The following is a 57,056-nucleotide window of genomic DNA, read 5'->3' as shown; positions in this document are numbered from 1 at the left end:
CCTCGCCTTCCAGCCCAGCGACCCCTCGCGTGAGGCGTTGGAGAGCATCAAGGCCTGGACGCAAGGCGCGCAGAATATCCGCCCGCCCTTGCTGATCGACGCGGTGGCCGACGACTGGCCGGTCGCGCATGCCGATGCGATCCTGTGCATCAACATGATCCATATCGCGCCCTGGGCGGCGACGCAGGGCCTGATCCGCCAGGCCGGGCGCATCCTGAAAGCCGGCGCACCGCTCTATCTCTACGGCCCCTATCGGCGCCCCGGCCGCATGCTCGAGCCCAGCAACGCCGCCTTCGACGCGAGCCTGCGCAACCGCAACCCGGACTGGGGCCTGCGCGATCTCGATGAGGTCGCGGCATTGGCAGGGGAAGCCGGCTTCTCAATGCCAGAGATCATCGAGATGCCGGCGAATAATCTGAGCGTGGTGTTTCGGAAGCTGTAGCGCAGCCTTGCCGGCCATCTCGCGTCGATAGGATTTAATCGTGCGCCGTGCTGCGTTCCACTGCGAGCAACAGGATGACGTTCCATGCGAACGACACAATCGCTCAGCATCACACTGCCCCTTGAAATGGCTCAGATGGTCGAATCCAAGGTGAAATCCGGCGAATACGCCACCGAAAGCGAGGTCATTCGCGACGGCTCGAGATCGCGGAATACGTGGCGCGCCTTCCGGTTCTCTTCGGCGATCTGTTGGTCGTGGTCTATAGACGGGCAGCCTGACAGGAAGTGGTATCGACTACTCTAGAGATCTGCCATCGGGAGTGAAGCGAACAACGAGATCGTTGGTATCCTGATCTTCGGTCACGACAGTGGAATCGACCTCAAGATCGCCGTCCGCCAAATCGACCTTCAGAGACATTCGGGTATCCGACGCCCGCTCTGATCTCAAAGTCAGGAAATACTCCACGGGGGTCTTGCCGCCATATCCCGACGCAAAGCGCGTATGCGGCGCGAAGCTCTCCTGATTATCGACGATCATCATTTCATCGGCGTTCACGCGCTTCGTGAGGAAGAAGATGTGGTCAGCTCCGGGCGGATCGGGATCATCATCCCGGCAGACCGCCACGTCGCCCGGCTGTTGCTGGCCAACTTGAACCCTTCGCCATTTCAACGTCTTCTCGATATATTTTGCGAGATTGCCCGCGCCATACTCGATCTTCTTGAGAGGGAAGCCAGCTTCCTGCAGAAACACCCACAGGGTCGCGGCGCACGCATTCTTAGCGGTTATCTGGCCGTAGATAGCCACCATCGCCTTGCGGCCAGCATAGCGCAATTCCTCGCAACGCTTGGTATCTGTGCCGATCTCGATAAGTTTTTGGACCCTCGGATCGAGCCCGGTGGGAGCGGGTGCGTCAGGAGCTGCAGCGACGCCGTCTCCGATGGCCTCTCCAACCGTCCAACCCTCATGTTTTTTGATGGCGTTGGCAAAGAGATCGAGCTCCGCGTCAGAGAGATCAGCGATGACCGTTTTGGCGGGAACGCCGACAGCTTTGACGATTGCCGCGATGTAAGCCTCGGTGTCGTTGTCGTCCGACGGTGGAGCGTAGCGATACATCGCGTCCCGGATCGACAGATTCTTGTATTTCGCCCCTGTGAGCAGCGAGATGATGGCGGCGCGGCCGACACTTTCATCCGGGAAGATGGCCATCCGGGTGTCGTCGCCGATCGCTCCATGACTATCGGCGAAAGGACTATCGATGATGTTGCCGGGATTGTTGTTGCGCCAGGCGCGACTGCCTCTCCTCTTGATAAAGGTCTTACCGTTCTGATCGCGGTAAGTGATTTCCTTATCATCAGACTTCCATGCCACCACGAAGGCCATCGTTCTCTCCCTCTTGCTTCAAAAGCGAACCATCAAAACGATATCCGTGTGAGGATGCGGGCGTTCCCAACCGCTACGTTCGGCTGAGCGCGATCGAACCGGACGCCTGTCGATCCCGGAACAATCCGCTCGGCGAGGGCCAGGTCTTTGGCATCGACGAGGGATCGGGCGCAGGCCCCGTCCTCGTTCCAGAGTTGTCGCGCAAATTCGGTGCCGACGGCCGTCGTGATCAGGCTGGCTGCGGTATCGTCCCTCCCGACCCGACGGGATGCGACCAAAGCTCGGATCGCTTCACCGATGATCTTGGCGGAGTCCGGGAAGGTCACGTCTTTAAGCTTCTGATATTTCGGATCGGTATGACCGTCCCTCACGCAGTGCTGGGCGACGAACAGCCAGTCATGGATCATGTAGGCGGGCGCATATCCCCAAGGCGAGAACCCTCGGAAAGCCTGTGCGAGTTTCGGGATCGAGCCACCATCGGTGTACATGACGCCGGGACGGACGGCCGCGCCGGGAACTCCGGTATCACGCCTTATAAAGGTGAGGGGATCTCTCGGGTCGGGGACGTACAGGAACCTGCCATCGCCGGAGGAGTCTCCTTCCCCCACCCAGATCACCACGAGCGATCCGGTGAATCTGCCCGCTGGCAGATCATCGTAGTTCAGGCCAGCGCTGGCACAGCCTGTCAGCAATGAGCAGACCGTGAGAGATAACGCCTTCAGTGAGACGGTTGTTTTATTCGAATTCTTACCCATCGCCACCTCTTCCCAAAAGGAAGCATAGACTACGGGACGAGTCGATTCATTAGTTCAATCAGTGGTTGAATTTTGAGAAGCTATGCACGAGGTCCAGCCAGCTCACCTGGAGCCGTGAAACGCTGGAGGCTTTTGAGACCACGCGCCGGGACGACCTGCGGCCCTGACTGCGCCTGATCGGCTACCGCCGGCAGGCCACGATCGCCTTCGCATTGCGCGAGGACGATGCCGACGATTGAAGGCAGGCTTGGTACCGGCACTGTGGTGCGGACGGCGGGGATCGAACCCGCACAGCCTTTCGGGCCGAGAGATTTTAAGTCTCTTGCGTCTACCAGTTTCGCCACGTCCGCCTGCCCGCAGGGGTAGCGGGCGCGGGCTCCCGGCGCAAGCCGCTCCAAGCGCTTCGGCGCAAGCCGATCAATGCCGGCGGGCGGGCTTGTACCATTCGACGCCGTCAGGATCGACATAGAGGCCCGGTGCGACATTGGAGCCGATGCTCTTCTGCTCCATCGGCACCCGCACCGTGTCGTCACGGTCGCCGCGTTTCACGTAAGGTCCTGCGGCTTGCGTCTGGTGGCCATGCCGGCTGCTCCGCGCCTCGGTCGGCCCGGACACGTTTTGCCGGCCCGCCACCTTGTCCTGCAGCTCCGTCACCGAACGCCCGGCGAAGGCGATCCGCCCGGAGCCCTCGACCACCGGCAAGGCCCGCAAGGCAGCCCCCTCCCCGGTCAGGCGCACGCCGCTGAAGCGCGGCACATAGGTCGCTCCGCCGCGCCCGAGCGTATCCCAGCCGCCGGTCGCGACCAATTGCGCGCCGCAGCGCTTATGGACCTGCTCGCAGGACGCGCGCGAGGCATAGCGCGGCGCCTTCTGCTCGAATTCGGCGCGGGCATTGCGATAGGCGAACTCGCATTGCGCGGCGCTCAGCAGGCCGGCCTCGACGCATTCGTCGCGCCGCTCATAAATCGCATTCTTGCCTTGGATCACGCTCTTGCCTTGCGCCGCGAGATCGGCGGGCGAACCCAGATAGAGCGCCGGGGCAAGCGCTGCGATGCGGATCGTGGCGAGGAGCGAGGATGCGGAAACCGTGATCATGCGGCGCACCATAGCCAAGATTGTGGCTTCACAGCAGCGAACGGCGCGAGGCCGCGAGCTCGCGCGTCGCGCCATAGTCGATCTTGCCGTTGCCGAGCACCGGAATGGAGTTGGTCACCAGGATCGCGCGCGGCACCCATAATTCGGGAAAGCCCTGCGCCTTCGCCTCGTCCAGCAAGGCGCGCTTCTCGGCATCGGGCTTTTCGGTGACGAGGACGAGCTGCTCGCCCTTGCGCGCATCGGGCAGCGCCACCACGACATGGTTCTGCTCCGGCCATAGTCCCGCAATCATCGCCTCGACGGCAGCAAGCGAGACCATCTCGCCGCCGAGCTTGGCGAAGCGCTTGGCCCGGCCCTTGATCACCACGAAGCCGTCATCGATCGCGACGATGTCGCCGGTGTCGTGCCAGCCGCCTTCCGGTGGCACGATCTTGCCCGGCTCCTCGGCGCTGAGATAGCCGGCCATGACGTTCGGGCCCCGCACGCAAAGCTTGCCGCCCTCGGTGATGCCCTCGACCGGATCGAGCCTCGCCTCGATGCCCGGCAGCAAACGCCCGACGCTGCCCTCGCGCGTGGCGACGGGCGTGTTGCAGGCGAGCACGGGCGAGCATTCGGTGCAGCCATAGCCTTCCAGGATCGTGGTGCCGTAAGGCTCCCACATCCGGCGCGTCTCGGGCTTCACCCGCTCGGCTCCGGCAACGACATAGCGCACGCTCTTCAGATCGTCGGGATCGGCTGCGCGCGCATAGCCTTGCAGGAAGGTGTCGGTCGCGAACAGGAAGCTGCAGCCCATCTCGCCGATCAGCTTGGGGACCTGCTTGTAGTGCAGCGGGCTCGGATAGAGCACGACCTTCATGCCCTGCAGCAGCGGCATCAGGAGCCCCGCGGTCAGCCCGAAGGAATGGAAGGCCGGCAGCGGGTTCATGACGATGTCGCGCTCGGACAGGAAGCCGGCTGCGAGCTGGAAGATCTGGCGGGCGTTCGAGACCAGATTGGCATGGGAGAGCACGACGCCCTTCGGCTTGCCTTCCGTGCCCGAGGTGAACAGCACCACCGCCGCATCGTCCGGCTTGGCCTCGTAAGCGCGATGCGCCAGCCCGGGCGCCAGGCTGAGCAGCGCGCCATAAGCCTTGTCGAGGCTGGTGATCTGCTTGCGGACCTCCTCAAGATAGATCACACGCCGGCCCTCGCCCAAGGCCGCGACCTCGTCGTCGAGCTTGGCCTGGTCGATGAAGCGGCGCGAGGTGATGATGGTCTTGAGCCCGGCAAGCTCGGCCGCCGCCCGCAGATTCTTCACGCCTGCGGTGAAGTTCAGCAGCGCCGGCACGCGGCCGAAGGCGGAGAGCCCGAACAGCGTCACCGCCATGCCCTGCATATTGGGCAGCAGCAGGCCGACGCGTTCGCCGGCTTGCGTGACGCCTGCGAGCTTGCGCCCCAGCACCAGCGAGCCCAGCACGAGCCGCCCGAAGCTGATCGGCTGGCGCTCGGGATCCTCCAGCGCGATACGGGCCCGGCCGTGGCGAGTGCTCGCCTGGATCAGCGCACGGAACAGCGTGATCCGCGCCGCGGGCGCGTCGAATTCCGTGGCGGCCATTTGCTGCTTCTCCCGGCTGGCTCGTCTTCTTGCTCTCAACCTAGAGCATCGACCCGAAAAGTGGGAACCGGTTTTCGGGACAAGCCGATGCAAGATCAACGCACTGCAGCATCAGACCCAATACGATGTTCGGTCTGATGCTGCAGTGGGAGGTGGCCGGGTTTCAATGGAGACGACGACGCCATCCGCCTGCTCACACTTCCGTCGCATTGGTTTCACCGAACGGCCAGACGAACGACAGATGCTGACCAGATTTGGCCGCTAGCGTCTCGTCGTTATCGGGAGATGCCGCTCCCGCTCCAGACCCTCATGGAAAGGAGAGATCATGCGTAAGCTGACGATAATCGCCATTTGCCTGCCGCTCGCCTTCGCCGCCAGCGGCATTGCCCGCGCCCAACAGGATCCGCCCGCCCCGACTCGGCCGCAGGCTCCCGGCAACCAATCCGCTCCGGGCGTCAAGAGCGTGACCGTGCTCGACAAGGGCCATCTGTCGCCGGAGCTGCGGGCGCAGGTCAATGCGCTCGCCTCGCAGACCAGCCAGGATGAATTGCAGGAGTTGCGCCGGGCGATCGATGCGATGCCGATGGCCTCCTCGGCGCTGAAAGCCAAGGGCCTCAGTTCGGCGCAAGTGATCGCCGCCGCCATCGACGATGACGGTGAATTGACCCTGGTCGCCGAGGAACAGGTCTGACCGGAACCAGGTCTTGTCGGAACCAGGTCTCGTCGGAACCAGGTCTGATCGAAACCGTGTCTGATCGGACCATGGAACCGGCCGACGAGCGTGCGCCGCGCGCTCGTCACCTACCCCCGAACGAAAGGACAGGATCATGAAGCTGACCGAAGCGCGTATCGACCACGCCCTGAACCAGTTGAACGCCCAAGTCCCGAGCACCCAGGCCCTGCCGGAGAACCACCCGATCACGGACCAGCTCAGCGATGTGTTCGGCGATCATACGTTCTTCTTCGACGCCGGCGGACTCACCATCATCGAGCCGGCCAAGCCCGACGACGAAAGCGCCGGCCTGGGGCAAGTGATCAAGCTCGCCAGCTGGATCGACGACGCCCGGACCAAGCTCGCCCCGCACCCGCCGGAATACACTGCGGTCGTGGTCGAGCTCGATCGGGCGGCGTGATCCAGGCCTGAAAGCCCAGGAGCAGCGAGGCCAGGATGTCGAGCCGCAGGATGCGCTCGATCAGGGCCTCGCGCATCAAGCCGGCATGGGCCACAGAGGCGCAGACCATCGGCCGCAGCGCCCGGAAATACGGCGGACCCGCCGCAAATGTTGCTCCAGATCAATGTTCGCCTCTTCAGCCCCATGCAACCTATGCGTGGATTTGGAGGCGTTTATCGTGCAGCACATCACCGGAATACAGGACAACTGCAGCGCGCCGGTCGGGTCATCGCAACTGTCTTCGGTGCAACGGCGCCTCCTTTGCGCCATGGCGCAGGCTCCGCTTCAGCGCTTTCGTCGCGGCTGGGCGCATGATCGCTTCGGTCCGTTCTTCAAGGAAGGCTCGATCGCCGCCTTGGCGAAACGCGACATGGTGACGATTACCGCCTCGGGGCGCCATGCGAAGCTTCGGACCAAGCCGCCCGGCCAATCCCGGCAGGGCGCCGCACCCGGTCTTGCAGGCCTCTAGAGTACTTCCGCACTTCTTCGAATCGCGGAAATGCTCTAACCTATTGTTTTATTGCATTTTCTTCACGCGACCCGGTATCCACTTCGCTCGAAAATGCTCTAGCCGAACGCCCCGATCTCGTGCTGGATCGCGCCCGAGATTTCGCGCAGCAGGTCGAAGCAGGCTCGCATCGGCGCGAAGACGTCGCGGTGCAGCGCTTCATAGGTCCCGCCTTCGCGCGGTCCCGGCGGCTCGCCGAAATCCAGTCCGATCGTCGGATCGGGATTGAGCGGAAAGATCTCGCCGAGCAGGAGCAGCGAGGCCGGGATGTCGAGCCGCAGGATGCGCTCGATCAAGGCCTCGCGCGTCAAGCCGGCATGGGGCCGGAAATCCGGGATATGCGCGGCCGAAAGCCAGATCCGGTGCATCACCGCCAGCCGCAGCGCATGCAGCGCAACCAGCCTGACCGACATGCGCGGCGTGTCGCCCGCCACCGTCTGTAGCTTCAGCCAGTCCGATGAGAGCCGCCAGAACAGGCGCCTGAGCGCAGGCGCGAGTTCGAGTCGCGCCAGCGCGTCGGCGACCGCGAGCAATTCGTCGCGCCGCCCCGCGCGCGTTGTACGGCGCGCGCGGTCGAACCAGTTGCCGGGGTCGAGCGTGTCGAGATAGGCGCGCAGCACGTCGAGATCGCTGTTGGCCATCGCATGGCTGGCCAGGCTATAGGCGCGCTCGAAGCGGTCGGAGCGCTCGCGCATGGCACGAAACAGGTCGGGCGCGCGCCCGGCCGCCTGGCCGAGACCATGCACGCTGTTGGCGAGCCAGCCGAGCTGCTGCAGAATCGCGTTGTTGGGGATGGCGCGCAGTTCGCGCGGATGGCGGATGCGCGAGGGGCCGCCGGCGTCGCTCTGTCGCGCCGCCGGGCGCGAGCCGGTCTTGTCGAGCAGCGAGGGACCGAAGGTGCCGATCAGCGCGGCATAGCCGGGATCATCGACAAGCGCGGTCATCTCCTCGCGCACGGTCTGAAAGAACTCCGAGGCGAAATCCGGCTCCTGATAGATCGGGTCGGCGGCTGCATCCTCGCCTTCGCCGAAGACGGCCTCGGCGATACGCCCGACGGTCGCCGCCGCGATCTGCCGCGTGCCGAAGAGCAGATAGCCGTCGCTGCCCTGGAAGCTCGTCTCGCGCACCGTCGCGACGCCCGCCCGCTTGAAGGCCTGCCGCGCGAAAGCCGGATCGAGATAGGCCAGGCGATCACTGAGGCTGCGCGGATGCGCGCCGCGCCCTGCCGACTCGCCATGGGTGTCGAAGATCACCAGCTCGATATCGCTCAGCCCATAGCGCGTCAGCAATTCGCAGATGCGGATGCGCAGGCGCTCGACCCAGAAGGTCGCCGCGACCTGGCCGATATAGCGCCCGGAATCGGAATAGCCGAACTGGATGCAGAGCCGGCCGTGCTGCTTGAGATAGTCGCGGAAATGCGGGCTACGCAACGCCTCGTCGATGATGCGCGGCCCCTGTTCCAGCGCATCCGAGGTCTCGAACAGCGGCGAGATCTCGACCTTGTCGGCGATGCCGAAGCGCTTCGCCAGCCAGAGCGCGCAGAGCAGCGTGTAACCCGTCTCGGTTTCCGCCACGAGAAAGCGCACCGGGCGCGTTCCGTCGAGATGCTTCACGATCTGCGCGATCGTCATCATCATCCGCGCAGCCGAGGCGCGCTCGGCCGCGAGCGCGCCGAAATCGACCACCGTCGGCTCGACCTTGCCAAGCAGGGCGTTGGCCGCGCTGAGGAAGGCGCGCCGCTGCGCCGGCAAGGCAGGTTCCTCATCGAGCGGAATGACGCCGCGCATCGCATTGTGGAGCTGCGAGGCGTTGAGCCGGAAATGCGGCAGCGCGATCGAGACGCCATGGGCAACGCAACCTGCCTTGACCAGGCAGAGCGCCATCGCCGTCTCGTCATCGGCCCCGCTCGCCGCAATCGCCCGGTCGAGCGCAGCGATCAATCCGGAGGCCTCCGGCAAGGCCGTCTCGCGCTCACCGACCAGAGCCAGGGCGAAGGCCTGCAGCGCGGTCAGCGCCGGTTGGGTGCCGATCGGCGGCGCGAGTGCGAGCTGGCGTTCGACGGCGGCGAGTGCGGCCGACACCAGCGCCCGCACCTCAGCCGTCGCGGCCACCTCCGGCAGCTTCTCCAGAATGCGCACGAACTGTCCGCGCTTGGATTCGAGCCGGTAGCGCAGCGTGTCCCACCAGCCGATATCGGTGCGACCATCCGTGTCGCAACCGACCCAGGAGGCCAGGATCAAGGGCCGCGGCGCGAGCTCGTGCCAGTGCTCCGGCCAGCGCGAACGTGCCGCCGTCAGCAGCGCCGCGTTCAAGCGGTCGAGCGCATCGCGGGCATGGCGCACAGCGAAACGCGCCTGTTCGAATTCGTCCTGCAGCGTGATCGCGCCGTCGGGCCGGAAGGAGAGCGCCTCATTCTCGACCACAGCCGCGCCCGCCACATCGCCCGAGGCGAGATCGGCCAGCGCATGCGCCAGCTTCCGGCTCATGCCGAAGGTCGGATGGGCCGTGAACACGGCAGCGAAGCGTGGCCGGGCGGTCGCAGTGCGGAAATGTGCGAAGGGCTCGGGCTCGCCCTCGGCCGCAGCAGCCAGCCGCTCGGCCAGCGCCAGCAGCGGCACATCGCCATCATCCGTCAGTCCGACATAAGCCGCTACGCGCCCCGCCCGCTCGTATAATGCCTCGCGGCCGAGATGGCGCACGAGAGCAAGCACAGCGTCCAATGTCAGCTCGCCGCGATCCATCCGCCGCGTCAGCCAGAGCGTGACCCTGAGTACGGGATTGCCGAACGGGTCTTCGCGCGCATCCTTGCGCGCCTGCTCGATTGCGCCCTGGAGCTCCAGCGCCAGCGCCCGCGGTCCACCTTGCTCGTCGAGCCCATCCGTCATCGCCCGCTCTCCCTCACGGACGGAGCAGGCAAGTTTTGGGCCTCGGATGCAAGATACCTGGGATGCAAGACCATGGCGAAGACCAAGACGAAGGAGACGATCAGGCCACGCGGTTCTGGCGGCAGCCGACCGGCAGCAGCCAGTCGACGGCGCGCGATGCGGGCACCGCCGGCGAGAACAGGAAGCCCTGGCCGAACGGGCAGCCCAGCGCCTTCAGCGCCTGCAATTGCGCCGCCGTCTCGATGCCTTCGGCGACGATGTCCATGCCCAAGCTCGCGCCCAGGCGCAGGATCGTCTCCAGGATGGCGCGATCCTGCGCCGAGCTGAGGAAACGCTGCACGAAGGATTTGTCGACCTTGATGACGTCGATCGGATAGCTGCGCAGATGCACGAGCGAGGCGTAGCCCGTTCCGAAATCATCGAGCGCGACACGCATGCCGCATTGCTTCAGGCGCTCGAGGATACGCTTTACCGGGCCGGATTCATCGTCGAGGAAGACGCCTTCCGTCACCTCGATCTCGATCATGCCGGGCCTCAGGCCCTGCTCGGCGACGCGCTCGATCAGCGTCTCCGCGAAATGATGGTCATGGAGCTGCGAGGCGCTCAGATTGATCGCGAGACTGCCGAAGTCGAAACCCGCACGATGCCATAGCCCGGCTTGGCGCAAGGCCTTCTCGACCACCCATTTGCCCAGGCGCGCCGAAAGGTCGGGATCGTTCAGGGCTGCCTGGAAGGCGCCCGCCGCAACCACCCGCCCATCGGGCATGCGCCGGCGCAAGAGCGCCTCGAACCCCGACAGGCTCTGGTCGGAGAGCCGCAGCTTGGGCTGGTAGTACAATTCGAGCTGGTTCTCGATCAGGGCTCGGCCGATGTCCCGGACGGTCTCGAACCGCCGCTCGCCCTCGCTCTTCATTTGCGGATCGAAGGCCCTGAAGGTGTTCTTGCCGGCCGCCTTGGCGGCATAGAGCGCGATGTCGGCATGGCTGAACAGCTCAGCCGCGCTTGCCGCGTCGAAGCCTTGCGGGATCGCGATCCCTACCGACGCGCCGAGCTGGAAGACATGCGCGCCCCAGGCGATCGGACAGCGCAAAGCATCGAGGATGCGCTCGGTCAGAGCCTCTGCTGCCGACCGGTCAGAAGCTGCCCCCATCAGCACGGCGAACTCGTCGCCGCCGATCCGCGCTACCAGCCGCGCCTCGGCGCAGACGCAGCGCAGGCGCGCCGCGACCTGCTTCAGGCATTCGTCGCCGAGCCCATGGCCGAAGGTGTCGTTGACCTGCTTGAAACCGTCGAGATCGACGAGCAGGAGCGGGCCGACAGGCTCGCCGCTCTGGCCGGACAGGATCGCCTGGAACTGGCCGCGATTGGCGAGCCCGGTCATCAGGTCGATTTCCGCCAGGAACCGCGTCTGGTCCCAGAGCGCTCGCTCCTCGGTGATGTCCTGCTTCATGCCGAAGATGCGCACGGCAACGCCGTTCTCGCTCTCGACATCGGCGGTGAGCCGCATCCAGCGCTCGTTGCCGAGCGCGGTCGTGATCTTGGCGTCGAGCGTGAAGCCGCCCCGTTCGCGGATCGCCTTGCTGCGCAGGGTCTCCATCGCGGCCCGGGAGCCGGGATCGTACATCTCGACGATTCTGAACCGATCGAGCTTGGAGCCGCGCGGGAGTTCGAAGAGATCGTAGACGGCGTCGGTCCAGCGCAAGGAATCGGCGTTGGTCAGGTCGCATTCCCAGACGCCGATCTTCGCGGCCTCGGAAGCGCGATCGAAGATCTTCTTGCTATGCGCCAGCGCTTCGTCGCGCTCGCGCAGGAGCCGGGAGGTCTCCTCCAGCTCCCGCTGCAGCCGCTCGACCCGCTCCAGCAGGCCAGCCGTTTCGTCGTCGCGCCGCGTCGTGACGGTGCCGGACTCGCGCCAGGCCGCGGAGCGCGCCGGCTCGGGTTCCGGCAAGGGGTGGTCGCGCACGATCAGGCTCTTTCGACTGAGAATCCGCTCAGGACGGCCATGCTAGTGCTCAGTCGATTAAGCCTTTGTTAGCTGCTAATGCTCCTGTGCCGGGCCCTACTCCATCACCATCGCATGATCCTCAGTGGGTGCTTCCTGCCGCTTCGGGCTGCGCAGCAGGATGACCAGCGGGATCGCGGCCAGGCACAAGAGCATCAGCAGCTTGAAATCGTCGATATAGGCGATGACCGTCGCCTGCCGCGTAACCACCTCGTCGAGCGCGGCGCGGCCGGCGAGCTTCAGCGGATCCCAGGCCTGCTTGATCGCCAGGTTCTCGAAGATGCGATTATATGGAGTGACGTAGTTCGATATCTCCGCGTGGTTCACCTGCGTGTTGCGGGTCAAGAGATAGGCAACGAAGGAAATGCCGACGCTGGAGCCGATATTGCGCGACAGGTTGTAGAGGCCCGTGCCGTCGCCGCGGAACTGCGCCGGCAAGGTCGCGAAGGTCACCGTCGTCAGCGGTACGAACAAGAGGCCCAGCCCCGCGCCCTGGATGAAGCCCGTGACCATGATCGTGGTCTGCGAGACATCGGGCGTCCAGCCGGACATGTCGTACATCGCCCAGGCGCTGACGCCGAGGCCGGCCGTCAGCAGCAGGCGGATATCGACCTTGCCGATCAGGCGCCCGACGACGAACATGCAGACCATGGTGCCAAGCCCGCGCGGCCCCATGACGACGCCGGCGGTGACGACCGGATAGCCCATCAGTGTCTGCAGATAGGGCGTCATCAATGCCATCGAGGCGAGATAGGTGATGCCGACGACGAAGATGAAAATCATGCCGACGCTGAAATTCCGATCGAGAAACAGGCGCGGCTTGATGAACGAGTTCTGCGCCGTGAAGGTGTGAACCACGAGGATGTAGAAGGCGGCGGCGCAGACCGCGGCCTCGATGATGATCTCGCCGGAATCGAACCAGTCGAGCTGCGCGCCGCGATCGAGGAAGATCTGCAGCGAGGCGATGCCGAGGCTGAGCGCCCCGAAGCCGATCCAGTCGAGCTTCGCGGTGAGGTTGGTGGCGGTTTCCTTGAGGTAGATCGCAACGCCCGTGAAGGCGAGCGCGCCGAGCGGCAGGTTGATGTAGAAGACCCAGCGCCAGGAGATGTTCTCGGTCAGCCAGCCGCCGATCACCGGGCCGAGCACCGGGCCGACCATCACCGAAACGCCAAACAGCGCCATCGCCGAGCCGCGCTCCTCGGGCGTGTAGATATCGAGCAGAATGCCCTGGGAGATCGGCACCAGCGCCGCGCCGAAGAAGCCCTGCAGCAGGCGAAAGCCGACGATCTGCGACAGCGACTGGGCCGCGCCGCATAGCATCGAGGCCACGACGAAGCCGACGATCGCGGCCGAGAGCACGCGCTTGCGCCCGAAGCGCGCAGCCAGGAAGCCCGAGGGCGGCGTCATGATCGCGGCTGCGACGATATAGGAGGTCAGGACCCAGTTGATCTGGTCCGCGCTCGCCGAGACGCTGCCCTGGATATAGGGCAGCGCGACATTCGCGATCGTCGTGTCGAGCGCCTGCATGACCACGGAGAGGATCACGCAGGCGGTGATCGCGCCGCGATTGGCGACGCGGACGAACGCCGTCGCGGCGAGATCAGCCATGGCGCGGCTCTGATTTTCCAAACGGCCAGGAATTGCCAAACGACCAGGAGATGAAGCTCGGCAGGCCGCGCGCATGGTCGGTGTCAATATCGAGCACCACGCTCATGCCGGCGCGCAATTGCGGCTTGTCCGCCGGGGTTTCGATGCGCACGCGCATGGCGATGCGCTGGACGACCTTGACCCAGTTGCCGCTGGTGTTCTGGGCGGGCAGCAGCGAGAAGCTCGCCGCCGAGGCCGGGCTGATGCTGTCGACCACGCCGGTCCAGTCCTGGCCCGGATAGCTGTCGACCGCGACCGTCGCCTTCTGCCCCGGGCGCACCCAGGTGAGTTCGGTTTCCTTGGGGCTCGCCTGGATCCAGACATGGTCGGTCGAGACCAGGCTGAAGGCGTTCGTCGCTGCGGCGAGATACTGCCCCTTCTGCAGGGACGGCACATTCGTCACGATGCCGTCCATCGGTGCCCTGACCACCGTATGCGCCAATTGGCGGGCGGCCTCACCGCGCGCGGCGACGGCGTCCTTGTAGCGGGGATGGTCGGTTGCAGGCGCCTCAGGGTCGCCATTGAGATTGGCGGCGATTCCAGCAAGCTGGGTCTGGAGCAGGGCGAGCTTCTGGACCGCGCCGTCAAGGTCATGCTTCGCCTGATCGAAGATCGCCTGCGAGGCATAGGATTTCGTCGCCAAGTCCTGCTGGCGCTTGAACGCAACCGTATAGAAATCGATATCGATCTTCGCCTGAACGATCTGGCTCTGCACGCCCTTGTAGCTCGCCTGCAGCGCGGCGATGTCGTTCTTGACGATGCCGATCTGCGCATCCGCCCGGTCGAGAGCGAGGCGGAACTGCTGGTCATCGAGCGTGAACAGGACATCGCCGGCCTTCACGACCTGATTGTCGTGAACTCCTATGTCACTGACGATGCCGGCGACATCGGTCGAGAGGCCGACGATATCGGCCTGAACATAGGCGTTCTCGGTCGACATGACCTGCCCGCCGACAACATAGAAATATCCGCCGACGACGAGCGCGACGGGCAGCAGCGCAAACAGCGCCCGCCGCCGGGTGCCGGCCCGTTTCGCGGCCACAACCTTGCTAGCCGGTGCCTCCGCCTGAGGCGTCGCCTCGGCCGAGGGGGCGAGCTTGCTCGCGGCTCGGCGAATCTCGGTCACGTTGCTGGCCGGGATCGGTTCGTCTTTGGCCTGGGATTCGGACTTCATGGCTGCTTCATCCATGGTTGGTCTGCTTTTCCGCACGCGGCGTGCTGCAGGCCGCGGTCAGGTTCGATTTCATCGCCCCCAGAAGGGCGAGAAGATGTTCGCGCTCGGCATCAGAGATTTCGCCGAAGGCTTCCGCCCGGGTCATCTCGCCGATCCCGCGCATCTCGGCGAGCTTCGGCCCGGCCTTCTCGGTGAGGAAGAGCCGCCAGACCCGCCGGTCCGTCGCATGCGCGCGCCGCTCGACCAGGCCGCAGGCTTCGAGCTTGTCGACGATGCGCCCGAGCGTGATTGGCTCGACCTCCAGCAATTCGGCGAGCCCGCCCTGCTGAATGCCCTCGTTATGGGTGAGATAGGCTAGCACCTGCCATTGCGAGCGCGTCAGGCCGAGGCTGCGCGCCCGGCCATGCTGCTCGAAACGCTTCCGCAGCAAACGCGCCACATCGTGCAGGAGAAAGCCGACGGAAGGAGGCGGATGCCCCGTCGGGTCATTAGGCATGCTGTTCATAGGCATGCTTATAATATTGACGCCTAGGACTTCCAACGGGCGCGATGCGTTTTGTCGCAGCCGACAGCGCAAGGCCGCTATGCCGCCAGGGCGCACGGCACTCCTCCCTTCTCCCCTCGCGGGAGAAGGTGGCGCGCAGCGCCGGATGAGGGGGCGCCGCGCCCTTTACGGTTGGCATCACGTTCAGGCCAGACGGTGAGCTCACAGCACCCCCTCATCCGTCTCGGCTTCGCCGAGCCACCTTCTCCCGCCAGGGGAGAAGGAAAAGGGGCGCGACGCCCTCTCCGCCATTCTCGGGCGGGATTACGCGATCGGCAGCCTCAGCGGCGGCAATCTGCGCGGGACGGGAGACGACTGGATGATCGACGTGTTCGTCATCGAATAGGGGATGAGCTTGTCGATCAACTGCTCCAGCGCCTCGACAGTCTCGACATGGGCGCGAGCGATGAAGCAGTCTTCGCCGGTGATGCGGTCGCATTCGACGATCTCCGGAATCCCCCGAAGGATTTCGGTCACATTGTGAAGCTGGCCGGGAATCGGCCGGATACGGAGCCAGGCTGCGAGCGGCAGGCCAAGCGCCTTGGGATTGATCGTGACGGTATAGCCCTCGATCACGCCCGCCTCCTCCAGCCGCCTGACCCTTTCAGACACGCTCGGCGAAGACAGTCCGACGAGACGCGCCAGCTCCGCGACGCTGATCCGCGCATCGGCGGCGAGCGCATCGAGCAGCCGGAGATCCGTCGCATCCAACCCGCCATTTTCATATCGAAGGCGCTTCATCGAAATCACCATGCACTTGCAAGGAAAAAACGGAGATTCTCCTCGTATCAGGCATTCAATCGAGCGAACTATCCTCTCATGATGATGACGAGGGAGCAATTCGTGCCATCATCGAAGCTGACGCTCAATGGAGCCGCTGAAGCCGTCCCGCCTTATGCCTGGTTCGGGGTCAGCGCCATCTTCCACTATCTCGGGCCGTCCTTCGCCGTGCTGCTTTTTCCAGCGGTCGGAGTTCTTGGCGTGGCGTGGTTCCGGATCGCGTCGGCAGCCCTCATCTTCGCGCCCTTCACCAAGCCGTGGAGAACGATCCGGCAGGCCGACGCGAAGACAAGGCTGCTGTTGTTCGGCCTCGGCGCCTGCCTCGCAGCCATGAACACGGCCTTCTATCTGGCTCTCGACCGCCTACCCATGAGCCTCGTGGCCGCCATGGAGTTCGTCGGCACGATTGGTGTCGCTCTCTACGGGCTGCGCACGCGCCGCAACGCTCTGGCGCTGCTTCTGGCGGTGCTCGGCGTCTTCATCATGATCGACTTGAAAGGGTCGACGGACGCGCTGGGGCTACTCTGGGCAAGCCTGAACGGAGCGCTTTTCGTGGGCTATATCGTGCTGGGTCACAAAGCGGCGGAAGGCGGAGCGAATGGCGGCGTCGAGCGTCTTGGCGCCGCCATGGCCATCGCTTTCGTCATCCTCATGCCGATCGGCTTCAGCGAGGCGGCCAGGGCGTTTGGCGCGATCAATCTGGTGCTTGCCGGCATCGCGGTCGGCCTATGCTCGTCGGTCATTCCCTACATAGCCGACCAGCTTGCGATGTCCCGCCTGCCACGTCAGACCTTCGCGCTTTGCCTGGCGATCCTGCCTGCGACGGCAACTATCATTGCGGCGATCGTCCTCGCCCAGATCCCAAGCCTGCAAGACATTCTCGGCGTGGCGCTGGTCATAGCCGGCGTTGCGGTCCACTCGCCGCCGAAGGCGAGCGAGGGATAGCCAAGCCTGTTCGGCAGCCACGGGCGTTCCGCGAACCGACAGTGAGGACAGCTTCAGAGCTGGTCCTGATAGTCGGTCTTCAGCCCATGCTTGCGCGCCTGCTTCTCCAAAGCGAGCTCGATCAGGCGGCTGAGCAGCTCGCGGTAGGGCAGCCCGGAGGCTTCCATCATCTTGGGATACATGCTGATCGAGGTGAATCCCGGCAAGGTGTTGATTTCGTTGAAGTAGAAATCGCCACCCTGGCGGTCGAGGAAGAAATCGACCCGCGCCAGGCCGCTGCATTCGAGCGCGACGAAGGCATCATTTGCGAGCTGTCTGACCCGCTCCATCTGCGCCGCGTCGAGCTTGGCCGGCAGGTCGACGGTCGCGCCGTCCTGATCGAGATATTTGGCCTCGTAGGAATAAAATTCATGCTTGGGGTTGGCGTTGATCTCGCTCGCCACGCTGGTGAACAGCGGCTCGCCCTCGAGCACCGCCACCTCGATCTCGCGGACATCGATGCCCTGCTCGACCAGGACCTTGAGATCGTAAAGGAAGGCGTCTTGCAGCGCAGCCTCCAGCGCGTCCCACTGCTTCACCTTATGCACGCCGACGCTCGAACCCATGTTGCAGGGCTTCACGAAGACGGGCAGCGTCAGCTTCTCGCGCACGGCCTGGGCCCAGCGGGCCGGGTCGCGCTCATAGTCGCGCTTCGCCAGCGCCAGATAGGGCAGCACCGGCAATCCAGCGAACAAGGCCAGGCGCTTGGCGATGTCCTTGTCCATGCCGATCGCCGACCCCAGCACGCCAGCGCCGACATAGGCGACGCCGGCGAGTTCCAGCGCGCCCTGCACCGCGCCGTCCTCGCAGAGCGGGCCGTGCATCACCGGGAAGACCACGTCGATCTGGCGCGGATTCGTGCTGGAGCCGGTCACCGGCAGGAGCGCGGCGCGCCCGTCGGCCTGGGGCGAGAGCCGCATTTCCGGAGCATCGCCGAAGATGGGCAGCGCCCGCCCCTTCGCCTCCTCGATGAGGCGCAGGTCGTTCCACTGCCACTTGCCTTGCTTGTCGATGCTGATCGGGATCACGTCGAAACGGTCCCGGTCGAGATGCTGGATCACCGAGGCCGCCGATTGCAGCGAAACCTCATGTTCCCCGGATTTGCCCCCGTAGAGGACCGCGACTCGGATTTTCTCTGTCATGACCAGCGTTCTAGAGCATCGGCCCGAAAAGTGGGAACCGGTTTTCGGGACAAGCCGATGCAAGATCAAAATCCTACAGCATCCGACCGAATACGATATTCGATCGGATGCTGTAGAGCGTTTTCGAGCGAAGTGGACATGGGTTCGCATAAAGAAAACGCGTTAAATAAAGATTTGGAGCCATCTCCGATCCAATCCGATCCGAGACGGCTCCAGCTTGTCGCGCCGCGCCTGCAAACCCGGCCGCCGGAGCCCTGCCCGCTCAGACTCGCTTGGGGCTGTCCAGGCCGCGCTGCACCGCCGGCCGCGCCAGGCCGCGCTCGAGCCAGAGCGGCACCTGCTTCAGGCTGGCATAGTCGACGAGTTCGGCCGCGCCGTAGAAGCCGACGAGGTTGCGCACCCAGCCGAGCAAGGCGATGTCGGCGATGCTGTAGTCCTTGCCCATGATCCAGTCGCGGTCGGTGAGCCTGGTCTCCAGCACGCCGAGCAGGCGCTTGCTTTCATTGGCGTAGCGGTCGCGCGGACGCTTGTCCTCATAGTCCTTGCCGGCGAATTTGTGGAAGAAGCCGAGCTGGCCGAACATCGGCCCCACCGCCGCCATCTGGAAGAAGACCCATTGCAGGGTCTCGTAGCGCAGGCCCGCATCGCTCGGGATGAGCTTGCCGGTCTTCTCGGCGAGATAGACCAGGATCGCGCCCGATTCCCACAAGCCGAAGGGCTTTCCGCCTGGGCCATTGGGATCGATGATCGCCGGGATCTTGCCATTGGGGTTCAGCGACAGGAACTCCGGACCCCAGGTCTCGTTCTTGCCGATATCGATCAGATGCGGCTCATAGGGCAGTTCAAGCTCCTCCAGCGCGATCGAGACCTTCACGCCATTGGGCGTCGGCAATGAATAGAGCTGGATGCGGTCGGGATGCTGGGCCGGCCAGCGCTTGGTGATCGGGAAAGCGGAGAGATCGGTCATGGCACTGGCCTCATCGAAGGAGCGACACCGCAGCGAAGCGGCGCGGTTGCGCGAAAGCTAGAGCCCGGCGTGCGCTGCGCAAGAGGCGTAGCTGCAAACGCAGCCATGCAGCCAAGGGGGCTTGAACAAGCCGGTGCGAGGCGGCCATGCGCCGGGCTCGGGACCGCCCCATGGCGCGCGCCCTTGCAGCAAAGGCCGCCGTGCCGGCATAGCAGCGCCACCCTTGCAGAGGCGCGCGACGCACGGCCTCCCCCGGAAAGCACACCCCGTGAACCAGGCCGTTCCGCCGCCTCAACTTGCCGCCGCCACGCGCCTTGCCGCGACTACCGGCCGGACACCCTGGCTCGGCATCGCCTGCGGCCTGACGACCAGCCTGATCTGGGGCATCCAGGCCGTGGTCTCGCGCCAGTCGGTCGCTGACGGATTGACCGCGGCCGACGTCACGATCCTGCGTTTTGCAACCGCCGCACTCCTGCTGCTGCCCTTCGCGCTGCGGCGGATGCGGCCGTTTCCGATCGGGCGGATCGGCTGGCGTCGCGCCCTGGTGCTCACAGCGCTCGCCGGCGCACCCTATTCGCTGGTGCTCATCGCCGGCGCCTCCTTCGCGCCGGCGCTGCATTCCGCGACGATCACGCCGGGATTGATCCCGGTCTTTACCGCCATCCTCGCCTATGTCCTGGCGGGTGAGCGACCGGGTCGGGTGAGGCTGGCTGGGCTCGCGCTGGTGCTGGCGGGCGTCGGCGCCTTCTCCTGGCAAGCGCTTTCTTGGCAGGCGCTTTCTTGGCAGTCCCTTGGACATGCCCCCGCCCATGACAGCGCCTGGATCGGCGACCTGCTCTTCGTGCTCACCGCGATGATGTGGACAGTGTTCGGGCTGCTGGCGAAACGCTGGGGCGCGGACGCGATCGACGTCACCATCGCGACCTGCCTACTCTCGCTGCTGTTCCTGCCCGTCGTCGCCCTGGCGCTGCCGATCCGGCTCGGCGAGGTCGCCTGGGGCGCGCTTGCCCTGCAGGCCTTCTACCAGGGCGCGCTGGTCGGCGTCGGGGCGCTGTTTCTCTACACGCAGACGGTGACGCTGCTGGGAGCGGCACGCGCGACCCTGTTCCTGCCGTTGAACCCGGCGATCACGGCGCTCGCTGGGGCGGCCCTGCTCGGCGAATGGCCCTCGACGGCGGAAATCATCGGCATGCTGCTGGTCATCACCGGCATGACCGTGGCGCTGCGCTCACGCAGCATGGCCTGAAGCCTCAGCCGCCGCCTGACGCTTCAGCCCTTGTGGTCCTTGGCGATCGGCTCGACATAGGCCAGCCCCATATCCCAGGGGAAATAGATCCAGGTGTCCTGGCTGACCTCGGTGATGAAGGTGTCGACCGTCGGCACGCCGGCAGGCTTGGCGTAGACCGTGGCGAAATGGGCGTTGGGCAGCATCTCGCGCACGACGCGGGCAGTCTTGCCGGTGTCGGTCAAATCGTCGACGACGAGCACGCCCTTGCCCCGGCCGTCGCCGATCGCCTTGATCGAGGGCGCGACATCCTTCAGCACCTTGAGCTCGGACTGGTTCTTGTAGTCGTGATAGCTCGCGACGCAGACCGTCTCGATCAGGCGCAAGCCGAGCTCCCGGCAGATGATCGCGGCCGGCACAAGCCCACCGCGCGTGATGCAGACGATGGCCTCGAAGGGTCCCTTCTCGGCCAATCGCCAGGCGAGCGCGCGGGCATCGCGGTGGAACTGGTCCCAGGATACGGGAAAGGCCTTGTTGGAGGTCGGTTCGGCCATGACGCGGGCTCCGGGCTTCATTTGGCGCATATAGAGCGTTTTCGAGCGAAGTGGATACCGGTTCGCGTGAAGAAAACGCGTTAAAACAAAGAGCTAGAGCAATTGAGCGATTCAACTGAATCAGAAATTGCTCTAGCGCCACTCTCATCGCAAACCCTATCCCCGCCGCGCTGACAAGAGGCCGCCGCCCGCCATCCCCAGAAGGCCGGGATAGCAGGCGGCGGATCGCCGTTCAGAACCTGCTTTTCATGCCCGGAATGACGGTGTGGTTCCGAGCCAAGACAACGGGCTCTAAAACTCCGACCAGCCCTCGGCGCTGCCGCCGGCGACCGCCAGGCGGGGCCGCGCGCGAGCAGCGAGCATCGGGGCAGAAGCGGACTTGGAGGCAAGAGCAGGCGCTGGTGCGCGGCGCTGGAGCTGCGGCGCGGCCTGCCTGATCTCGCCTGCGACCCGTGCCGCGAAGTCCGCGCCAGCCTCGAGCGTGAAGGCCGCGACCATCGCGCTGAGCGCCGAGGTGTCGTGCTGGAGATCGCGCGCGACCTTGGCGCTCTGGTCGGCCAGGAGCGCGTTCTGCTGGGTCATCTCGTCCATATGCGCGACGGTACGCGCCATCTCGTCGATGCCGTTGGCCTGCTCGATGCTGGCCTGCGAGATCTCGCTGACGGTGGTCGAGACTTTCGAGGCGGCCGAGACGATCTCGCGCAGGGTCGTGCCGGCATCCTTGACGAGCTGCACGCCGGTCTGGATCTGCTGCGTCGAGTTGGCGATCAGCGATTTGACGCCATTGGCGGATTCGCTGCAGCGCTTGGCGAGCGCCCGCACTTCGGAGGCGACCACAGCGAAGCCGCGGCCGGCATCGCCGGCACGGGCGGCCTCGACCGCCGCATTGAGCGCAAGCAGATTGGTCTGGAAGGCGATCTCGTCGATCATCGCGATGATCTCGGAAATGCTGGACGAAGCCTTCTCGATCCGCTCCATCGCACTGACGGCCTCGGTAACGATCGCCCCGCCGCGGACCGCAACCTGGGTCGCCTCCTCGCCGAGCGCCACGGCGGCGCGCGAATTGCCGGCACTGTGCTTGACGGAGGCCGCGAGTTCCTCGGTCGTCGCCGCCGTTTCCTGCAGGCTCGAGGCGTTGGCCTCGGTCCGCTCCGCGAGCTGGGCACTGTCCGAGGAGATGCTGGTCGAAGCCTCGTCGATCCGGCCGGAAATCTCGCGGACGGAGGACACCACCGCCGCCATCGTGTCGATCAGATCGTTCACCCCGGCGCAGAGCTGGGCGATCTCACCGCTTTTGCCCTCGAGCGAGACGCGGCCCGTCAGGTCCTTGTCCTTGGCGCGGGCGATCACCTCGCCGGTTTCGCGCACCGCCGCCTCGAGCTGCTGGCCCTTGAAGCTCGCCGTGATGTCGGTGGCGAATTTCACCACCTTATAGGGCTGGCCCTTGGCATCCATGATCGGGTTGTAGCTCGCCTGGATCCAGATCTGATTGCCGGCCTTGCCGACGCGGCGGTATTGCGCTGCATCGTACTCGCCCCGCCCGAGGCGCTCCCAGAACTGGCGATAGGCCGACGTTTCGCGTTCGGCGGGATCGACGAACATGGAATGATGCCGGCCGACCACCTCGGAGAGGGAGTAGCCGAGCACCGCCAGGAAGTTCTCATTGGCATGCAGCACCTTGCCCGTGAGATCGAACTCGATCACGGCCTGGGCCTTGTTGATCGCCTGCTGCTGGCCTTCCAGATCGGCGAGACGGTTCTTCTCCTGTGTGATGTCGGTGGCGAATTTGATCACGCCGACCGGCTTGGCGCCGGCGCCGAGGATCGGGTTGTAGCTCGCCAGGATCCAGACCTCCTTGCCGCCCTTGCCGATGCGCAGATATTGCCCGCGCGAGAACTCGCCGCGGCCAAGATCGAGCCAGAACTGCTTGTAGGCCGGCGTCTCGCGCTCAGCGGGCGAGACGAACATGCTGTGGTGCTGGCCCTTGATCTCGGCCAGCGTGTAACCCAGCGTCGCCAGAAAATTCTCGTTGGCGTTCAGAACATTGCCGGTGAGGTCGAATTCGATCACCGCTTGCGAGCGGTTGATGGCATCGAGTTGGCCCGTGACATGGCGGTTCGAAAACAGGCTGGAAAGGCGCGACATGGATCCCCCCTTAAGCTGCCCCCGGACACGCTCGCATGGCAGGTTTCGGCGGCGGGATGCCGGCGACAACCACCAGGAAAGGAGCCGGGAGTTATGCAACTTAAGATTGTCATGACCTGGTTAATACAACCTGTAGATTAATCTTCTCTCCCGCCGAGAACCTATTGTTTATGCTTGAAATCTCTGCGTCACCCTGGACAAACCGCCCTCGGGTCCGGCCATCGGCAGGCCCAAGGACGCAGCTCCGGGATCCATAGTAGAGCGTCATTCTCGGGCTTGGCCCGAGAATCTCATGACCAGTTCGCTGAAATCAGAGATGGTCGGGTCAAGCCCGACCATGACGCGCTTCGGATCCCGGCCTCCGCTACGCCCGGGATGACGGCGTGGTTCCGAGGGATATGGCGAGCCTAGACAGCCAGCCTTGCGCGTTCGCTGTCGATCATCGCCTGGACGGCCGCCATCGCGACCGCGAGCTTTTCGGGGTCGCGCGAGCGCACGACGATGTTGGTGTCGGGACCCGCTTCCGAGAAGAACGGGTAGGAGCCGATCGAGACCTCGGGATGCGCCTTCGCCACCTCTGCCAGCGCCGTGCCGATATCGCCCTCGCGCAAGCCGGCGCGCACCGTATCCGACAGCATCCTGACCCCGGTCCTCAGCGTCGGCGCGACGACATCGAGCATCGCCTGCATGATCGAGGGCACGCCGGCCATGACATAGACATTGCCGATGTTGAAACCCGGCGCCTTGGAGACCGAATTGGCGATCAAATCCGCGCCGGCCGGAATGCGGGCCATGCGCAGCCTTGCCTCGTTGAGCTGGTCGGGAGGAAAGCGCTCGGACAGCATAGCAATGGCGCGCGGATCATGGTCGATCGAGACGCCGAAGGCCGCTGCCACCGAATCGGCAGTGATGTCGTCATGCGTCGGGCCGATGCCGCCGGTGGTGAAGACATAGGTGAAGCGGGCGCGCAGCGCATTCAGCGCCTGGACGATCTCATCCTGGATATCGGACACCACGCGCACCTCGCGCAGATCAATGCCGATATTGGTGAGATATTCGGCGATATAGCCGATATTCCTGTCCTTGGTCCGGCCGCTGAGGATCTCGTCGCCGATCACCAGGATCGCCGCCGTCACGGGCGTGGTTTCGCTGCTGGACGTCATGGCCGGGGCCTCTGGCTGGGGCGGCCGGCAAAGCGCGGACGGCCGTTCTCCCTTACAGCTAGGGCCTCCGGCAAGCGGGCTCAAGCCGTCGCCCGCGCCCCGCCCTCATGCGCGGCCGGACCAAACTCAGGCGGTGTCGCGCTCGAAGACGAGGTTCAGCCGCGTCTGCGCCAGCATGCGATAGCCGCGCTGCGTCAACAGTCCGACCAGATCCATCTGCCAGCGCTCACGCGAATCCTCAATGATGATGAAGCTCGGCCAGAGCGCTTCCGGCGCATCGCGCAGGAAGGGTTCGAGGATCAGATCCTCGGCGCCCTCGACATCGAGCTTGACCGCGTCGAGCCGCTCATAGCCCTCGCTCTGGAGCAAAGCGAGCAGCGTCGTCGCCGGCACCTTGACGGTGGCGCCCGTGCTGGAACGCAAAATGCGCACGCTCGACTCGCCCTTATTGGCCGGGTCAAGGAACAGCGTCAGCTCGCCTGGCTTGTCGGCGAGCGCGCAAGCGATCGCCTTGACCGTGCCGAACGGGTTCTGCGCGATGTTGAAAGCGAGCCGCGCGAACACATCGGGCTGCGGCTCGACCGCGAGAATCCGGGCGCCGGGCCCCGCCTTCGCCGCGACGAACAGGGAATAAGCCCCGATATTCGCGCCGATATCGATGAAGCGGAAACCCTCGCGAATGCGGCCGGCGAGCAGATCGCGCTCGCGCTGGTCGAAATATTGCGGCGTGAACAGCACGCGCTTCTCGCAGACATTGCCGTCCGGATAGAGCCGCATCTTCGCACCGAGCGATTCGATGTCGACCGGTGCGCCGGCGAGCGAGCGCAATCCCAGGCGGCGCAGCGCATAGGCGGTCTTGCGGCCGAGGAAGCTGTCGGGCGCGCAGCGCGTCCAGGCGATGATGCGTGCGAGAACGCCGCGGGGTGCGAAGGCGCCGAACGGCTTCGCCTCGGCTTGTGTCTGATCGGTGATGGCCATGGGGCGGCGTGATACACCCCATGTCGCGTGCGCGCCAGCCGGAACAGCTTTTGCTTCCATCCGCCTTCCGTCGGCCGGTTTGGCATTGCGCCCTGCCACTCCACACCCGGCGCTTCAATCACGGAGCCTGTCGATGAGATTCCTCCCAACGCCCGCCTTGCCAAAGCTTGCCTTGCCAACGCTTGCCTTGGCTCTAGGCCTGATCTGCTCTGCCTTGGCGCAACCCGCTTTGGCGCAAGAGGCGCGCTGGGACGTCATCAACGAATATCCGGCTTCGTCACTGCCCGGCGAGGCGGACAGCTTCTTCGCCGAGGCGGTGAAGGCAAAGGCGGCCGGAAAGCTCACGATCACCCCCATTCCCGACGCGAAATCGGGACTGCGTACGCGCGAGCAGTTGAAGGCGGTTTCGGACGGGCGCTTCGCCATGGCCAACAGCTTTGGCGGCGCGCTGGGAGACGAGGCTCCGCTCTTCCTGCTCTCCTCCCTGCCCTTCGTCACCGCTTCGACGGCGGATGCCAGGGCGCTCTATGACGCCGCCAAGCCACTTTACGAAAAGCTTTTCGCGACGCGCGGACAGAAGCTGCTCTACATCTCGCCCTGGCCGCCCTCGGGCATCTGGTCGGCGGCGCCGCTGAAGGACCTTGCGGCGCTGAAGGCGCTGAAGATCAGGACCTATGACAAGACCGGAACAGAGGTGCTGGCGCAGGTCGCGGCAAGCGCCGGCATCGTCTCCTTCTCCGATCTCAACCCCAAGCTGGACTCCGGCGAGATCAACGCCGTGCTCTCCTCCGGCGATGGCGGGGCTGGCCGGCAATTGTGGAAATACACCCGCAACTTCTCGGAGATCCTCTACGCCGTGCCCCTGAGCTTCGCCTCGGTCTCGCTCGACGCCTGGCAGAAACTCGATGCCACGACACAAGCCGCAGTCGAAGCCGCCGCAGCCGAGACGAGCGAGCATCAATGGCAGGCAATGAGCGGCCGCGTCGCGATCAACTACAAGCGCATGCGCGACAATGGCGTCACGATCGACGATGCGCCGCCCAAGGAGGTGATGGAGGCCTTGCGGGCCGCAGCCGCGCAATCCGTGGCGCAATGGAAAACCACGGCCGATCCGGCGGCGCAGCAGGTGCTTACGGACTTCCTGGCGCGCCCGCGCTGAACCCGCTCACAGGTTGTCGTGCAGAAGCCCCAGGGCCGATGCTGCAAAGACGCGCATATTGCCGATGCGGACGCTAGAGCCGGTCTCGATCGTCCTGACCAGTTCGACGGGCCCGGAGATCGCCAGGCAGCTATGGCCCGGCGCATCGCCATAGCTGTTGCCCGAGGGCCCGGAGGCTCCGGTTTCCGCCAGCCCCCAGGTCGCGCCGAAGCGCTCGCGCAACCGCCGCGCCAGTAGCAAGGCGTAGGGCTCGCTGGCCGAGCGGATGCCGCCCATCTCCGCAAGCGAGATGCCCATCAAACCCTCACGCGCCTGCCTGGTGTAGACGACGGCGCCGCTGACGAAGAAGGCGGATGCACCGGCCTGGGCCAGGAGCGAGGCCGCGATCAGGCCGCCAGCCGAGGATTCCGCCACGGCCACGGTCTCGCCGCGCGCCTTGAGCTGCGTCCCGATCTGCCCCGCCAGTTCCAACAATCCCTGCATGCCCGTTCCAACCCTTTTCGGCGCTGCGATCGCTTGCCTGATACCGGTTGCAGGCCCAATCCGAATGCGCGTCAAGCGACCCGGCCCGCACCGCAACCGTCTTGCACCATACGCCAAACCCAATAGATATGGTCGGCAAGGAGCCATAGCGTCACGATGACATTCGACGAAACCCTGGGACGGTCGCGCATGCGCGATCCGGTGATCAAGCTGCACGGCGCCGAGGCCTTCGCCGCGATGCACAAGGCCGGCCGATTAACCGCCGCAGGCCTCGACATGCTCGGCGACTACGTCAAGCCGGGCGTCACCACCCAGCGCCTCGACGATCTCGCCTTCCAGTTCGCCATGGACAACGGCGCCTATCCGGCAACCTTGTTCTATCGCGGCTACACCAAATCGATCTGCACCTCGATCAACCATGTCGTCTGCCACGGCATCCCGGACGACAAGCCGCTACGCGAAGGCGATGTCCTCAACATCGACTACACATTGATCGTCGATGGCTGGCATGGCGATTCCAGCCGGATGTACGGCGTCGGCGAAATCTCGCGCAAGGCCGAGCGCCTGATCGAGATCACCTATGAGAGCCTGCTGCGCGGCATCAAGGCCGTGCGCGCCGGTGCAACCACGGGCGATATCGGCTTCGCCATCCAGCGCTACGCCGAAGGCGAGCGCTGCTCGGTGGTCCGGGATTTCTGCGGTCACGGCGTCGGCCAGGTTTTCCACGACGCGCCCAACATCCTGCATTACGGCTCACCCGGCGAAGGCCCGCAGCTCAAGGCCGGCATGATCTTCACCATCGAGCCGATGATCAATCTCGGCAAATCCGGGGTAAAAGTTCTCTCCGACGGCTGGACCGCCGTGACACGCGATCGCTCGCTATCAGCCCAGTTCGAGCACACCATCGGCGTCACCGAAACCGGCTGCGAGATCTTCACCCTGTCGCCGACCGGACGCGACAATCCGCTCGCCCTGCGATGACGGCAGGCGGCGGCAAGGTTTCAAACCGCGCCGCCCCATCAGGCGCCCTCCCCGAGGCTGCTCCGCATTATCACGGCCATCGCGAGCGCCTGCGCACCCGCTTCCAGGATGCAGGTGCGGGCGCCCTGCCCGATTACGAACTGCTCGAGCTGCTGCTCTTCCGCTCGATCCCGCAACGCGACGTCAAGCCGCTCGCCAAGGAATTGATCCAGCGTTTCGGCTCCTTTGCCGAGGTGCTCGCGGCCCCAGTGCCGCGGCTCACCGAGGTCAAGGGTGTCGGCGCCGGCGTCGCGCTCGACCTCAAGATCGTCGAGGCCGCGCTGACGCGCATGGCCAAGGGCGCGGTCGCCAAGCGCACCGTGCTCTCGTCCTGGTCGGCCGTGCTCGATTATTGCCGCATGGCGATGGCCTTCGCCGAGCGCGAGCAGCTCCGCATCCTCTTTCTCGACAAGAAGAACGCGCTGATCGCCGACGAGGTGCAGCAGACCGGCACGGTCGACCACACGCCGGTCTATCCGCGCGAAGTCATGCGCCGGGCGCTGGAACTCTCGGCAACGGCACTGATCATCGTCCACAACCACCCCTCTGGCGACCCGGCGCCGTCGCAGGCGGACATCCAGATAACCAAGGCGATCGTCGACATCGCGGCTCCGCTTGGCATCGCCGTGCATGACCACGTCATCGTCGGCCGCGACGGGCATGCGAGTTTGAAGGAGATGCGGCTGATTTGAGGGGCGACGCATGCCCCCAAAGGAACGGGCAGGCAGCGGACATTTTGCAGCCTCGGCAGAGGCGGCAGGGCCCCCCGCACCCATCCCGACTGCTCCGGAGTCCGCCCGTCCACCTTCCGAGCCTCTCGAAACCTAGGCACCGCTCGCGCTCGCCAGCATGGCCCTGAAGCGGCCGAGCGCAATGACGAGGTAGATCGCGCCGAGCCCCGCCATCCAGGCAATCTCAGACCAGACGATCGACAATGGCGCGTCGCGGAAGAGCACTCCGAGCGAGAACTTGACGTAATGCGTCGAAGGCACCGCGGTCATCATCATCTGCAGATAGCCCGGCATGCTCTCGATCGGGGTCATCCCGCCTGAAAGCACTTCCATGACGATGACCGTCGGGAAGGCCAGGAGGGCGAACTGGGGCATGGTCGGCGTGATCGTTGCCAGCATGATGCCGAGCGCCATGACAGCGAAGAGGAAGACGATGGCGCCCATCATATAGACCGCGATCGAACCGTTGATCGTGATGCCCAACGCTCCCTTCGCCACGAGAACGAGCGACAGGAACACGGCCACGAGCACCACGAGCCCGTTCGCCCAGATCTTTGCGAAAACGATCTCGCTGGCGCTCACCGGCATGACCAGCAGGTGCTCGATGGTGCCATGCTCGCGCTCGCGCACCACGGCGGCGCCCACCAGAATGATGGAGAGCATGCAGACGTTGTTGACGATCTCCATGACGGCCATATGGCGCTTGTCTTCGAGGTTTGGATTGAAAAACGCGCGGACCGTGAAGGCGATCGGCGCGGAAGCCTGCCTGCCGCGCAATTCGAGAAAGCGCTCGATCTCGCCATTCACGATCTGGCTGATATAGCCCGTTCCGATGCCCGCCTGCGTCATTGCGGTCGCATCGACGATCAGCTGCAATGTCGGGCTGCGTCCGGCGAGCAGATCCTGCTCGAAGCCCGGCGGCACGTCGATGACGAAGGTGAATCGGGCAGTGTCCATCGCACGGTCGATCCCGGAGCGGTCCAGGGAAACCGGGGGCGCGAAATTTGGTGGGCGCACCGCGTCGCGGATACGATTCGACAGTTGCGAGCGGTCGCCATCAACAAAGCCAACGCTGGCATTCCGCATCTCCGTGCTGGCGCCGGAGGCCACTAGGTAGATCGCTCCGGTGAAGGCCCAGACGATGAAGATCATCATGCCGCGGTCACGCCAGACGCTGGCGAGTTCCTTGAGCCCGAGATGGACGACATTGGCAGCCCACCGCCCCATGGCTCACGGCTCCTGCTTGTTGAGAAGCGCGCGGGCGATAAGTAAGTAGATGACGGGAAAGATCGCCAGGGCCCAAAATGCGTTCAGGAAGCTCTCGAAAGGCAGCCCCTTGGCGAAGACGCCCATGCTGATCTGCTGGAACCATGACGATGGAAATCCCAGGCCGATGAGTTGCGCTACGGGCGAGAGGTTCGAGATCGGCTGCAGGAAGCCGGAGAAGTTCAGGGCCGGCATCAGGGTAAGCAGCGCGCAGGCGAAGATCGCGGCGACCTGGGATCGAACGAAGCTTGAAACCAGGATGCCGAAAGTCGCGGCGGTGACGACATAGAGCACACCGCCGAACATCAGCGCGGCAAAGGATCCCTTGATCGACAGATCGAGGCCGAAGACGGCCAGTGCGATCATCAGCATCAGCGTAACCGTGCCAATGGCGACATAGGGGAGAAACTTGCCCACCAGGAAGGCCCCGGTGCTCGCCGGCGACACGGCGAGGTTGATGATCGAGCCCATCTCGCGCTCGCGCACCACGCCAAGCGCGGTCATCATCGCCAGGATCATCATCAGCAGGAACATGATGACGCCGGGCGTCATTGCGTAGACGCTCCGGAAATCCTGATTGTAGAAGAAGCGCGGCTCCAGATTGAAGCGCGCCTGCGCAAGGGGAGCTGCCTCCTGCCGCCCGATCGAGTCGACGAAGGACTGCGTGACGCCCTCGGCATAGCCCCGCGCCGTGTTGGCGCGCGATGGATTGGCGCCGTCGAGCCACAGGCTGATCGTCGGTTGATGTCCGCGCAGCAGGTCGCGGCCGAACCCCGGCGGAATCTCGATGACGAGCGCCGTGTCCCCGGATTGAAGGCGCCTGTCGACATCGACCTCGGTCAGCACCTGCGCCCGCTCGGCAAAATAGCGCGAGCCCGCGAGATGCACTGTCAGGGACTGGCTTTCCGCCGAGCGGTCGCGGTCATAGACCGAGAATGGCAGGGCCTCGATATCGAACGAGATTCCGCGCGCGAAGGTCATCATCAGGATGAGCGGCGCCAGGAGCGCGAAACTCAGACGGATCGGATCGCGCAATACCTCGCGTGTCTCGCGCCTGGCGAAGGCGGCAACCCAGCTGAACCATGCGTCGGTGCTCCTCGCGCCTTGTTGCGCAGGACGCGTCAGCCAGCCGGGCGGCGTCCCGTTCAGGGCATCCTCCGCCGCCGGCTCGCCGCCATGCTGTTCCAGGCAGGCGATGAACGCGCCTTCCAGTGTCTTTGCACCCTGAGCCTCGCGAAGCTCGTCCGGCACGCCGACGGCGAGCACCTTGCCCGCATGCATGAAGGAGATGCGATCGCAGCGTTCCGCCTCGTTCATGAAATGGGTGGAGATGAAGATGGTGACGCCGTCGCGCCGCGACAGCTCGCCCAGATGGAGCCAGAACCGGTCTCGCGCTTCCGGATCGACCCCCGAGGTCGGCTCGTCGAGGATCAGCACCTCGGGCCGGTGCAGGCAGGCGGCCGCGAGCTGCAGGCGCTGACGCACGCCCAAAGGCAATCCGGCGGGATAGGCATCCTTGATCACGTCGAGGTCGAAGCGCGTCAGGGTTTCGGCGATGCGCTTGTCGCGTTCGCGGCTCTCCAGCCGGTAGAGCTTGGCATGAAGCTGCAGATTGCCCAGCACGGTCAACTCGCCATAGAGCGAGAAGGACTGCGACATGTAGCCGACACGCCGCCGGGTCTCGATATCGCTCGCATCCACCGGCCTGCCCAGCAGTTCCGCCCTGCCCTCCGAGGCTGGGAGCAGGCCCGTCAGCATCTTCATCGTCGTGGTCTTGCCGCAGCCATTCGACCCCAGGAAGCCGAAGATCTCGCCGCGCTCGATCCGAAAACTGACATCGTTGACGGCGGTGAAATCTCCGAAGCGGCGCGTCAGCCTCTCGGCGACGATGGCCGGAGGGCCATCGAACGCGGTTCGGGCGGGCAGCGGCGGGAAGAGTGAAGCTGTCTCCGCCCCCGGGTGCAGGAGCCGCATGAAGGCTGCCTCGACATTGCTGGCGCCGCTCCCTGCAAGGACTTCCTGCCTGGCCCCCGACGCCAGGATACGCCCGGCATCCATGGCAACCAGCCGGCTGAAGCGCTCCGCCTCCTCCATATAGGCGGTCGCCACCACGAGCGTCATCTCCGGCCGGGCCGCACGGATGCCGTCAATCAATTGCCAAAACTGACGGCGAGAGAGCGGATCGATACCGGTTGTCGGCTCATCCAGAACAAGCAGCTCGGGATCGTGAACGAGTGCGCAGCAGAGCGAAAGCTTCTGTCGCATGCCTCCGGAGAGCTTTCCCGCGGGACGATCCGGAAAAGGATCGAGACCGGTCGCTTTCAGAAGCCGATCCCGACGCTCCTTCCGCTCCGCCACCGAAGTGGCGTAGAGGCTTGCGAAGAAATCGATGTTTTCGGCGACCGATAGGGTCGGGTAGAGGCTCTTGCCGAGACCTTGCGGCATCAAGGCGATCCTCGACGCGACTTGAGTGCGATGAACCGAATTCGCCATGTCGCCGCCGAAGGTTTCGACGCGGCCTTGTTGGATGATGCGTGCGCCGGCTATGAGCCCGAGCAATGTCGATTTGCCGACACCGTCAGGACCGATGATCGCCGTGTCCGAGCCGCGCGGGAAAGTCAGCGAGATATCCTGCAGCGCGGCCACATGTCCGTAGAGGTGCCTCACTCCTGTGACGCGTATGGCATCGCCCGAGATATCGGTGTCACCGGGCATCGCTTGTCCTCGGCGGCTCCGGCAACCGCAACTGCAGCATCTCGGGGAAAGCGGCGTCGGCGGCGACCTTGACCGTCGCGGTGCCGGTCAGGCCGGCCTTCACATACTCCCGGTAGCTATCGAGCAGCTTCGGATCGATCTTCAGCTTGACCCGGTACATGAGCTTTTCGCGCTCATTCTTGGTCTCGACATATTTCGGCGTGAACTGCGCTTCGCCCGCGACGAAGGACACGCTGGCCGGAACCACATATTGCGGCGCGGCGTCCAGCACGATCCGCGCGTCCGAACCTAGCGCGACCCGGCCGACCTCCGAGGTCGGCAGGAAGATCGTCATGAAGACATCCGAGACGTCGAGCAGGGTTACCACGCGCCCGCCGGCCGCGATCACCTCGCCCGGTTGCGCCAGGCGGTATTCCACCCGGCCTGAAACAGGCGCCGAGAGCGTCATGTCATCGATATTGACCTGGATGAGATTGACCTGCGCCTGCGCAGCGTCCCGCGCCGCCTCGGCATCCGCAACGCCGGCCCTGGCGCCGATCACCGCCGCCTTCGCAACATCGCGCTGGGCCAGGCGCTTGTCGGCCTCGGCCTGGCTCATGATGTTGCGGCCCAGATCCAGCGCCCGCCGCAATTCGACCTCATGGAGCTTCAGCTCGGCCTCCCTGCTGCCGAGTTCCGCCTTCGCCTTGCCGATACCCACCTCCGCCCGGCGCAGCGATGCCTGAGCTGCGGCCAGCTGCGCGAGCAGGTCGGAAACATCCATTCGGGCAACGATCGCGTCCTTCTGGATGAAGTCGCCTTCGCGAACCCGAATCTCCGCGATGCGGCCCGGGGTTTTCGTGGCGACGTCGACGCGCTCGACTTCGATGCGTCCATTGGCCTGAGCGAGGCCAGGGGGCAGCGGGAGCGACCGTGGGCGGGCCATGTAGAAATATCCGCCAACAGCAGTTGCAACGGCCAACGCCACCAGTGTCGGGGAAATGCGCATTGGGCTGGTGTGACTTTTCGAACCTGGTGCTGCGCCTTTGATCCGGTCGATCGCAGGCCGACGACGACAGCTTTAGAAATGCGAGCGATCGGCGCGCCGATCCTTGATCTCGCTCAACTGCGGTTGGGGCGCCCTGATGTGCTCGCACGCCTCGACGGGAATGCGGACGAGCGCGGATCGGTATCACCGATGCCGGGCGTCATATGTCCAACGGAACTCGACAGGCGCTCGGGGCTTCGCGCGAGCGGCCTTAGCCTCGCACATAGGCTCCCGGCGCCGGCCCGAATGTTTGGCCCAGGGTCATCGCATTCCTTTCCGACGCCTTCTTCTCGCCGCTCGACTGGCACGCCAGATCGGCTGCCGCTCCGCGTGTGGTGAACCCGGCCGTGGTGAATCCGGCCATGACTCGCAACGAGACCGGAAATGAGGCGTCGAACGGCGCAGCCTGCCCTGCCCTCTTGCGTACCCTCTGGGCGGCACCCAGTGTGGGTTCGCTGCGCTACTCGGCGCTCTCCCCAAGGCGCATCCAATCGCGCAACAGGCTGCTGCATCATCGCTTGGCCTCAGGAGATCTCGTGTCGACCCCTGCCTATCTTACGCTCGAGGAAGTTGTTGCGCGCTACCGTGGCCAGGTCAGCGAAGGAACGCTGCGGAACTGGAGAGCGATGCGCATCGGTCCGTCCTTCAGCAAGATCGGCAAGGCGGTCCTTTATCCCATCAGCGAGCTCGATCGTTGGGACAAATCCAATCTCGTAGTTTGCAGACCCTCTCGATCCTTGTCATTGGCGGAATAAGCCCAGGCAGGGTGAGCTCGATCACCCAAAGCAACCATTGCCGGAATAGGCGATCATGCTCGTCGCCTATAATGGGCTGGCGCACGGGCTGTTTTTGAAGGAGACCTGTCGCTGCGCCGTATGCTGACTGCCGGATCTCCGCCTTGAGCCCACGATACTCAATCCTCGCCACCGCCTTGCTGGAGCAGATCGCTGCAGGGAAGCATCCGGTCGGCCATCTCCTGCCGTCCGAGCACGAACTCGCCGAACTGCACGAGGTCAGCCGCTCGACGGTGCGGGCCGCCCTGCTGCAATTGCAGAATCTCGGCGTCATCAGCCGACGCAGGGGGGCCGGCACTCTGGTCGAAGCATCGCGTCCGACGGCCACGAGCGCGGCCTACAACCAATCGCTCGGGACATTCGACGATCTCGTCCAATACGCGGATGCGACCGAGCGGCGCGTCCTGGAGATGGCCGACGTCGTTGCAGACGACGATCTCGCCCGGCGCCTGCAGTCGCGTCCTGGTCGACGCTGGCTCCATGTCTCGGCCATCCGGGTCAGGACCGACGACGACGCGGCCGCTCCGATCTGCTGGACTGACCTGTATATCGACGGAGACTACGCCGCCTTGATGCGCCGGGAACTGCCCGGCTACCGCCATGCCGTCGCAGCCCTGATCGAGGAGCGGCATGGACGGCGGGTCAGCGAGATCAGGCAAACGATCCGCGCCGCCGGGTTGACAGACATGATCGCCCGCACGCTGGCGGCTGCGACCGGCGACCATGCGCTGGAGATCACGCGCCGCTATGTCGATGCCGCAGGCATCGCCTTTATCACGACGTTCAGCCTCCATCCTGGCGATCGCTTCGCCTACGAGATGCGGCTGCAGCGACGCGCGGCCAGCGGCGGCGGCGGCGGCGGCGGCGGCGGCGGCTAGAGCAAATTCCGATCCAATTGGATCGGTCAATGACTCCAGCTCCTTGTTTTAAAGCGCCCTTCTCGGATCGAAACAGGCCAGCGACGCGGCACAGCGAGCCCGGGAGCGATTGACAAGCCTTATAATGTACGTACATCTATAAATGTACGTACATTATAAGGCTTCGAGGAACGCCCGTGACCAGCACCGTCTTTGACTCACGGTTGTTCCGCGACATGTTCGGCACGGCCGAGATGCGCGCCATCTTCGACGATGCGGCACTGGTCGGCCGTTATGTGGAGGCCGAGCGGGCACTGGCGCGGGCCCAGGCCCGCTGCGGCGTCATCCCCCGCGAGGCTGCAATCGCGATCGACCGCGCCGGACGGGAGCTCACGATCGATTTCGACCGTCTCCGGCGCGAGACCGAGATCGTCGGCTATCCGATCCTGCCATTGGTCCACCAGCTTGCAGAGTCGGCCGGCGAGGCGGCCGGAGGCTTCGTCCATTGGGGCGCGACCACCCAGGACATCATGGATACGGCCAACGTGCTCCAGGTCAGGGCGGCGCTCGAACTCGTCGAACGCGACCTCGCCACCTTGGCAGGCATTCTCGCCGGCCTCGCCCGCAAGCATCGCGATACACCAATGGCCGGGCGTACCCACCTGCAGCAGGCGCTGCCGATCACTTTCGGCTACAAGGCGGCAATCTGGCTCGCCGGGATCGAGCGCCATCGCGAGCGGCTGTCGCAGTTGCGGCCGCGCGTTCTGGTCGGCGAATTCTCGGGCGCGGCGGGCACGCTTGCTTCGGTGGGTGCGGATGGCCTCGAGATGCAGCGGCTGTTCTGCGAGGAGCTTGGGCTCGATCAGCCGGCGATCACCTGGCACGTCGCCCGCGACGGCCTGGCCGAGACGGTCGCGCTGCTCGGGCTGATCACCGGCTCTCTCGCCAAGATCGCAACCGACGTCATGCTGATGATGGCCACCGAATTCGGCGAGGTTTCCGAGCCCTTCGTGCCCGGGCGCGGCGCCTCCTCGACCATGCCGCAGAAGCGCAATCCGATTTCCAGCGAGCTCATCCTCGCCGCGGCCAAAGCCGTGCGCCAGCATGTCGCGACCATGCTCGACGGCATGATCCACGATTTCGAGCGCGCCACCGGACCTTGGCACCTCGAATGGATAGCGCTGCCGGAAAGCTTTCTCCTGACCGGCTCAGCGCTCGCCAACGCGAACTTCATGCTGGGCGGCCTCGTCGTGCACGAGCAGCGCATGCGCAGGAATCTCGACATCACCGGCGGCCTGATCGTGGCCGAGGCGGTGATGATGGCTGCGGCGCCGAAGCTTGGACGGCAACATGCCCACGACGTCGTCTACGACGCGTGCCGCCAGGCGATCGAGGGCGGCGGCCGCCTGGCCGACATCCTGGCCGGTCGGCCCGAGGTCGTCGCCGCACTCGGCAGCCGCGAAGCAATCGAACGCTGCTGCGATCCGGCCAACTATCTCGGCCTCGCCGGCGAGATGGTCGACCGCGTGCTCGGCCAGGCGCCTGCCAGGCTGCCCGCCGCCTGAGCGGTCCCAATGCGATCCGTCAAAGGCGCCGCAAGAGCGCCGCGACGCCAAGCTGTCACCTCACAGGGGAAACGACCATGAAAGCCACAATACTGAGCCTCGCCGCCTGCCTCGCCTTTGCCGGCACGACAAGCCTCTCGGCACAGGATTTCCCGACCAAGCCCGTCACCATGGTGATGCCTTATGCCGCCGGCGGTCCCGGCGACACCATCACCCGCATCCTGGCGCAGGCGATGACCGGCAATCTGAAGCAGCAGGTCATGGTCGAGAACATCGCCGGCGCCGGCGGCACCATCGGCAGCCAGCGGGTCTCGGCCGCTGCGCCTGACGGCCACATGCTGCTGCTGATCCATGTCAGCCAGGCGACCAATCCGTTCCTCTATCCGAACCTGAAATACGACGTCATGAAGGATTTCGAGCCCATCGGGCTCGTGGCCGAGCTGCCTTCGGTCTTCGTCGCGCGTAAGGACTTTCCGGCCAAGACCTTCGCCGAGATGGTCGCCTATGTGAAGGCGAACCCCGACAAGGCGACCTACGCCCATGCCGGCGTCGGCTCGGCCGCCCATCTGTGCGGTCTCCTGTTCGCCGAGGCGACGGGCATCAAACTGACGACCGTAGCCTATCGCGGCAGCGGGCCCGCCATGAACGATTTGATCGGTGGGCAGGTCGATTTCATCTGCGATCAGATCGTCAATGTCGTGCCGAATGTCGAGGCGGGCACGATCAAAGCCTATGCCGTCACCAGCAAGGAGGCGGCCAAGGCTTTGCCTGATCTCCCGACGGCCGACAAGGCCGGGCTCCCGGGCTTCGAACTCTCGGTCTGGTATGCGCTCTTCGCCTCCAAGGGCACACCGAAACCGATCGTCGACAGGCTGACGGCGTCGCTCAATGCGGCGCTCAAGGAGCAGGACGTCAAGGACAGGCTCGCCAAGCTCGGCGCCGACACCGTCTCGCCCGAACGCGCGACACCTGATGCCCTGCGCAAGCATCTCCAGGCCGAACTCGACAAATGGGGCCCCATCATCAAGAAGGCCGGCGTCACCGGCCAGTGAGGCGCTCCGCAGACCGCCTGAGGGACCGTCCATGCGCATCACCGACATCCGCGATCTCGCCGTGCGCCTGCAAGGCGAGGTCGCCAACGCCGTCGTCAATTTCGCCGAGCATGACGTCTCGTTGGTCGCGGTCGTCTCGGATGTGATCCGCAACGGCCGCCCGGTTGTCGGCTTCGCCTTCAACTCGATCGGTCGTTTCGCGCAGAGCGGCATCCTGCGTCAGCGCCTGATTCCCAGGCTCGAGGCGGCGGCGCCCGCAGACCTGCTCGACGCAGGCGGCTTGCGGTTCGATCCCGCGAAGATCGTGGCTGTCGCGATGCGCAATGAGAAGCCCGGCGGCCACGGTGACCGGGCAGGCGCGGTCGCAGCGCTCGAACTCGCAATCTGGGATCTCAACGCCAAGCTCGCAGACGAACCGGCCTGCCACACCATCGCGCGTGCCTTCGGACGTGCCGGGCCGAAGGAGACGATGAGCGCCTATGCCGCTGGCGGCTACTATTATCCCGGTGACAGCGCGAGCCGGCTGCGCGACGAATTCGCCGCCTATCGCGATCTCGGCTTCACCGCCTTCAAGATGAAGATCGGCGGCGCCTCGCTGGCGCAGGATCTGGCGCGCATCGAAGCAGCGCTGGAACTCACAGGCGATGGCAGCGCCCTTGCGGTCGACGCCAATGGCCGCTTCGACCTCGACACCGCCCTCGCTTATGCCGACGCGCTCGCGCCTTACCGCCTGCGTTGGTACGAGGAGATCGGCGATCCGCTCGATTTCGACCTGAACCGCCACATCGCCGAGCGCTATGACGGCGCGATCGCGACAGGGGAGAACCTGTTCTCGGCGGTCGATACGCAGAACCTCCTGCGGTTCGGCGGCATGCGCCGCGGCCGCGATATCTTTCAGATGGATGCCGGCCTGAGCTACGGCCTAAGCGAATATGCCCGCATGATCGCACTGATGGAGCGGCATGGCTTCGAGCCCTCCCAGGCGATCCCGCATGGCGGACATCTGCTCAACCTGCATATCGGGCTCGGGCTCGGTCTCGGCGGATGCGAATGCTATCCGGGCGTCTTCCAGCCCTTCGGTGGGTATCCGGCAGCCTGCATGATGGGTGGCGGCGTAGTGCGTGCGCCAGATGCCCCCGGCTTCGGCCTCGAACAGAAGCCGGAACTGCGACCGCACCTGGCCGCGCTGTGTCCGCAAGCCTTCTGACGAATCCGGGCTTTCTCACGCATCCAGGCGTTCTGAAGAATCGGGATCGACCAACATGCAGTTTCGCACCGAGTACGACGCCTTCGGTCCGGTCGAGATTCCGGCCGACCGCTATTGGGGCGCACAGACGCAGCGCGCGCTTGCGATCTTCGCCATCGGCGAGGAGCGCTTTCCGACCTGCCTCATCCATGCCTTCGGCCTCCAGAAGCGCGCCGCCGCCCGTGCTAACCGCCGCCTCGGCGTGCTGCCGGACGACATCGCCGCTGCGATCGAGGCCTCGGCCGAGGAGCTGCGGCAAGGCGGGCTCGACGCGCATTTTCCGCTAACGATCTGGCAGACCGGCTCGGGCACGCAGACCAACATGAACGTCAATGAGGTGCTGGCGAACCGCTCCAATGAGCGGCTCGGCCATGGCCTGGGCACGCGCGCCCCGGTCCATCCCAACGATCACGTCAACCGCTCGCAATCCTCCAACGACAGCTTCCCGACGGTGATGCACATCGCGACCGCCCTGGAACTGCAGGACAGGCTCATCCCGGCGCTGACCCTGCTGCGCAACGAATTGCAAGCCAGCGCCGAACGTTTCGCCGGCTTCGTCAAGATCGGCCGGACGCATCTGATGGACGCCGTGCCGATGACGATGGGACAGGGATTCGACGCCTTCGCGCGACAGGTCGGACACGGCATCGACAGGGCCATGGCGGCATGGCCGCGGCTCTGCCTGCTGTCGCAGGGTGGCACCGCCGTCGGCACCGGCCTCAATGCCCCGGCGGGTTTCGATGTCGCCTTCTGCGAGGAGGCGAGCCGGATCGCCGGGATCGCCTTCACACCCAACCCCAGCAAGTTCGAGGGCATGGCAGCACATGACGCGCTGGTCGAGGTCTCAGGCGCGCTCAACGTGCTGGCGGTTTCGCTGGCCAAGATCGCCAACGACATTCGCTGGCTCGGCTCGGGACCGCGCTGCGGCCTCGGCGAACTGGTGCTGCCCGACGACGGGCTGACCTCCTCGATCATGCCCGGCAAGCGCAACCCGACGATCGCAGAGGCGCTCCTCCAGGCGTGCTGGCAGGTCATCGGCAACCACGCGACGATCACGGCCGCCGGTGCGTCCGGCAATTTCGAGCTCAACGTCGCCAAGCCAGTCCTGATCTACAATCTGCTGCAATCGATCCGGCTGCTCGCAGACGGCGCGAGCATCTTCGCGACAAGCTTGGTTCGCGGGATAGAAGTCGACGCCGGCAGGTTGCACGCCAATGTCGAGCGCTCACTGCTGCTGGCCACAGCGCTGAATCCGGTGCTCGGCTACGATACCGTCGCGAAGATCACGGCGAAGGCCGTCGCGGACAACCTGACACCGCGCCAGGCCACGATCGAGCTCGGCTTGTTGTCGGGAGAAGAATTCGACCGTTTGGTCGATGTCAGGACACAGCTCGACAGCCCCGATGTCCTTCGTCATGACGCAGGCATCGGCCGGCCGGGGTAACAAACTCCCGCTGTGAGCCTGGGCAGGAAGCCTCTATCATCGGATGCCTGCCGAACCGCTCAGATCGAGACACATGACGACGTCGCAGAAGCTGGGATTTGATCTTTGGCAATTGGAGATCTTTCGAACGGTCGTCGCCACGGGTAGCCTGACAAAGGGCGCGCGACGGGTCGGATTGACGCAATCGGCGGTGTCGCAGGTCGTGGCCAATCTCGAAAAAGCCATGGGTGTCACCCTGCTCGACCGCGACATCCGGCCCGTGCAGGCCACGACGGCTGGCCGGTTGCTCATGGAAAAGGCGCATGACCTGCTGGAGCAGGCCCGCGAGCTTGAAACGGCGGTCAAATCGTCCGCCCACCATGTGATCCCGACCTTGCGGATCTCGATGGTCGCCTCGCTGACCACGACGCTCGGGCCCGATTTCGTCCGGGAACTGGGCAAGAGCGTCAAACGCTGCTCGCTGTTTGCCAACATGCGGGGCATCAGCGAGGAACAGTTCCAGGCCCGCGAAATCGATATCCTCATCGGCGTCGATCTTCTCAGGGAAGTCGACGCGGCCATCACGATTCCGCTCCTGATCGAGCCCTACGCCCTGGCGCTGCCCGCCGAATGGGATATCGAGGTCCGGTCTCTGGCGGATCTCAAAGGTCGCAATTTCATTCGCCATACCCATCGCACGAGCGCAGGCCGCCAGGTCGAGCAGGTGATCAGGCAGTTGCGGCTGGAGTTTCCCCGCGAGTTCGAGAGCGACACGGCCGACACCATCGCAACGATGGTGTCGGCGGGTCTGGGATGGTCGATCACCACGCCGCTGATGGCGCTGCAGACGAAGGAACGCATGACCGGCGTGCGGCTTTTGCCGCTGCCGGGCATCAAGATACGCCGGCGTATCGACCTTTATTCTCGGAAGTCCGAACTCGGCGCGATTCCGCAAGAGGTCGCCCATGTCCTTCACGTCCTGCTTCGGGACAAGATTGCGCCCAGCCTGCATGCGATCGCTCCGTGGATGGGTGATCAGTTCCACGTCTTCGAGCAACCGCGCGGTTGACGTGCCGCCAAGGCAGCTTGCAAGGCAGCCTGCGGGGCAGCAATCCCGCAGGCCTGTAGCCGGTTACTTCAACGGCACTTCGTTGACGGAAACCGCGGTGATCGCGCTGGGCTGCACCTCATATTTGGCGACGATCTTGTTGTAGGTCCCATCAGTCAGCATCGCCTTGAGCGCGCCTGCGACGGCATCGCGCAAGTCGGCGTTCTTTTTCGCCACGCCGATGCCCTGATAGGTGATGGCGAAGGGAGTTCCGAGGAGCTTGTAGGTATCGGGGTCGAGCTTCATCAGATAGGGAAGGCTCTCATTGCCCTGGGCGCCGGCATCGATGCGGCCCTGTCGGAGCTGCGCCCGCGCATCGGCCGAACCTTCCGTACCCAGCACCTTGATCGCGGGCTTGCCGGCCTTGACGCACCACTCCTGGCTCCAGGCATCGATGTCCTTGGGAAAGTTCGTGCGACGGCTTGCGCCGACCGTCTTGCCACAGAGGTCGGCGGCCTCCTTGAATTCGCCCGAGCGCTTGTGCTGGACGAAGAACTGAACGCCGGACTTCATATAGTCGATGAAATCGACCGTCTCGCGGCGGGCGGGGAGATCGTTCATCCCACCGAGGATGAGATCGATCCGGTCGGTCGTGACCCCGCTGATCATCTGCTCGAAGCTGGTGTCCTGCCATTCGATCTTGATGCCCAGCTTCTCGCCGATGGCATTGCCGATCTCGATGTCGTAGCCGGTGAGCTGGTTGGTCGCCGGATCCTTGAACGTCACGGGCGGGTAGTTCGGTGTCGTGCCGATGACGATCTTCCCCGCGCTTTTATACTTCTCGGGCAGAGCCTGGGCATGAGCGGCAGCGGCGCTGAGCATCAGCAGGGCTCCCGTGGCGATGACGGCGAATTTCATTGTCCCACTCCTTTGTTGTCGTTGATGATGTCGAGGCGGCTCAGGCGCGCACCGCCGAGATGAAATCCTGGGTGCGTTTTTGGCGTGGCGAGGACAGCAGGTCCCGGGCGAGGCCGACCTCGATGATCTCGCCCTGATCCATGAAGACGATGCGGTCGGCGACCTCGCGTGCGAAACCCAGTTCGTGCGTCACCACGACCATGGTCATGCCGCTGGTGGCGAGGTCCTTCATCACGGACAGGACGTCGCCGACCAGTTCCGGGTCGAGAGCCGAGGTCGGCTCGTCGAACAGCATGATCTCCGGCCGCATGGCGAGACCGCGCGCGATCGCCACACGCTGCTGCTGCCCGCCCGACAATTCGGACGGATAGGCGTTTTCCTTGTCGGCCAGGCCGACCTGGGCAAGCAGCGCCCGGCCACGCGCCTGGGCCTGCTTCAACGGCTCGCCCAGGACCTGCACCGGGCCTTCCGTGACGTTTGCCAGCGCCGTGAAGTGAGGGAACAGGTTGAAGCGCTGGAAGACCATGCCCACGCATTGCCGCTGCCGGGCGATCTCGGCATCCGTCAGATGATAGAGTTTGGTGCCTTCGCGGCGATAGCCGATCAGTTCGGCGTTGACCCAGATGGCGCCGCCATCGATCTGTTCGAGCTGATTGATGCAGCGCAGAAGCGTGCTCTTGCCCGAACCGGACGGGCCGATGATGCAGACGACCTCTCCGGCATCGACCTCCAGATTGACATGTTTGAGAGCGTCGAAATTGCCGAAGCGCTTGCAGACGTCGATTGCCCGGACGATGGGACTGGAGCGATCTCCGATCCGATTGGATCGTTCGATTGCTCCAGTCCTTTGTTTGGTCGCGTTTTCTTCACGCGAACCGGTATCCACTTCGCTCGAAAACGCTCCAGTTGAGGTGGAATTCATCTCACGCCCCCCGTCACAAGCCGTGGCGGACGGCGGCGACGCCGCGCCCGAAATAGCGCTCGACGAAGCTCTGGCCGAAACTCAGCACCGAGACGATGACGAGGTACCAGATGCTCGCGACGATCAGGAGTTCGAGCACGCGGGAATTCGCGTAGTAGATCGTCTGCGCGGCATGGAGCATTTCAGAGTACTGGATCACGCTCGCCAGCGAGGTCAGCTTCACCATTCCGATGAACTCGTTGCCGACGGGCGGAACGATGACGCGCATCGCTTGCGGCATCACGATCCGCCTCAGCATCCGCAGGCGGGTCATGCCGATCGCCTGGGCCGCTTCATATTGGCCGCGGTCGACGGACAGGAGGCCCGCTCGGACGACCTCGGATGTGTAGGCGCCCTGCTGGATGCCCAGGCCGAGCAATCCGGCGACGAACGGTGTCATCACATCGACCGTGCGCAGGTCGAAGAGGCCGGGGAAAGCGATCCGGGGGAAGATCAGGGCGAGATTGAACCAGATCAGCAACTGCAGCAGCGCCGGCGCGCCGCGGAACAGCCAGACATAGAGCTTCGCCACGGTGCTCAGAACGGGGTTCTTCGAGAGGCGGATCACGGCGAAGAGCACGCCGAGAACGACGCCCAGCAGCATGGCGCAGATTGCGAGCAGGATGGTATTGGCAAGCCCGGTCATGATGGCCGGCGCCGTGAGAAACAGGCCGACATAGCGCCACTCGATATCGCCGACGGCAAAGGCCCGGATCAGCGCCGCCAGGGCTGCGAGGATCAGGACGGTGGCGAGGATCCGGCCATAGTGGCGCCGGGGCACGATCGTGTAATGGGCGATCTTGTAGGCGTCGGCCGGCAAGGCGGACTGTGGAGCGGAGATCGCGCTGACCCCGGTGGGCCCCGTGTTGGAAGGCGGCATGCGTCATCCTCCCCTTCGGCAACGGAGCCGCGCTTGCTGATGCAGCGCGTGGCTTGGCTCGAATCTGCGCGTCGTCGGTTTCATTGCATTGTCCCCTCGGCCTTTTTGCTCGGCGCGGACGCCTATGCGGCGTGCTGCGTCAAACGGCGCGTTACGCCGGGCGCGGGTCCGAGCTGGTGTTTTGGCCGGTGTTTTGGGACGACGCGGCGCCCGCATTGCCGAGATAGTCCAGGGCGCACATCACATGCAGTTTGAGCACGGCGATGGCCTCGTCGATGGTGACGTGCTCGTCATCGCGCCCCATGCTGATCGGCGAAGGGCCGCAGATGATCGCGGGGATCTTGCGCCAGCGCCAATAGCGCGTGTCGGTGCCCCCGAGACTTGAAACCGGCGGCGCGTCATGCCCGAGCAGGGACTTAATGTTGTTGCGGAGAATGGTCGCCATCTCGCCGAACGGATCGGTCATGCTCGCGGGGTAGCTGTGGTCCTCGTTCACGACCATCTCGCAGCCATGCTCTAAAGCCAGCTTTTCGAGATCGCGCCGGATGACGTCGCGGTCGGAGCCGATCGGTACGCGGATGTCGAGATGCGTGACGCAGCCGGTGGGAATCTGCGTCGCCTTCTGTCCGCCCTCGATGATGCCGACATTGACGGTGATGCGGCGCGCGATATCGCCTGCGCCCTTGCCGAGATTGGCGTCCGCCGCGGCGATCGTTTCAGGCGATGTCAGGACCGCATCGATCTCGGGAGGCAATGTTGCGAGCTTGAGATGGTAGCGTTCATAGATCGCAGCGACGAGTTTGCAGATCGCCTCGATTGGATTGGGTGCGCGATGCGGATAGCCGCCATGCCCTCCCGCGCTCCTGGCGGAAAGCTGGAAGCGCAGGGTTCCCTTCTCGGTGAAGCGCAGATTGGCCAGCCCGCTGGGCTCGCCGTTGAGGCAGCAGTCTCCGGCGATTTCATCGGCGAATGCGTCGAACAGATATTTCGTGCCGTATCGTCCGCCGGACTGCTCGTCGGAGACGACCGTCAGGGTCAAGGCGCCGCTGAGGTGCTCGCTACAGGGATAGAGATAGCAATAGGTCAGGATCGAGGCGAGCGTCCCGGTCTTCATGTCGGAGGCGCCGCGGCCCATGATCTTGCCGTCGACGATCTCCGCATCCCACAAGCGTTCATTGGTGACGGGGAAGACGTCCATATGCCCGTTCAGGACGAGGTGACGGCCCGGCCGGGCTGCGTCCCAGCGGCCGATGATGTTGGGCATGTCGTCCCTGAGAGCGACCGTCCTGTGCGGGCTGCCGAACTGGTCGAGGATGCTGCGGACGAAATCGGCCGTCTCGCGCATGTCGCCTGGCGGGTTGACGCTCCTGATCTGAAGGAACCGCTGGAGCAAGGCGATGATCTCGTCGCGCCTTTCGTCGATCATCCGGCACAATTCGGCTTTGATGGCCGCGACGTCTTTGGACATAGGAAACCTGCTTGCCGTGACGATCTCCGGGTGCCGGTCGAGCCGAGCCCCGTTCGAGTCATCAAATCACGGTGCCGGAAGGCTCAAAGGTAATATAAGAATATCTAATTCAACCGATCGACACTGCTAATGTCTTTGCTTTGCAGGCCGGCGTGCACTCTCCCACGAAATGCGCGTGAGAACGGCCACTCGCAGGGCTCGCTACGGCCTCACGCGCCCAGCCGCTGGAAAGCCGACAGTCCGGAGGTCCGAAAAGGACATCAGAAGAACCGCTCGGCAAGGCACGATTTTCTGGGGTGGTACGGACAGCGCCCTCAGCAGGGAGGCCGTGGCTAGTCCTGCATCGACGTCCAGGCATCGCCGGAATCGCCGAAGGCCATCCAGCCGCCGTCGACGGAGAGAACCACGCCGGTGATGTAGGAGGCAGCCGGCGAACAGAGGAACCAGACAGCCTCGGCGATCTCGGCCGGCTCCGCCAACCGGCCCATCGGTGTACGCCGTTGGAGCCTCGCCTGGTCGACGCGGCCGCTCGCGATCAGCTCCGCCACCAGCGCCGTCCTGACATAGCCCGGCGCGACCGCGTTGACGCGGATGCCGCGGCCGGCCCATTCCACCGCCATCGACCGCGTCATCGCGGCGACGCCGGCCTTGGCGGCGCCATAGGCATTGCGACGTGGCAGGCCCGACAGACCGGCGATCGAGGAGAGATTGACAATCGCGCCGCTGCCTTGAGCCAGCATGCCGCGCCCGACCTCGCGCGAAACGGCAAAGACACCTTGCAGGTTCACGCGCACGATCCGCTCGAAGGCGAGGTGGTCCTGATCGACCGTCGGCTTGTGCGTGTCGGCGATCCCGGCATTGTTGACCAGCATGTCGATGCGCCCATGCCGCGCCAGGATGGCGGCGATGCCGGAGGTCACGGAGCTTTCATCGGCGACTTCCATGGCGAGCCCCTGATGGCCAGGACCCTGATGGCCAAGCCCGATCGCGGCCGCCTTCGCAGCAGCCTTGCTCCCATCGAGATCCGCAATGACGACGGTGCAGCCCGCTTGCGCAAAGCGTTCGGCGACGGCAAAGCCGATGCCGTCGGCCCCGCCGGTTACCACCGCCACTGGAGTTCCCGCCATTGCGCCCTCCCCGTTCAGTCGTAGCCGGGGCGCGGGATCAGGTTCATCAACATGCGGCTATAGCCGCCGTCGACGACGATCTCCTGGCCCGTGATGTAGCTCGCCCGCGGGCTGGCCAGGAACAGCGCGGCATCGGCGATGTCCTGCGGCACTCCGATCCGGCCCGCCGGCACCACGGCACTGCGGCGCTCGCGCACGCCCGGCGCCGCATAGAAATCCCGGCTCATCGGGGTCTCAACCATGCCGGGGCTGACGACATTGCTGCGGACGCCCTCTCCTGCCCACTCGGTGGCGAGCTGGCGCGACAGCATCACGACGCCTGCTTTGCTGACGCTGTAGGCGCCGCTGCGGTCCTGCGGATGCGAGCCGGCGATCGAAGCGACATGGATGATCGCGCCACGGCCCGCCGCCCGCATCTGTCGCCCGAAGGCCTGGGCGCAGAGCAGGTAGCCGGTCAGGTTGACGGCCAGCAAGGCGTTCCACTCCGCCAGCGGAAGGCTGGCGAGCGCGCCAGGCCGAAGCAGGCCCGCATTGTTGACGAGCACCGCGCAGGCGCCGTGCCGCTCGAAGCTTTGAGCCGCGGCCTGCTCGATGGCAACCGGATCCGTGATATCGCAAGGCAGGGCTAAGACAGCTCCCTCCGCCATCTCCGAGACAGCGGCTACGGTATCCGCCAGGCCGGCTTCATCGCGATCGAGCAGGACAAGCCGCGCGCCCTGCCCTGCAAGGCTGGCGGCGATGGCGCGGCCTATGCCGCCCGAAGCGCCGGTGACGACACAGAGCACGCCGCCGAGGCCAAGCCATCCATCCACGCCGACACTCATCGCGGCGGTTCCCGATCGACACCGGCGAGATGCCGCCCGAGGATATAGCCAAAGGTCATGATCGGCCCGAGCGTGATGCCGGCACCGGGATAGCTGCCGCCCATCATGCTGGCGCGGTCATTGCCGATGGCGAACAGCCCTTCGACCGGGCTGCCATCCTCACGCAGCACCGCGCCGCGGACATCGGTGTCGAGGCCATCGAAGGTTCCGAGGTCGCCCATCACCAGCTTCACCGCATAGAACGGCCCCTGCTGGACAGGCGCGACGCAGGGGTTGGGCTTGTGCGAGGGGTCGGCGAGATAGCGGTTGAAGGAGGTCGAGCCCTTGCCGAACTCAGGATCCTCCCCTTTCTCCGCCCCCCGATTGAAGGCGGCGACGCTGCGCTCGAGGCCGCCTGGATCGATGCCGGCCTGTCCAGCCAGTTCGGCGAGCGTCTTGCCGCTCAGAAGATAGCCGCTGCGCAGATAGCCGAGCAGCGGCACCGGCGCCGGCTTCACATAGCCCAGCCCGTAGCGGCGGATCGTCCGGTGGTCGCAGATCAGCCAGGCCGCCGTCTCCGGCTCCTTCTCGCAGGCCTTGATCAGGGCGGCGCCGAAATCGTGATAGGATTCCGCCTCGTTGCAGAACCTCTTGCCATGGCGATCGACCGCGATGATGCCGGCCTTGCAGCGGTCGAGCAGATGCGGAAACACACCCGTGCGCCCGCCCGAGAGCGGTACCTTCGAGACCGGCATCCAGGCGGCAGCGTTTGGATAGCGCGCCTCGAAGCACCCGCCTGCGGTTTCCGCCAGACGAATGCCGTCGCCGGTATTGCCGGCCGGGGTGGGCGAGACGTGCTCTCCGCCGCGCGCGACATGCGGATAGGCTTGCCTCGTCCTCACTGCGTCATGCGGGAAGCCGCCGCAGGCCAGCACCACGCCGCGGCGAGCCGTGATCCGCACGGCGCCTTCCGGGCACTGCAGCACGGCTCCGGTGACGCGCTCGCCGTCCCGGATGAGCTCCCTGGCGGGCGTCGAGGTCAGGATCGGGATGCCGAGATCGAAGGCGGATTTCGCCAGTCGAGCAGCCAGAGCATTACCGCTCGTGATCATGACTCCGCGCCGATAAAGCAGGAGATCCTTGAGATGGAGAGCGAGCCGGCGCGCGACATAGGCCGCCGAGCTCAGCGAACGCGTCACGTTGAAGAAGTGCTTGAGGTCGGCATTCGATGAATTGAACATCATGCCGATGAAGGTGATCGTCGCGAGCGGTGGACGCAGGCGAGCGAGCTCCGGGCCCAGCACCGTCGCATCATAGGGCGCGGCGAGGACGGAGCGCCCGACATCAACCCCACCCGCCACCTTGGGGTGATAATCGGGATAAAGCGTCGGTACGAATTTCACCTGGGTTTCGCGCTCGAAGAACGCCAGCATCTCCGGGCCTTGATCGAGAAAGGCCTCGATCTCATCCTGCCGCGCGAAATTGCCGACCTCATGGCGCAGATAGGTCCGCACCGCCTCGCGGTCGTCACTATCGCCGGCGCGAGCCGCATGCGGGCTGCCGGGAATCCAGAGAACGCCACCGGAAAAAGCGGTCGTGCCGCCAAAGAAGGGTTCCTTCTCCGCGACGAAGACATCGAGGCCGTGCGTGCGGGCGGTGACCGCAGTCGAGAGCCCGCCCGCCCCCGAGCCGATGACCAGCACGTCGCAGATGCGCTCGGGTAGCGAAGCGGCCATGTCAGGCACCTTTCATGCGGTCAGCGTCGAGCGCGGCAGCGCGTCCGAGAAGGCCCAGCCGGCGGCCGCCAGCGCCCGCGCCCCGTCGATCAGGCCGTTCAGTGGCTGGTCCGAGAGGATCTCCAGCGCCACGGGCCCGGCATAGCCAAGCTCCGCGAGGCGGGCGCCGATGGCAGCGAAATCGATATCGCCGGAGCCGATCGGATCATGACGCCATTGGCCGGCCGGGCTGTCGGAGACATGGACGATGCCGAGACGCGAGCCGAGCAGGCGCAGGCCCTCGACCGGATCTTCGCCGATCGCGACCGCATTCGCGACGTCATAGATAACGGGGACATCGTCCAGCCCCTCCTCACGCAGGAAGCGGTCGATCGTGCCGGCATCCGCAAGCAGGCCCTGCGGGTGGTTCTCCAGGATGACGGCGATGCCCTGACGGCGCGCCTCCTCGACGATGGCCAGGAAGGCCGGGCGGAACGTCTCCATCAGCCGCGTATTGGCATCGGCCAAAAGCGCATGCCCTCGGCCCGAGCCGACGCAGACCCAGGGCGCGCCGAGCTCGGCGCAGCGCATGATCGCGCGGCGATAGGCATCGACGGCGAAGGCGACGACATCCGGCGAGGCGCTGGCGAGATTGATGTCGCTGCTGGCGAGATCAGCCGCGAGAAGCGTCATCTCGCTCCGATCGAGAATGCCCCGCAAACGCCGCGTCCGCTCGCCATCCTCGCGCCATGGGTCGAAATGGGGCGGCGTGGCCATGAGCTGGATCTGCGAGAAGCCGGCTTGCGCGATCTGCTCGAACGCAGCCTCGGCACTCTCCCGCCAGACGAAACCGAAGGTATGGGCGGCAAGCCTGAACATCTCACAGGCCCCCATTGCGGTAATAGGCGAAGCTGCGTTCGATCCCGTCGCGCAGGCTGGTCGAAGGCAGGCCGGGCAGGATTTCGCGTACGCTCCCCTCGGCGATATCGGGGGCGGAGGGCATCAGCGCGCCTCCCCTCCGGATATCGGCGTCCGGGCGCAAGCGGCGCAGCTCGTCGATCACATCCTGCGGCGTGGCGAGCGTTCCGACGAGGTTGAAGACATGGGCGCCGTCGGGCTTGCGCAGCAGCGCTGCCTCATAGGCGGCCGCGACGTCGTCGACATAAACCAGGCCGGCCGCGCCCTCATAGGGAAACACATAGCTTTCGCCGAGCGCCGCCGCGCGGCAGGCCAATGACGGCCCGGCGCTGAGGCCGCTGTCCCGCCCCGGCCCGTAGACGACATAGGGCCGGAAGCCGCTGCTCGCGAGGCGATGATCCTCCCAATAGGCCCGTGCGCAGCCTTCGCAAGCGAGCTTGAAGGCGCCGTAATGCGACACCGGAACCGGGATCTGTCCATCGGCCGGGCCATAGACGCCGGCGGTGCTGGTATAGATCAGGCGGTCGATGCCATGAGCCAGCGCGGCCTCGAAGATGTTGAGCGTACCGATCAGGTTGATCTGTGCGCTGCGCACCGGATCGGCCCTGCAAGCCAGGGTCAGCACACCGGCGAGATGGATGATTGCGTCGCAGCCCTCGGCGGCGGCGCGAACATCATCCGCGCTGACGATGTCGCCGATGCGCCATTCGCAGGCCTGCGCCGCAGCCTCGCCCGCGATCGCAGCAATGAGGCCGCGCTTCTCGGTCAGGTCGAAGATCCGGACGGCGTGGCCGCCTGCGGCCAGACGCCTGACGATCCAGGCGCCGAGGAAGCCCGCGCCGCCGGTGACGAGAATACGCATGACTGTCCTTTGGCTCGGTGGTTCATGCGGGCGAGTCGAAGAAGTTCGACTCGCCGCTAGCGCGGCGCGGCGCGAGCGTCGGCGTCACCATCATGGCGAGAGACAGCTCGCGCGCCGCCTCGAGCAGGAGCGGCGAGAGGCTCAGCATCTTCTCTTCGGAGAGCCGGTTATGCAGGCCGGCGATGACGACGGCGCCGATGACTTCGCCGGTCTGCGGCCTGCGGATCGGGGCGGCTGTCGCGCTCATCCAGGCCGAATAGGTCTGGACGACGAGGCTGAAGCCGCGCTGGCGCGCCTGCCGGATATAGCGCAGCAGCGCCGCCTTGGTCTGCGGCGCGCGCGGACCGAACTCCTCGCGCGAGCCATAGCCCTGCTTCTCGACGAGGGCGAGCGCCTCCTCCTCCGGCAGGCAGGAGAGCCAGGCATGGCCGCTGGCCGAACAGGAAAGCCGGCCGACCTGGCCCATATCCGGATCGTAGCGCAGGCCGAATGGCGAACCCTGCGACTTGGCCACCCAGACGAGTTCTCGCCCGTCGACCAATGCAAGGCGGACGAGTTCTCCCGCATCGCGCGCCAACCGGTCGAGGATCGGCTGGGCGAAGTCGGTGATGCCGCTGCCGGCGAGGAAGCTGAAAGCGAGCGAGGCGATCTTGGCGGTGAGCTGATAGGCGCCGAGCTGGCGCTCCTGCCGGACATAGCCCTGCTCGACCAGGCTCGTCAGCACGCGATGGGTGGCGCTGCGCGGAATGCCGAGCCGGTCGGCGACTTCGTAGAGCTGCAGGCCATGTGCATGGGCCGCCAAGAGCTCCAGCACGCCAAGCGTCCGCTCGAGCAATCCGCTGGGTCCCGATTCCTGCTCGGCGGCTGGGTCGTCGTTTTCGAGTCGCTTTGCCATGGGCTTATCCGGAGGTGAGGGCCACACGCCGGCCCGTCCGTGCTGCCTCGCTCACCGCAAGTGTCGCCCGTAACGTCCTCGTCGCGTCGGCCGCATTGATCAGAGGCGTGGTTTCGCCCCGCGCGACCTCGCAGAGGTGACGCAACTGTTCGACGTATGGGCTGCCGCGCGTGACCGCAAGCGCATCCTGGGAGAGCGCGGCGAACCAGCTCTTCTCGCCCTGATAGCGCCAGCGCTCGAGACGCGGCAAAGTCAGCGAACCTTGCGTGCCGCTGATGAAATGCGAGTTCACCGGCGCCGGCTGCGGCGGGCAAGGCGGCAGTTCGCCCGAGCTGAGATCCCAGCTCCAGGGCGTGACCGCGGTATCGGACAGGCTGATCGTCACCAGCGCGCCATTTGTGAGCTGCAGGAGGACGGCCGCGGTGTCCTCGACGGGAAAGCCGCGCACCGCGTTCGAGGTCACCGCCTGCACGGATTCGATCTCGCCGCAGATGAAGCGGATCAGGTCGATCTCATGGATGAGGTTGATCAGGATTGGCCCGCCACCCGGCTTGCGCCGCCAGGCCATGTCGAAATAAGGCTCCGGCTTGAAGAAGGTGTAGAGCACCGAGACATTGGTCAGCCGCCCGAGCTCGCCCGAACCCACGAGTTCGCGGGCGCGGGCGATGATGGGGTTATGGCGCCGGTGGTGGCCGACAAGCACCGGCACGCCGGCCTTCGCGGAAGCCGCGGCAAGCGCCTCCCCTTCCTCGACCGTGCTCGCGACCGGCTTCTCGACCAGAACCGGCACCCCGGCGGCAATCGCATCGAGCGAAATCGGCAGATGGGTGTTGTTCGGCGTCGCGACGATCAGCGCATCGGGACGCGCCTGCTCCAGGAGCTGGCGGTGATCCGAAAACCAGGCAAGCCCCCTCTCCTCGCAGAAGCGCCGACCAGCTTCCGTCGGGTCGGCGACCCCGGTCAGGCCGCAGAAATCCGCCTTGAGGATCACCTCGGCGTGCATGCGCCCGATCGCGCCCGCGCCGACGAGGCCAATTGAGAATTGCGGCATCGGTCTCTCCACTCCGCCGCATATCTCCCCCGCGCCGGCTCCAGCGTCAAGCGATTTCGGAACCGGATTCCAATTTCGAAAATAATAGTGGAACTGGATTCCAGTTATGTTACACGGACGGAGTTCGGTCCGCCTCGATGCGCGACCGGGGCCAATCAGAAAAACCGGATGCTGTGGGAGGACGCTGTGAAGGACGATCAAACAAAGGGGCCGGTCATCGGTCGGCGCGGCCTGATCATGGGCGCGTCTTCCCTGGGCGCGACGGGCCTGGTCTCAGGCAAACTCGGCATGCCCTATATCGGCAACGCCGCCGCCGCCGAGCCGATCAAGATCGGCATGATCTGGGCCAAGACCGGCACGATCGTCGATCAGTCCGAATATCTCGCACAAGGCAGCCTGCTCGCCCTGGAGCAGCGCAACAACATGCTGCTCGGCCGGCCGGCCGAGATCGTCTGGCTCGACGAGCCCAACCCGCAAGGCGCACAGCAGAATGCGGAGCGCCTCGTCGGCGAGCACAAGGTCGTCGGCATCGTCGGGGGCGCGCTGAGTTCCTTTGCGCTCGCCATCTCGGCGGTCGCGAAGAAGGCGAAGATCCCCTACATCGCGGCCAATGCGGCGACAGGCGACCTCACCGGCAAGTCCTGCAACAAATACACCTTCCGGCTGCAGCCGCCGGTCGATGTCCATGCCCGCGTGCTCGCGCCCTATTGCGCCGATATCGGCAAGAAATGGTATCTGCTCACCGCGGCCTACGCTTTCGGCCAGGACATCAAGCGCGCCTTCTCCGAATACGCCACAGCCAATGGCTGCACGCTTGTCGGCGCCGATGAGGTGCCCGTCGGCACGCCGGACTACAGCTCCTTCATCCTCAAGATCCGCGCCGCCAAGCCGGATGTGGTGATCGGCGGCATTGCCGCGAGCGACCTGACCACGTTCTTGAAGCAGTGGAACGAACTCGGCATGCGCGGCCGCATTCCCTTCGCCGAGATTTCCGTCGGCAATACCGATCTCTGGGGCGTCGGCCCCGAGGCGGCCGATGGGCTCTATACCCTGACCTGGTACTACAAGAACCCGAACAACCCGCCCGAAGAGCAGGCGATGGCGGCCGATTACGAGAAGAAATACAAGCGCCCGGCCGCCGACAAGACCTGGATGGGCTGGATGGGCATGAAGAACCTGCTCGATGCCATCGAGAGAGCCAAATCGACCGAGCCTGCCAAGATCGTCGAGGCACTGGAGGCATGGAGCGTCAAGCGCGGCGACATCGATTTCGGCTATCGCGGCTTCGACCACCAGATGGTCAGCCGGCTCCTGGTTGCCAGCATCAAGCCGAAGATCATTGATAAATGGGACTATTTCGACGTGAAGGCCGAGTTGCCGGCAACTCCGGCCGGTGTCGCGCGGGCCTTCGGCAACCAGGCCGAGAGCATCTGCAAGATGGATTCGCTCTGATCTGAGAAACCGACCGGTTCTACAAACGCGGCCCGGGCCATGCCCGGGCCGGTCCCTGACGCGCGGCCTAGAGCATTTTCGAGCGAAGTGGCCGCAGGTTCGCGTGAAGAAAACGCATTAAAACAAAGAGCTAGAGCAATTCAGCGATCCAATTGGATCGCTGAATTGCTCTAGCGCCGCTCTCCGCAGGATCCGTGCGCCATGCTCGACATGATCTTATCCCAGGCCGTCAATGGCCTGGTGCTGGGCTTCCTCTATGTACTGATCGCGGTTGGGCTCTCGATCATCTTCGGGCTCCTCGGCATCGTGAATTTCGCCCATGGCGCCTTCTTCGCGATCGGCGCCTATCTTGCCCTCGTGCTCAACCGCGAATTCGGCTGGTGGGCGGCCCTGCTCGCCCCGCTGCTCACCGGAGCACTCGGGGTGCTCGTCGAGATCGTGCTGATCCGGCGCCTCTACGGCAAGGAACCCCTGCTCGGGCTGATCCTGACCTTCGCGCTGGCGCTGTTGTTCGAGTCGGTGCTGCGCATGATCTTCGGCGGCGCTCCGCTGCCCTTCGCCGCGCCGCGCTTCCTCTCTGGCTTCGTCGAATACGGCCCGATCCTGATCACCAAATACCGCATGTTCGTGCTGGCCGTGACGGTGGCCGCGCTGATCGGGTTCTGGGCTTTCCTGACCTACACGCCATTCGGCCGGATCATCCGGGCCGGCTCGCGCGATGCCGAGATGGTCGGCCTGCTCGGCATCAACCTGCCCGTGGTGTTCAGCTTCGTCTTCGGCATCGGCAGCCTGCTGGCAGGCCTGGCGGGCATGCTGGCCGCGCCCCTCTGGACGGTGAACCCGACCATGGCGGCAGGCGCCATCATGCCGGCTTTCGTCATCGTGACGATCGGCGGCCTGGGCTCCTATGCGGGTGCGATCATCGCTGGCCTCCTCGTCGGCCTGACCACGGCCATGACCATCCAGTTCCAGCCGGAATGGGCGGGAGCGGCCATGTATGTCCTGATGGCGGCCATCCTGCTCCTGCGTCCTCGCGGCCTGTTCGGCGAAAAATGGGAGCGCTTCGAGTGAAGACCCAACAGCTTCTCCGCCACCCCGCCCTCTGGGCGGCGCTCGTCCTCTCCGGTCTCACGGCGCTCTGGCTCATGCTGGGGGCGCCTGTCGGCCTGATCACGCAGATCGCGATCTACACGCTCTACGGCATGGGCGTGAACCTGCTCGTCGGCTATACCGGCCTCGTGCCGTTCGGCGCCTCGGTCTTCTTCGGCTGCGCCAGCTATGCGCTGGCCTTCTTCGTGCTCGGCCGTGTCGCGACCGATGTCGTGGCGCTCGTCCTTGCAGTGCTGTTCTCGCTGGCGCTGGCGCTCCTCCTCGGCGCGCTGATCCTGCGCCGCAAGGGGCTTTATTTCTCGCTGTTGACGCTGGCCTGTTCGCAGATCGCCTTCGAGGTCGCGTTCAAATGGACGGCCGTCACCGGTGGCGAGAACGGCTTGCAAGGCGTCGAACGCCCGACCTATCAGTCGGATCTGTCCTTCCATCTCTTCGCCGTCGCGAGCGTCGTCATTGGCATCGCGCTGTTGTGGCAGATCGCGCATTCGCCCTTCGGCCGCGCGCTCCAGGCCGTGCGCGACAATGAGCAGCGCGCCCGCAGCCTTGGCTACAATGTCTATCTGCTGCGGCTCGGCTCCTTCATCCTGATGGCCGGTTTCGTCGGCTATGCCGGGGCGCTGCTGACGCTCCTGCTGCAGGGCGTCTACGCCAATAATCTGAGCTGGCAGCATGCTGGCGACGCCCTGCTGATGACCGTGCTTGGCGGCGTGCACCATTTCCTCGGCCCGCTCTGGGGCGCGATCACCTTCATCATCATGGAGAACCGGCTTTCGGCGATCACCGAAAACTGGTGGCTGATCTTCGCGCCGATCCTGATCCTGTTCGCGCTGCTGTCGCCTGAGGGCATCCAGGGGCTGGTGCAGCGGGCGCTGCGGCGCGAACGCTGGACGCTGACGCGCAACACGATCCCGCCCCGCCCCGCCGTGATCGCGCCCTATGCAAGCGCAGCCCAGGCGATGGATCCCGACAAGCCGATCCTGGAGACGAAGAAGCTGAACAAGCGCTTCGGCAGCCTCGTCACCGCCCATGATATCGATTTCGAAGTGCGCCCCTTCGTGCTGCACTCGATCATCGGTCCCAACGGAGCCGGCAAGACGACCTTCTACAACATGCTGACCGGCGTGCTGCCACCGAGCGGCGGCAAGGTCTTCTTCGAGGGCCGGGACATCACCAGGCTATCGATACATGCCCGCGCCCGGCTCGGCATCAGCCGCTCCTTCCAGATCCTGTCGGTTTTCCCCAATCTCAGCGTTTTCGAGAATGTCCGCATCGCCGTGCAGGCCCAGAAGATCGGCGCGCGCGGATTGCTGAACGATGCCCATGGCATCGACGCGATCAATGCGCGCAGCTGGTCGCTGCTGGATGCGGTCGGGC

General features: G+C 65.1%; 50 protein-coding genes, 1 tRNA gene and 1 pseudogene (2 of these 52 only partly in view). 20 read left to right on the top strand and 32 right to left on the bottom strand.

Annotation, left to right across the window (positions count from 1 at the left end; genetic code table 11):
- Positions 1-442 carry the 3' portion of a DUF938 domain-containing protein gene (locus tag ACSQ3P_RS01605; RefSeq protein WP_436163952.1) on the top strand. Its footprint begins 206 nt before the window's first position, so 442 of the gene's 648 nt are visible here — the last part of the coding sequence; its start codon lies off the left edge, out of view; its stop codon occupies positions 440-442.
- 84 nt (positions 443-526) lie between these two features.
- A pseudogene (locus ACSQ3P_RS01600) lies at positions 527-649 on the top strand (ribbon-helix-helix domain-containing protein); the annotation flags it as partial.
- Between the two features lie 87 nt (positions 650-736).
- Here the strand turns inward: ACSQ3P_RS01600 and ACSQ3P_RS01595 are convergent.
- The 5 genes from ACSQ3P_RS01595 to ACSQ3P_RS01575 form a co-directional block, all read right to left on the bottom strand.
- Positions 737-1,822, bottom strand: a complete 1,086-nt coding sequence (locus ACSQ3P_RS01595) for a hypothetical protein (RefSeq protein ID WP_436163951.1) — start codon at positions 1,820-1,822, stop codon at positions 737-739.
- A 32-nt stretch (positions 1,823-1,854) separates the two neighbouring features.
- Positions 1,855-2,577 (bottom strand): hypothetical protein, encoded by a 723-nt coding sequence (locus ACSQ3P_RS01590; RefSeq protein ID WP_436163950.1) that lies wholly within the window; start codon positions 2,575-2,577, stop codon positions 1,855-1,857.
- 262 nt (positions 2,578-2,839) lie between these two features.
- Positions 2,840-2,927, bottom strand: a tRNA-Leu gene (locus ACSQ3P_RS01585).
- 67 nt (positions 2,928-2,994) lie between these two features.
- Positions 2,995-3,672, bottom strand: coding sequence for a DUF1190 domain-containing protein (locus ACSQ3P_RS01580; RefSeq protein WP_436163949.1), 678 nt, complete (start codon positions 3,670-3,672; stop codon positions 2,995-2,997).
- A gap of 28 nt (positions 3,673-3,700) precedes the next feature.
- Positions 3,701-5,266: an AMP-binding protein gene (locus ACSQ3P_RS01575; protein WP_436163948.1), complete on the bottom strand. Its 1,566-nt coding sequence runs from the start codon at positions 5,264-5,266 to the stop codon at positions 3,701-3,703.
- 325 nt (positions 5,267-5,591) lie between these two features.
- Here ACSQ3P_RS01575 and ACSQ3P_RS01570 point away from each other — a divergent pair, with 325 nt between their 5' ends.
- The 3 genes from ACSQ3P_RS01570 (at position 5,592) to ACSQ3P_RS01560 (ending at position 6,907) form a co-directional block, all read left to right on the top strand.
- A complete protein-coding gene (locus ACSQ3P_RS01570; RefSeq protein WP_436163947.1) occupies positions 5,592-5,957 on the top strand; it encodes a hypothetical protein in 366 nt (121 codons plus the stop codon).
- 136 nt (positions 5,958-6,093) lie between these two features.
- Positions 6,094-6,399 (top strand): hypothetical protein, encoded by a 306-nt coding sequence (locus ACSQ3P_RS01565; protein WP_436163946.1) that lies wholly within the window; start codon positions 6,094-6,096, stop codon positions 6,397-6,399.
- A 307-nt stretch (positions 6,400-6,706) separates the two neighbouring features.
- Positions 6,707-6,907, top strand: coding sequence for a hypothetical protein (locus ACSQ3P_RS01560; protein WP_436163945.1), 201 nt, complete (start codon positions 6,707-6,709; stop codon positions 6,905-6,907).
- A 98-nt stretch (positions 6,908-7,005) separates the two neighbouring features.
- On the opposite strand, the gene ACSQ3P_RS01555 is transcribed toward ACSQ3P_RS01560, so the two are convergent.
- The 6 genes from ACSQ3P_RS01555 to ACSQ3P_RS01530 all read right to left on the bottom strand — a co-directional run bounded on the left by ACSQ3P_RS01555 (position 7,006) and on the right by ACSQ3P_RS01530 (position 15,939).
- Entirely contained in the window at positions 7,006-9,831 is a 2,826-nt protein-coding gene (locus ACSQ3P_RS01555) for a phosphoenolpyruvate carboxylase (RefSeq protein ID WP_436163944.1), read from the bottom strand.
- Between the two features lie 100 nt (positions 9,832-9,931).
- Complete coding sequence (locus tag ACSQ3P_RS01550; RefSeq protein ID WP_436163943.1) at positions 9,932-11,794, bottom strand: putative bifunctional diguanylate cyclase/phosphodiesterase; 1,863 nt, start codon at positions 11,792-11,794, stop codon at positions 9,932-9,934.
- A 96-nt stretch (positions 11,795-11,890) separates the two neighbouring features.
- The gene (locus tag ACSQ3P_RS01545) at positions 11,891-13,441 is read right to left on the bottom strand and encodes a DHA2 family efflux MFS transporter permease subunit (protein WP_436163942.1); all 1,551 of its coding nucleotides are present in this window, start codon (positions 13,439-13,441) and stop codon (positions 11,891-11,893) included.
- The gene (locus ACSQ3P_RS01540; protein ID WP_436163941.1) at positions 13,434-14,654 is read right to left on the bottom strand and encodes an HlyD family secretion protein; all 1,221 of its coding nucleotides are present in this window, start codon (positions 14,652-14,654) and stop codon (positions 13,434-13,436) included. Before ACSQ3P_RS01540 ends, ACSQ3P_RS01545 begins: the two co-directional genes overlap by 8 nt.
- Positions 14,655-14,661: 7 nt before the next feature.
- Complete coding sequence (locus tag ACSQ3P_RS01535; RefSeq protein ID WP_436163940.1) at positions 14,662-15,159, bottom strand: MarR family winged helix-turn-helix transcriptional regulator; 498 nt, start codon at positions 15,157-15,159, stop codon at positions 14,662-14,664.
- Positions 15,160-15,462: 303 nt separating this feature from the next.
- Entirely contained in the window at positions 15,463-15,939 is a 477-nt protein-coding gene (locus ACSQ3P_RS01530) for an Lrp/AsnC family transcriptional regulator (RefSeq protein WP_436163939.1), read from the bottom strand.
- A 102-nt stretch (positions 15,940-16,041) separates the two neighbouring features.
- Between ACSQ3P_RS01530 and ACSQ3P_RS01525 the strand changes: the two genes are divergently transcribed.
- Entirely contained in the window at positions 16,042-16,923 is an 882-nt protein-coding gene (locus tag ACSQ3P_RS01525; protein WP_436163938.1) for an EamA family transporter, read from the top strand.
- Positions 16,924-16,976: 53 nt separating this feature from the next.
- Here ACSQ3P_RS01525 and ACSQ3P_RS01520 read toward each other — a convergent pair whose 3' ends face one another.
- Together ACSQ3P_RS01520 and ACSQ3P_RS01515 are read right to left on the bottom strand one after the other, a co-directional pair.
- Entirely contained in the window at positions 16,977-18,104 is a 1,128-nt protein-coding gene (locus ACSQ3P_RS01520; protein ID WP_436163937.1) for a D-alanine--D-alanine ligase family protein, read from the bottom strand.
- A 262-nt stretch (positions 18,105-18,366) separates the two neighbouring features.
- Entirely contained in the window at positions 18,367-19,071 is a 705-nt protein-coding gene (locus ACSQ3P_RS01515) for a glutathione S-transferase N-terminal domain-containing protein (RefSeq protein WP_436163936.1), read from the bottom strand.
- A 268-nt stretch (positions 19,072-19,339) separates the two neighbouring features.
- Between ACSQ3P_RS01515 and ACSQ3P_RS01510 the strand changes: the two genes are divergently transcribed.
- Positions 19,340-20,317, top strand: coding sequence for a DMT family transporter (locus ACSQ3P_RS01510; protein WP_436163935.1), 978 nt, complete (start codon positions 19,340-19,342; stop codon positions 20,315-20,317).
- Positions 20,318-20,340: 23 nt separating this feature from the next.
- Here the strand turns inward: ACSQ3P_RS01510 and gpt are convergent, their stop codons facing one another.
- The 4 genes from gpt to ACSQ3P_RS01490 form a co-directional block, all read right to left on the bottom strand.
- Positions 20,341-20,850, bottom strand: coding sequence for a xanthine phosphoribosyltransferase (gene gpt, locus ACSQ3P_RS01505; protein ID WP_311914593.1), 510 nt, complete (start codon positions 20,848-20,850; stop codon positions 20,341-20,343).
- A gap of 291 nt (positions 20,851-21,141) precedes the next feature.
- Positions 21,142-22,995, bottom strand: a complete 1,854-nt coding sequence (locus tag ACSQ3P_RS01500) for a methyl-accepting chemotaxis protein (RefSeq protein ID WP_436163934.1) — start codon at positions 22,993-22,995, stop codon at positions 21,142-21,144.
- A gap of 407 nt (positions 22,996-23,402) precedes the next feature.
- Positions 23,403-24,158, bottom strand: coding sequence for a competence/damage-inducible protein A (locus tag ACSQ3P_RS01495; protein WP_436163933.1), 756 nt, complete (start codon positions 24,156-24,158; stop codon positions 23,403-23,405).
- Positions 24,159-24,284: 126 nt separating this feature from the next.
- Positions 24,285-25,136 (bottom strand): FkbM family methyltransferase, encoded by an 852-nt coding sequence (locus ACSQ3P_RS01490; protein ID WP_436163932.1) that lies wholly within the window; start codon positions 25,134-25,136, stop codon positions 24,285-24,287.
- Positions 25,137-25,269: 133 nt separating this feature from the next.
- On the opposite strand from ACSQ3P_RS01490, the gene ACSQ3P_RS01485 reads away from it, so the two are divergent.
- Positions 25,270-26,295 carry a TRAP transporter substrate-binding protein gene (locus ACSQ3P_RS01485; RefSeq protein WP_436163931.1) on the top strand — a complete coding sequence of 342 codons (1,026 nt, stop codon included), beginning with the start codon at positions 25,270-25,272 and terminating at the stop codon, positions 26,293-26,295.
- Positions 26,296-26,301: 6 nt separating this feature from the next.
- On the opposite strand, the gene ACSQ3P_RS01480 is transcribed toward ACSQ3P_RS01485, so the two are convergent.
- The gene (locus ACSQ3P_RS01480; RefSeq protein ID WP_436163930.1) at positions 26,302-26,778 is read right to left on the bottom strand and encodes a CinA family protein; all 477 of its coding nucleotides are present in this window, start codon (positions 26,776-26,778) and stop codon (positions 26,302-26,304) included.
- 156 nt (positions 26,779-26,934) lie between these two features.
- Between ACSQ3P_RS01480 and map the strand changes: the two genes are divergently transcribed.
- Both map and radC read left to right on the top strand, forming a co-directional pair.
- Positions 26,935-27,759: a type I methionyl aminopeptidase gene (gene map / locus ACSQ3P_RS01475; RefSeq protein ID WP_436163929.1), complete on the top strand. Its 825-nt coding sequence runs from the start codon at positions 26,935-26,937 to the stop codon at positions 27,757-27,759.
- Complete coding sequence (gene radC, locus ACSQ3P_RS01470; RefSeq protein WP_436163928.1) at positions 27,756-28,490, top strand: RadC family protein; 735 nt, start codon at positions 27,756-27,758, stop codon at positions 28,488-28,490. The genes map and radC overlap by 4 nt, the downstream gene beginning before the upstream one ends.
- Before the next feature lie 132 nt (positions 28,491-28,622).
- On the opposite strand, the gene ACSQ3P_RS01465 is transcribed toward radC, so the two are convergent.
- Genes ACSQ3P_RS01465 through ACSQ3P_RS01455 form a run of 3 tightly spaced genes read right to left on the bottom strand, consistent with a single transcriptional unit; the run spans position 28,623 to position 33,435 of the window.
- Positions 28,623-29,756: an ABC transporter permease gene (locus ACSQ3P_RS01465; protein WP_436163927.1), complete on the bottom strand. Its 1,134-nt coding sequence runs from the start codon at positions 29,754-29,756 to the stop codon at positions 28,623-28,625.
- Positions 29,757-29,759: 3 nt separating this feature from the next.
- Positions 29,760-32,510 (bottom strand): ribosome-associated ATPase/putative transporter RbbA, encoded by a 2,751-nt coding sequence (rbbA, locus tag ACSQ3P_RS01460; RefSeq protein WP_436163926.1) that lies wholly within the window; start codon positions 32,508-32,510, stop codon positions 29,760-29,762.
- Complete coding sequence (locus tag ACSQ3P_RS01455; RefSeq protein ID WP_436163925.1) at positions 32,500-33,435, bottom strand: HlyD family secretion protein; 936 nt, start codon at positions 33,433-33,435, stop codon at positions 32,500-32,502. Before ACSQ3P_RS01455 ends, rbbA begins: the two co-directional genes overlap by 11 nt.
- Positions 33,436-34,073: 638 nt before the next feature.
- Between ACSQ3P_RS01455 and ACSQ3P_RS01450 the strand changes: the two genes are divergently transcribed.
- The 7 genes from ACSQ3P_RS01450 (at position 34,074) to ACSQ3P_RS01420 (ending at position 41,543) form a co-directional block, all read left to right on the top strand.
- Positions 34,074-34,292, top strand: coding sequence for a helix-turn-helix transcriptional regulator (locus tag ACSQ3P_RS01450; RefSeq protein WP_436165137.1), 219 nt, complete (start codon positions 34,074-34,076; stop codon positions 34,290-34,292).
- A 143-nt stretch (positions 34,293-34,435) separates the two neighbouring features.
- Complete coding sequence (locus tag ACSQ3P_RS01445; RefSeq protein ID WP_436163924.1) at positions 34,436-35,209, top strand: GntR family transcriptional regulator; 774 nt, start codon at positions 34,436-34,438, stop codon at positions 35,207-35,209.
- A 215-nt stretch (positions 35,210-35,424) separates the two neighbouring features.
- A complete protein-coding gene (locus tag ACSQ3P_RS01440; RefSeq protein WP_436165136.1) occupies positions 35,425-36,753 on the top strand; it encodes a class-II fumarase/aspartase family protein in 1,329 nt (442 codons plus the stop codon).
- A gap of 77 nt (positions 36,754-36,830) precedes the next feature.
- Positions 36,831-37,805 (top strand): tripartite tricarboxylate transporter substrate-binding protein, encoded by a 975-nt coding sequence (locus tag ACSQ3P_RS01435; protein WP_436163923.1) that lies wholly within the window; start codon positions 36,831-36,833, stop codon positions 37,803-37,805.
- Between the two features lie 31 nt (positions 37,806-37,836).
- Complete coding sequence (locus tag ACSQ3P_RS01430; RefSeq protein ID WP_436163922.1) at positions 37,837-39,012, top strand: enolase C-terminal domain-like protein; 1,176 nt, start codon at positions 37,837-37,839, stop codon at positions 39,010-39,012.
- Positions 39,013-39,067: 55 nt separating this feature from the next.
- Complete coding sequence (locus tag ACSQ3P_RS01425; protein ID WP_436163921.1) at positions 39,068-40,495, top strand: class II fumarate hydratase; 1,428 nt, start codon at positions 39,068-39,070, stop codon at positions 40,493-40,495.
- A 73-nt stretch (positions 40,496-40,568) separates the two neighbouring features.
- Positions 40,569-41,543 carry a LysR family transcriptional regulator gene (locus tag ACSQ3P_RS01420; RefSeq protein ID WP_310156558.1) on the top strand — a complete coding sequence of 325 codons (975 nt, stop codon included), beginning with the start codon at positions 40,569-40,571 and terminating at the stop codon, positions 41,541-41,543.
- Positions 41,544-41,606: 63 nt separating this feature from the next.
- On the opposite strand, the gene ACSQ3P_RS01415 is transcribed toward ACSQ3P_RS01420, so the two are convergent.
- The 11 genes from ACSQ3P_RS01415 to ACSQ3P_RS01365 form a co-directional block, all read right to left on the bottom strand.
- Positions 41,607-42,440: an ABC transporter substrate-binding protein gene (locus ACSQ3P_RS01415; RefSeq protein ID WP_436163920.1), complete on the bottom strand. Its 834-nt coding sequence runs from the start codon at positions 42,438-42,440 to the stop codon at positions 41,607-41,609.
- 40 nt (positions 42,441-42,480) lie between these two features.
- Positions 42,481-43,362: an amino acid ABC transporter ATP-binding protein gene (locus ACSQ3P_RS01410; protein WP_436163919.1), complete on the bottom strand. Its 882-nt coding sequence runs from the start codon at positions 43,360-43,362 to the stop codon at positions 42,481-42,483.
- Positions 43,363-43,375: 13 nt separating this feature from the next.
- Complete coding sequence (locus ACSQ3P_RS01405) at positions 43,376-44,281, bottom strand: amino acid ABC transporter permease (protein ID WP_436163918.1); 906 nt, start codon at positions 44,279-44,281, stop codon at positions 43,376-43,378.
- Between the two features lie 151 nt (positions 44,282-44,432).
- The gene (locus tag ACSQ3P_RS01400; RefSeq protein WP_436163917.1) at positions 44,433-45,749 is read right to left on the bottom strand and encodes a M20/M25/M40 family metallo-hydrolase; all 1,317 of its coding nucleotides are present in this window, start codon (positions 45,747-45,749) and stop codon (positions 44,433-44,435) included.
- Between the two features lie 332 nt (positions 45,750-46,081).
- Positions 46,082-46,876: an SDR family NAD(P)-dependent oxidoreductase gene (locus ACSQ3P_RS01395; RefSeq protein ID WP_436163916.1), complete on the bottom strand. Its 795-nt coding sequence runs from the start codon at positions 46,874-46,876 to the stop codon at positions 46,082-46,084.
- Between the two features lie 14 nt (positions 46,877-46,890).
- The gene (locus ACSQ3P_RS01390; protein WP_436163915.1) at positions 46,891-47,700 is read right to left on the bottom strand and encodes an SDR family NAD(P)-dependent oxidoreductase; all 810 of its coding nucleotides are present in this window, start codon (positions 47,698-47,700) and stop codon (positions 46,891-46,893) included.
- Entirely contained in the window at positions 47,697-49,415 is a 1,719-nt protein-coding gene (locus ACSQ3P_RS01385) for an FAD-dependent oxidoreductase (RefSeq protein ID WP_436163914.1), read from the bottom strand. The genes ACSQ3P_RS01390 and ACSQ3P_RS01385 overlap by 4 nt, the downstream gene beginning before the upstream one ends.
- 12 nt (positions 49,416-49,427) lie before the next feature.
- Positions 49,428-50,273, bottom strand: coding sequence for a sugar phosphate isomerase/epimerase family protein (locus tag ACSQ3P_RS01380; protein WP_436163913.1), 846 nt, complete (start codon positions 50,271-50,273; stop codon positions 49,428-49,430).
- Position 50,274: 1 nt separating this feature from the next.
- Entirely contained in the window at positions 50,275-51,174 is a 900-nt protein-coding gene (locus ACSQ3P_RS01375; RefSeq protein ID WP_436163912.1) for an NAD-dependent epimerase/dehydratase family protein, read from the bottom strand.
- Between the two features lie 22 nt (positions 51,175-51,196).
- A complete protein-coding gene (locus ACSQ3P_RS01370) occupies positions 51,197-52,069 on the bottom strand; it encodes an IclR family transcriptional regulator (protein WP_436163911.1) in 873 nt (290 codons plus the stop codon).
- Between the two features lie 4 nt (positions 52,070-52,073).
- Positions 52,074-53,120 (bottom strand): Gfo/Idh/MocA family protein, encoded by a 1,047-nt coding sequence (locus tag ACSQ3P_RS01365; protein WP_436163910.1) that lies wholly within the window; start codon positions 53,118-53,120, stop codon positions 52,074-52,076.
- 186 nt (positions 53,121-53,306) lie between these two features.
- Between ACSQ3P_RS01365 and ACSQ3P_RS01360 the strand changes: the two genes are divergently transcribed.
- From ACSQ3P_RS01360 to ACSQ3P_RS01350, 3 genes are all read left to right on the top strand, one after another.
- Positions 53,307-54,572 (top strand): ABC transporter substrate-binding protein, encoded by a 1,266-nt coding sequence (locus ACSQ3P_RS01360; protein WP_436163909.1) that lies wholly within the window; start codon positions 53,307-53,309, stop codon positions 54,570-54,572.
- Positions 54,573-54,773: 201 nt separating this feature from the next.
- Positions 54,774-55,643, top strand: coding sequence for a branched-chain amino acid ABC transporter permease (locus ACSQ3P_RS01355; RefSeq protein ID WP_436163908.1), 870 nt, complete (start codon positions 54,774-54,776; stop codon positions 55,641-55,643).
- Positions 55,640-57,056: the 5' portion of a branched-chain amino acid ABC transporter ATP-binding protein/permease gene (locus ACSQ3P_RS01350; protein WP_436163907.1), read on the top strand. It continues 1,121 nt past the right edge of the window; only the first 1,417 of its 2,538 coding nucleotides appear in the window; the start codon lies at positions 55,640-55,642; its stop codon lies off the right edge, out of view. Before ACSQ3P_RS01355 ends, ACSQ3P_RS01350 begins: the two co-directional genes overlap by 4 nt.

The organism is Allobosea sp. LjRoot9 (assembly GCF_964252745.1).
Taxonomy (GTDB): domain Bacteria; phylum Pseudomonadota; class Alphaproteobacteria; order Rhizobiales; family Beijerinckiaceae; genus Allobosea.
The sequence above is the reverse complement of the archived record's forward strand: the minus strand, read 5'-3'. Positions and strand labels throughout refer to the sequence as shown.

Coding starts and splice junctions, on each gene's coding strand:
- ACSQ3P_RS01595 (WP_436163951.1), bottom strand. CDS start 1,822: ATGGCCTTCGTGGTGGCATGGAAGTCTGATGATAAGGAAATCACTTAC.
- ACSQ3P_RS01590 (WP_436163950.1), bottom strand. CDS start 2,577: ATGGGTAAGAATTCGAATAAAACAACCGTCTCACTGAAGGCGTTATCT.
- ACSQ3P_RS01580 (WP_436163949.1), bottom strand. CDS start 3,672: ATGATCACGGTTTCCGCATCCTCGCTCCTCGCCACGATCCGCATCGCA.
- ACSQ3P_RS01575 (WP_436163948.1), bottom strand. CDS start 5,266: ATGGCCGCCACGGAATTCGACGCGCCCGCGGCGCGGATCACGCTGTTC.
- ACSQ3P_RS01570 (WP_436163947.1), top strand. CDS start 5,592: ATGCGTAAGCTGACGATAATCGCCATTTGCCTGCCGCTCGCCTTCGCC.
- ACSQ3P_RS01565 (WP_436163946.1), top strand. CDS start 6,094: ATGAAGCTGACCGAAGCGCGTATCGACCACGCCCTGAACCAGTTGAAC.
- ACSQ3P_RS01560 (WP_436163945.1), top strand. CDS start 6,707: ATGGCGCAGGCTCCGCTTCAGCGCTTTCGTCGCGGCTGGGCGCATGAT.
- ACSQ3P_RS01555 (WP_436163944.1), bottom strand. CDS start 9,831: ATGACGGATGGGCTCGACGAGCAAGGTGGACCGCGGGCGCTGGCGCTG.
- ACSQ3P_RS01545 (WP_436163942.1), bottom strand. CDS start 13,441: ATGGCTGATCTCGCCGCGACGGCGTTCGTCCGCGTCGCCAATCGCGGC.
- ACSQ3P_RS01540 (WP_436163941.1), bottom strand. CDS start 14,654: ATGAAGTCCGAATCCCAGGCCAAAGACGAACCGATCCCGGCCAGCAAC.
- ACSQ3P_RS01535 (WP_436163940.1), bottom strand. CDS start 15,159: ATGAACAGCATGCCTAATGACCCGACGGGGCATCCGCCTCCTTCCGTC.
- ACSQ3P_RS01530 (WP_436163939.1), bottom strand. CDS start 15,939: ATGAAGCGCCTTCGATATGAAAATGGCGGGTTGGATGCGACGGATCTC.
- ACSQ3P_RS01520 (WP_436163937.1), bottom strand. CDS start 18,104: ATGACAGAGAAAATCCGAGTCGCGGTCCTCTACGGGGGCAAATCCGGG.
- ACSQ3P_RS01515 (WP_436163936.1), bottom strand. CDS start 19,071: ATGACCGATCTCTCCGCTTTCCCGATCACCAAGCGCTGGCCGGCCCAG.
- gpt (WP_311914593.1), bottom strand. CDS start 20,850: ATGGCCGAACCGACCTCCAACAAGGCCTTTCCCGTATCCTGGGACCAG.
- ACSQ3P_RS01500 (WP_436163934.1), bottom strand. CDS start 22,995: ATGTCGCGCCTTTCCAGCCTGTTTTCGAACCGCCATGTCACGGGCCAA.
- ACSQ3P_RS01495 (WP_436163933.1), bottom strand. CDS start 24,158: ATGACGTCCAGCAGCGAAACCACGCCCGTGACGGCGGCGATCCTGGTG.
- ACSQ3P_RS01490 (WP_436163932.1), bottom strand. CDS start 25,136: ATGGCCATCACCGATCAGACACAAGCCGAGGCGAAGCCGTTCGGCGCC.
- ACSQ3P_RS01485 (WP_436163931.1), top strand. CDS start 25,270: ATGAGATTCCTCCCAACGCCCGCCTTGCCAAAGCTTGCCTTGCCAACG.
- ACSQ3P_RS01480 (WP_436163930.1), bottom strand. CDS start 26,778: ATGCAGGGATTGTTGGAACTGGCGGGGCAGATCGGGACGCAGCTCAAG.
- map (WP_436163929.1), top strand. CDS start 26,935: ATGACATTCGACGAAACCCTGGGACGGTCGCGCATGCGCGATCCGGTG.
- radC (WP_436163928.1), top strand. CDS start 27,756: ATGACGGCAGGCGGCGGCAAGGTTTCAAACCGCGCCGCCCCATCAGGC.
- ACSQ3P_RS01465 (WP_436163927.1), bottom strand. CDS start 29,756: ATGGGGCGGTGGGCTGCCAATGTCGTCCATCTCGGGCTCAAGGAACTC.
- rbbA (WP_436163926.1), bottom strand. CDS start 32,510: ATGCCCGGTGACACCGATATCTCGGGCGATGCCATACGCGTCACAGGA.
- ACSQ3P_RS01455 (WP_436163925.1), bottom strand. CDS start 33,435: ATGGCCCGCCCACGGTCGCTCCCGCTGCCCCCTGGCCTCGCTCAGGCC.
- ACSQ3P_RS01440 (WP_436165136.1), top strand. CDS start 35,425: ATGTTCGGCACGGCCGAGATGCGCGCCATCTTCGACGATGCGGCACTG.
- ACSQ3P_RS01435 (WP_436163923.1), top strand. CDS start 36,831: ATGAAAGCCACAATACTGAGCCTCGCCGCCTGCCTCGCCTTTGCCGGC.
- ACSQ3P_RS01430 (WP_436163922.1), top strand. CDS start 37,837: ATGCGCATCACCGACATCCGCGATCTCGCCGTGCGCCTGCAAGGCGAG.
- ACSQ3P_RS01425 (WP_436163921.1), top strand. CDS start 39,068: ATGCAGTTTCGCACCGAGTACGACGCCTTCGGTCCGGTCGAGATTCCG.
- ACSQ3P_RS01420 (WP_310156558.1), top strand. CDS start 40,569: ATGACGACGTCGCAGAAGCTGGGATTTGATCTTTGGCAATTGGAGATC.
- ACSQ3P_RS01415 (WP_436163920.1), bottom strand. CDS start 42,440: ATGAAATTCGCCGTCATCGCCACGGGAGCCCTGCTGATGCTCAGCGCC.
- ACSQ3P_RS01410 (WP_436163919.1), bottom strand. CDS start 43,362: ATGAATTCCACCTCAACTGGAGCGTTTTCGAGCGAAGTGGATACCGGT.
- ACSQ3P_RS01405 (WP_436163918.1), bottom strand. CDS start 44,281: ATGCCGCCTTCCAACACGGGGCCCACCGGGGTCAGCGCGATCTCCGCT.
- ACSQ3P_RS01400 (WP_436163917.1), bottom strand. CDS start 45,749: ATGTCCAAAGACGTCGCGGCCATCAAAGCCGAATTGTGCCGGATGATC.
- ACSQ3P_RS01395 (WP_436163916.1), bottom strand. CDS start 46,876: ATGGCGGGAACTCCAGTGGCGGTGGTAACCGGCGGGGCCGACGGCATC.
- ACSQ3P_RS01390 (WP_436163915.1), bottom strand. CDS start 47,700: ATGAGTGTCGGCGTGGATGGATGGCTTGGCCTCGGCGGCGTGCTCTGT.
- ACSQ3P_RS01385 (WP_436163914.1), bottom strand. CDS start 49,415: ATGGCCGCTTCGCTACCCGAGCGCATCTGCGACGTGCTGGTCATCGGC.
- ACSQ3P_RS01380 (WP_436163913.1), bottom strand. CDS start 50,273: ATGTTCAGGCTTGCCGCCCATACCTTCGGTTTCGTCTGGCGGGAGAGT.
- ACSQ3P_RS01375 (WP_436163912.1), bottom strand. CDS start 51,174: ATGCGTATTCTCGTCACCGGCGGCGCGGGCTTCCTCGGCGCCTGGATC.
- ACSQ3P_RS01370 (WP_436163911.1), bottom strand. CDS start 52,069: ATGGCAAAGCGACTCGAAAACGACGACCCAGCCGCCGAGCAGGAATCG.
- ACSQ3P_RS01365 (WP_436163910.1), bottom strand. CDS start 53,120: ATGCCGCAATTCTCAATTGGCCTCGTCGGCGCGGGCGCGATCGGGCGC.
- ACSQ3P_RS01355 (WP_436163908.1), top strand. CDS start 54,774: ATGCTCGACATGATCTTATCCCAGGCCGTCAATGGCCTGGTGCTGGGC.